This is a genomic window from Rothia nasimurium (assembly GCF_928381705.1).
Lineage (GTDB): Bacteria > Actinomycetota > Actinomycetes > Actinomycetales > Micrococcaceae > Rothia > Rothia nasimurium_G.
Genome location: NZ_CAKMSR010000005.1, coordinates 115344 through 172452 on the forward strand (window position 1 = coordinate 115344; position 57109 = coordinate 172452).

54 protein-coding genes (2 of these 54 only partly in view) are annotated in these 57109 nt (G+C 60.3%); 35 read left to right on the forward strand and 19 right to left on the reverse strand.

Translation table 11 applies throughout. The features are described 5' to 3' along the window. Both L6762_RS05885 and L6762_RS05890 read right to left on the reverse strand, forming a co-directional pair. A protein-coding gene (locus L6762_RS05885; protein WP_237186017.1) for a class I SAM-dependent methyltransferase crosses the window boundary here: on the reverse strand, positions 1–331 show its beginning. The gene continues 950 nt to the left of window position 1, outside the view; 331 of the gene's 1281 nt are visible here — the first part of the coding sequence; it begins with the start codon at positions 329–331; the stop codon falls past the left edge of the window. Positions 332–541: 210 nt separating this feature from the next. Next, positions 542–1774, reverse strand: a complete 1233-nt coding sequence (locus L6762_RS05890; RefSeq protein ID WP_237186018.1) for an MFS transporter — start codon at positions 1772–1774, stop codon at positions 542–544. A 266-nt stretch (positions 1775–2040) separates the two neighbouring features. On the opposite strand from L6762_RS05890, the gene groES reads away from it, so the two are divergent. The 8 genes from groES (at position 2041) to guaA (ending at position 12615) form a co-directional block, all read left to right on the forward strand. Then, positions 2041–2328, forward strand: coding sequence for a co-chaperone GroES (gene groES, locus L6762_RS05895; RefSeq protein WP_135013045.1), 288 nt, complete (start codon positions 2041–2043; stop codon positions 2326–2328). 55 nt (positions 2329–2383) lie between these two features. Continuing rightward, entirely contained in the window at positions 2384–3979 is a 1596-nt protein-coding gene (groL, locus tag L6762_RS05900) for a chaperonin GroEL (RefSeq protein WP_237186019.1), read from the forward strand. A gap of 213 nt (positions 3980–4192) precedes the next feature. After that, entirely contained in the window at positions 4193–6358 is a 2166-nt protein-coding gene (locus tag L6762_RS05905; protein ID WP_237186020.1) for an acyltransferase family protein, read from the forward strand. A 174-nt stretch (positions 6359–6532) separates the two neighbouring features. Then, positions 6533–8050, forward strand: a complete 1518-nt coding sequence (gene guaB, locus L6762_RS05910) for an IMP dehydrogenase (protein ID WP_237186021.1) — start codon at positions 6533–6535, stop codon at positions 8048–8050. A gap of 111 nt (positions 8051–8161) precedes the next feature. Beyond that, entirely contained in the window at positions 8162–9289 is a 1128-nt protein-coding gene (locus tag L6762_RS05915; RefSeq protein WP_185174316.1) for a GuaB3 family IMP dehydrogenase-related protein, read from the forward strand. A gap of 90 nt (positions 9290–9379) precedes the next feature. After that, positions 9380–10327, forward strand: coding sequence for an SURF1 family cytochrome oxidase biogenesis protein (locus L6762_RS05920; RefSeq protein ID WP_237186022.1), 948 nt, complete (start codon positions 9380–9382; stop codon positions 10325–10327). Between the two features lie 71 nt (positions 10328–10398). Then, a complete protein-coding gene (locus tag L6762_RS05925; RefSeq protein ID WP_237186023.1) occupies positions 10399–10950 on the forward strand; it encodes a DUF3817 domain-containing protein in 552 nt (183 codons plus the stop codon). A gap of 114 nt (positions 10951–11064) precedes the next feature. After that, the gene (guaA, locus tag L6762_RS05930; RefSeq protein ID WP_237186071.1) at positions 11065–12615 is read left to right on the forward strand and encodes a glutamine-hydrolyzing GMP synthase; all 1551 of its coding nucleotides are present in this window, start codon (positions 11065–11067) and stop codon (positions 12613–12615) included. A gap of 171 nt (positions 12616–12786) precedes the next feature. Here the strand turns inward: guaA and L6762_RS05935 are convergent, their stop codons facing one another. Genes L6762_RS05935 through L6762_RS05950 form a run of 4 tightly spaced genes read right to left on the reverse strand, consistent with a single transcriptional unit; the run spans position 12787 to position 17612 of the window. Then, positions 12787–13224 (reverse strand): hypothetical protein, encoded by a 438-nt coding sequence (locus L6762_RS05935; protein WP_237186024.1) that lies wholly within the window; start codon positions 13222–13224, stop codon positions 12787–12789. Positions 13225–13282: 58 nt separating this feature from the next. After that, the gene (locus L6762_RS05940; protein ID WP_237186025.1) at positions 13283–15022 is read right to left on the reverse strand and encodes a glycoside hydrolase family 13 protein; all 1740 of its coding nucleotides are present in this window, start codon (positions 15020–15022) and stop codon (positions 13283–13285) included. Positions 15023–15025: 3 nt separating this feature from the next. Next, a complete protein-coding gene (locus L6762_RS05945) occupies positions 15026–16759 on the reverse strand; it encodes an alpha-glucosidase (RefSeq protein ID WP_237186026.1) in 1734 nt (577 codons plus the stop codon). A 22-nt stretch (positions 16760–16781) separates the two neighbouring features. Further along, on the reverse strand, positions 16782–17612 hold the full coding sequence (locus tag L6762_RS05950) for an endonuclease/exonuclease/phosphatase family protein (protein WP_237186027.1): 831 nt from the start codon (positions 17610–17612) through the stop codon (positions 16782–16784). Between the two features lie 290 nt (positions 17613–17902). Here L6762_RS05950 and L6762_RS05955 point away from each other — a divergent pair, with 290 nt between their 5' ends. The 5 genes from L6762_RS05955 to L6762_RS05975 all read left to right on the forward strand — a co-directional run bounded on the left by L6762_RS05955 (position 17903) and on the right by L6762_RS05975 (position 25108). Then, positions 17903–19522, forward strand: coding sequence for an alpha-glucoside-specific PTS transporter subunit IIBC (locus L6762_RS05955; protein ID WP_237186028.1), 1620 nt, complete (start codon positions 17903–17905; stop codon positions 19520–19522). Positions 19523–19619: 97 nt separating this feature from the next. Continuing rightward, entirely contained in the window at positions 19620–20387 is a 768-nt protein-coding gene (locus L6762_RS05960; protein ID WP_237186029.1) for a MurR/RpiR family transcriptional regulator, read from the forward strand. Further along, positions 20384–20839 (forward strand): cell shape determination protein CcmA, encoded by a 456-nt coding sequence (locus L6762_RS05965; RefSeq protein ID WP_237186030.1) that lies wholly within the window; start codon positions 20384–20386, stop codon positions 20837–20839. Before L6762_RS05960 ends, L6762_RS05965 begins: the two co-directional genes overlap by 4 nt. Positions 20840–20967: 128 nt before the next feature. Beyond that, on the forward strand, positions 20968–24873 hold the full coding sequence (locus tag L6762_RS05970; protein WP_237186031.1) for a DEAD/DEAH box helicase: 3906 nt from the start codon (positions 20968–20970) through the stop codon (positions 24871–24873). After that, complete coding sequence (locus L6762_RS05975; protein ID WP_237186032.1) at positions 24866–25108, forward strand: hypothetical protein; 243 nt, start codon at positions 24866–24868, stop codon at positions 25106–25108. Before L6762_RS05970 ends, L6762_RS05975 begins: the two co-directional genes overlap by 8 nt. A 56-nt stretch (positions 25109–25164) precedes the next feature. Here the strand turns inward: L6762_RS05975 and L6762_RS11995 are convergent, their stop codons facing one another. Then, positions 25165–25467, reverse strand: coding sequence for an FmdB family zinc ribbon protein (locus L6762_RS11995; protein WP_336603584.1), 303 nt, complete (start codon positions 25465–25467; stop codon positions 25165–25167). After that, positions 25412–26017 carry a 5-formyltetrahydrofolate cyclo-ligase gene (locus L6762_RS05985; RefSeq protein ID WP_237186034.1) on the reverse strand — a complete coding sequence of 202 codons (606 nt, stop codon included), beginning with the start codon at positions 26015–26017 and terminating at the stop codon, positions 25412–25414. The genes L6762_RS11995 and L6762_RS05985 overlap by 56 nt, the downstream gene beginning before the upstream one ends. Positions 26018–26119: 102 nt before the next feature. On the opposite strand from L6762_RS05985, the gene galU reads away from it, so the two are divergent. The 5 genes from galU (at position 26120) to L6762_RS06010 (ending at position 31647) form a co-directional block, all read left to right on the forward strand. Beyond that, on the forward strand, positions 26120–27025 hold the full coding sequence (gene galU / locus L6762_RS05990; protein WP_237186035.1) for a UTP--glucose-1-phosphate uridylyltransferase GalU: 906 nt from the start codon (positions 26120–26122) through the stop codon (positions 27023–27025). 243 nt (positions 27026–27268) lie between these two features. Beyond that, the gene (locus tag L6762_RS05995; RefSeq protein ID WP_237186036.1) at positions 27269–28117 is read left to right on the forward strand and encodes a hypothetical protein; all 849 of its coding nucleotides are present in this window, start codon (positions 27269–27271) and stop codon (positions 28115–28117) included. A gap of 129 nt (positions 28118–28246) precedes the next feature. Further along, a complete protein-coding gene (locus L6762_RS06000; protein ID WP_237186037.1) occupies positions 28247–29887 on the forward strand; it encodes a CYTH and CHAD domain-containing protein in 1641 nt (546 codons plus the stop codon). Between the two features lie 369 nt (positions 29888–30256). Next, positions 30257–30721 carry a hypothetical protein gene (locus L6762_RS06005; RefSeq protein WP_237186038.1) on the forward strand — a complete coding sequence of 155 codons (465 nt, stop codon included), beginning with the start codon at positions 30257–30259 and terminating at the stop codon, positions 30719–30721. Then, the gene (locus tag L6762_RS06010; protein WP_237186039.1) at positions 30718–31647 is read left to right on the forward strand and encodes a LysR substrate-binding domain-containing protein; all 930 of its coding nucleotides are present in this window, start codon (positions 30718–30720) and stop codon (positions 31645–31647) included. The genes L6762_RS06005 and L6762_RS06010 overlap by 4 nt, the downstream gene beginning before the upstream one ends. A 27-nt stretch (positions 31648–31674) precedes the next feature. Here the strand turns inward: L6762_RS06010 and L6762_RS06015 are convergent, their stop codons facing one another. After that, positions 31675–32715: a mechanosensitive ion channel family protein gene (locus L6762_RS06015; RefSeq protein ID WP_237186040.1), complete on the reverse strand. Its 1041-nt coding sequence runs from the start codon at positions 32713–32715 to the stop codon at positions 31675–31677. A gap of 126 nt (positions 32716–32841) precedes the next feature. Here L6762_RS06015 and L6762_RS06020 point away from each other — a divergent pair, with 126 nt between their 5' ends. Genes L6762_RS06020 through L6762_RS06030 form a run of 3 tightly spaced genes read left to right on the forward strand, consistent with a single transcriptional unit; the run spans position 32842 to position 35723 of the window. Next, entirely contained in the window at positions 32842–33318 is a 477-nt protein-coding gene (locus tag L6762_RS06020) for an NUDIX domain-containing protein (protein ID WP_237186041.1), read from the forward strand. Continuing rightward, positions 33311–34495, forward strand: coding sequence for a glycine betaine ABC transporter substrate-binding protein (locus L6762_RS06025; protein ID WP_237186042.1), 1185 nt, complete (start codon positions 33311–33313; stop codon positions 34493–34495). Before L6762_RS06020 ends, L6762_RS06025 begins: the two co-directional genes overlap by 8 nt. A gap of 10 nt (positions 34496–34505) precedes the next feature. After that, positions 34506–35723, forward strand: coding sequence for a pyridoxal phosphate-dependent aminotransferase (locus tag L6762_RS06030; protein WP_135013198.1), 1218 nt, complete (start codon positions 34506–34508; stop codon positions 35721–35723). Here the strand turns inward: L6762_RS06030 and L6762_RS06035 are convergent. Together L6762_RS06035 and xseA are read right to left on the reverse strand one after the other, a co-directional pair. After that, positions 35720–35959, reverse strand: coding sequence for an exodeoxyribonuclease VII small subunit (locus L6762_RS06035; RefSeq protein WP_135013197.1), 240 nt, complete (start codon positions 35957–35959; stop codon positions 35720–35722). The two genes, L6762_RS06030 and L6762_RS06035, sit on opposite strands and share 4 nt — an antisense overlap. A 36-nt stretch (positions 35960–35995) precedes the next feature. Beyond that, complete coding sequence (gene xseA, locus L6762_RS06040; RefSeq protein ID WP_237186043.1) at positions 35996–37318, reverse strand: exodeoxyribonuclease VII large subunit; 1323 nt, start codon at positions 37316–37318, stop codon at positions 35996–35998. A 99-nt stretch (positions 37319–37417) separates the two neighbouring features. Here xseA and L6762_RS06045 point away from each other — a divergent pair, with 99 nt between their 5' ends. Together L6762_RS06045 and L6762_RS06050 are read left to right on the forward strand one after the other, a co-directional pair. Further along, the gene (locus L6762_RS06045) at positions 37418–38617 is read left to right on the forward strand and encodes a hypothetical protein (RefSeq protein WP_237186044.1); all 1200 of its coding nucleotides are present in this window, start codon (positions 37418–37420) and stop codon (positions 38615–38617) included. 20 nt (positions 38618–38637) lie between these two features. Beyond that, positions 38638–39729 (forward strand): 4-hydroxy-3-methylbut-2-enyl diphosphate reductase, encoded by a 1092-nt coding sequence (locus L6762_RS06050; protein ID WP_237186045.1) that lies wholly within the window; start codon positions 38638–38640, stop codon positions 39727–39729. A gap of 63 nt (positions 39730–39792) precedes the next feature. On the opposite strand, the gene L6762_RS06055 is transcribed toward L6762_RS06050, so the two are convergent. After that, positions 39793–41100 (reverse strand): amino acid permease, encoded by a 1308-nt coding sequence (locus tag L6762_RS06055; protein WP_237186046.1) that lies wholly within the window; start codon positions 41098–41100, stop codon positions 39793–39795. A gap of 85 nt (positions 41101–41185) precedes the next feature. Between L6762_RS06055 and L6762_RS06060 the strand changes: the two genes are divergently transcribed. Beyond that, positions 41186–41509 (forward strand): DMT family transporter, encoded by a 324-nt coding sequence (locus tag L6762_RS06060; RefSeq protein ID WP_237186047.1) that lies wholly within the window; start codon positions 41186–41188, stop codon positions 41507–41509. Here the strand turns inward: L6762_RS06060 and L6762_RS06065 are convergent. Beyond that, the gene (locus L6762_RS06065) at positions 41506–42537 is read right to left on the reverse strand and encodes a hypothetical protein (RefSeq protein ID WP_237186048.1); all 1032 of its coding nucleotides are present in this window, start codon (positions 42535–42537) and stop codon (positions 41506–41508) included. The genes L6762_RS06060 and L6762_RS06065 overlap by 4 nt on opposite strands. A gap of 152 nt (positions 42538–42689) precedes the next feature. Here L6762_RS06065 and ychF point away from each other — a divergent pair, with 152 nt between their 5' ends. The 7 genes from ychF (at position 42690) to L6762_RS06100 (ending at position 47913) form a co-directional block, all read left to right on the forward strand. Further along, positions 42690–43775 carry a redox-regulated ATPase YchF gene (gene ychF / locus L6762_RS06070; RefSeq protein WP_237186049.1) on the forward strand — a complete coding sequence of 362 codons (1086 nt, stop codon included), beginning with the start codon at positions 42690–42692 and terminating at the stop codon, positions 43773–43775. Between the two features lie 116 nt (positions 43776–43891). After that, positions 43892–44230: a nucleotidyltransferase family protein gene (locus tag L6762_RS06075; protein ID WP_237186050.1), complete on the forward strand. Its 339-nt coding sequence runs from the start codon at positions 43892–43894 to the stop codon at positions 44228–44230. Next, complete coding sequence (locus L6762_RS06080; protein ID WP_237186051.1) at positions 44230–44589, forward strand: HepT-like ribonuclease domain-containing protein; 360 nt, start codon at positions 44230–44232, stop codon at positions 44587–44589. Before L6762_RS06075 ends, L6762_RS06080 begins: the two co-directional genes overlap by 1 nt. Before the next feature lie 172 nt (positions 44590–44761). Next, the gene (locus tag L6762_RS06085; protein WP_237186052.1) at positions 44762–45220 is read left to right on the forward strand and encodes a hypothetical protein; all 459 of its coding nucleotides are present in this window, start codon (positions 44762–44764) and stop codon (positions 45218–45220) included. Between the two features lie 122 nt (positions 45221–45342). Next, on the forward strand, positions 45343–45699 hold the full coding sequence (locus L6762_RS06090) for a zinc ribbon domain-containing protein YjdM (RefSeq protein WP_237186053.1): 357 nt from the start codon (positions 45343–45345) through the stop codon (positions 45697–45699). 23 nt (positions 45700–45722) lie between these two features. After that, a complete protein-coding gene (locus L6762_RS06095) occupies positions 45723–47099 on the forward strand; it encodes an MFS transporter (protein ID WP_237186054.1) in 1377 nt (458 codons plus the stop codon). A gap of 163 nt (positions 47100–47262) precedes the next feature. Then, on the forward strand, positions 47263–47913 hold the full coding sequence (locus tag L6762_RS06100; protein WP_237186055.1) for a hypothetical protein: 651 nt from the start codon (positions 47263–47265) through the stop codon (positions 47911–47913). A gap of 101 nt (positions 47914–48014) precedes the next feature. On the opposite strand, the gene L6762_RS06105 is transcribed toward L6762_RS06100, so the two are convergent. The 3 genes from L6762_RS06105 to L6762_RS06115 all read right to left on the reverse strand — a co-directional run bounded on the left by L6762_RS06105 (position 48015) and on the right by L6762_RS06115 (position 51804). After that, a complete protein-coding gene (locus tag L6762_RS06105) occupies positions 48015–48707 on the reverse strand; it encodes a TetR/AcrR family transcriptional regulator (RefSeq protein WP_237186056.1) in 693 nt (230 codons plus the stop codon). Continuing rightward, positions 48700–49350 carry a TetR/AcrR family transcriptional regulator gene (locus tag L6762_RS06110; RefSeq protein ID WP_237186057.1) on the reverse strand — a complete coding sequence of 217 codons (651 nt, stop codon included), beginning with the start codon at positions 49348–49350 and terminating at the stop codon, positions 48700–48702. The genes L6762_RS06105 and L6762_RS06110 overlap by 8 nt, the downstream gene beginning before the upstream one ends. A gap of 90 nt (positions 49351–49440) precedes the next feature. Further along, positions 49441–51804, reverse strand: coding sequence for an ATP-binding cassette domain-containing protein (locus L6762_RS06115; RefSeq protein WP_237186058.1), 2364 nt, complete (start codon positions 51802–51804; stop codon positions 49441–49443). 130 nt (positions 51805–51934) lie between these two features. Between L6762_RS06115 and tpx the strand changes: the two genes are divergently transcribed. Next, complete coding sequence (gene tpx / locus L6762_RS06120) at positions 51935–52429, forward strand: thiol peroxidase (protein WP_237186059.1); 495 nt, start codon at positions 51935–51937, stop codon at positions 52427–52429. 225 nt (positions 52430–52654) lie between these two features. Here tpx and L6762_RS06125 read toward each other — a convergent pair whose 3' ends face one another. Then, entirely contained in the window at positions 52655–52981 is a 327-nt protein-coding gene (locus L6762_RS06125; protein WP_237186060.1) for a branched-chain amino acid transporter permease, read from the reverse strand. Continuing rightward, positions 52974–53807 (reverse strand): AzlC family ABC transporter permease, encoded by an 834-nt coding sequence (locus tag L6762_RS06130; RefSeq protein WP_237186061.1) that lies wholly within the window; start codon positions 53805–53807, stop codon positions 52974–52976. The genes L6762_RS06125 and L6762_RS06130 overlap by 8 nt, the downstream gene beginning before the upstream one ends. A gap of 134 nt (positions 53808–53941) precedes the next feature. Between L6762_RS06130 and L6762_RS06135 the strand changes: the two genes are divergently transcribed. The 3 genes from L6762_RS06135 to L6762_RS06145 all read left to right on the forward strand — a co-directional run bounded on the left by L6762_RS06135 (position 53942) and on the right by L6762_RS06145 (position 56854). Beyond that, the gene (locus tag L6762_RS06135; RefSeq protein ID WP_237186062.1) at positions 53942–54397 is read left to right on the forward strand and encodes an OsmC family protein; all 456 of its coding nucleotides are present in this window, start codon (positions 53942–53944) and stop codon (positions 54395–54397) included. 114 nt (positions 54398–54511) lie between these two features. Beyond that, a complete protein-coding gene (locus L6762_RS06140; protein ID WP_237186063.1) occupies positions 54512–55990 on the forward strand; it encodes an amino acid permease in 1479 nt (492 codons plus the stop codon). A 243-nt stretch (positions 55991–56233) separates the two neighbouring features. Beyond that, positions 56234–56854 (forward strand): thymidine kinase, encoded by a 621-nt coding sequence (locus L6762_RS06145; RefSeq protein WP_237186064.1) that lies wholly within the window; start codon positions 56234–56236, stop codon positions 56852–56854. 12 nt (positions 56855–56866) lie between these two features. Here L6762_RS06145 and L6762_RS06150 read toward each other — a convergent pair whose 3' ends face one another. Beyond that, positions 56867–57109 carry the 3' end of a hypothetical protein gene (locus L6762_RS06150; protein ID WP_237186065.1) on the reverse strand. The gene runs 717 nt beyond the window's last position, so only the last 243 of its 960 coding nucleotides appear in the window; its start codon lies beyond the right edge, outside the window; it ends in the stop codon at positions 56867–56869.

The following is a 57109-nucleotide window of genomic DNA, read 5'->3' on the forward strand; positions in this document are numbered from 1 at the left end:
CCAGGCCGCAGCCTAAATCAGCAACTGAGTTGAGTCCGGCCTCGACGAAGCGGGCGGCGTGGTGGTTGGCGACGGCGGCGCGGGTTGCCTGCTCATAGCCGGCCTCGGTGAAAAGCATGTGCGAGGCTTCTTCCCCGAACTTGGTAACCCCCAGCGTGCGAAGACGGGCCTGGGTCAGCAGGGCTGATGAGTCCTCGGCGCTGATGCCCCGAGCCCGGAGCCTGGAGACCGCCTGCAGGGAGTCAGCGGGGTTGTAGGGGACGAGCTGGTCAAGGGTTGCTAGCTGGTCAGCTGAGAAAGGGTGGGTGCCGGCGCGGGGGAAAGAAGTCATGCACCTAAGTTTAAGGGGTAAGCAGGGGCGGGGGAGAGCCGCTGAAAGCCGACTGGCTGGGGCTGGCGTGAATCGAGCGAGCGAGAGGGCAGGGGAAGACCCGCTGAAAGCCGACTGGCTGGGTCTGGCGTGAATCGGGCGAGCCCTCCAGGGCGAGCCCGAGAGGGTCAGTCGGCGCAAGCGGGTCTACCCCGCCCCGTCCCCAACCAATTAAGTTCCAGAACGCGCTTCGTCCTGTCCCTTATCTGCCATTCTCCCTGTAGGCAGCTTTGTGATGGGCTGGGTGGCAAGCGCCCAGACAGCTCCGCCCAGGGCGCTAGAGCCGATGACGGTAAAGGCCACTGGGAGTGAAGAGATCAGCATGATGCCAGAGACTGCCAGGGGCCCTGCGACGATGGCGACCTGGGAGAACATGGACCAGATGGAGAGGAATTTGGCGCGTCCGATGTTGGGGGAGAGGTCGGCGCCGATGGTCATGTTGATGCCGGCGCCGAAGCCGTTGCCGATGGCCATGAGGGCAAGACCCGCGATGAAGCCGGCGCTGGTGGGTAGTAGGGGTACGAGGATGAAGCCGGCGCCGAAGATGCTGAGGCAGAGGGCGAGGACGGCGGAGCGTCCTACTCGGTCTTTGAGGTAGCCTCCGGGAACCATGAGGACCATTTCGAGGGCTGATCCCAGGGCGATGGCTAGGGCGATCTGGGAATCGCTCCACCCTAGGTGCAGGCCCCAGAGGGCTGCAACGATGGGTTGAGTTACTCGGCTCATGGCGAGGGTGATGATGCCGAGGCCTGCGACCCAGACGGCGGGCCAGCGGACGGCTAGGGCGAGGTCTTCTTCGGTGCGGTTTGAGCGGGCTGTGCTGGTGGCGGTGTCGAAGCGCTGGTTGAGTTTGCGGATGCGCAGGCAGAGGGTGGCTGCGACGACGAGGGCGAGGGCGAAGAGGAAGACTGTCCAGAGGGGGAGCCAGAGAAGGAGGAGGGCTGAGGCGAGGGGCCCGGCGAGGGCGCCTGCTCGTTGGGCGCCGCCGAGGGCGGTCATGGCTTTGCCGCGGTCTTGGGCAGCGACAGTTTCTGCTAGTACGGCTTGTCGGGCGAGCCCCCAGGCGACGGTGGCTGGTACGCGGGCGACGTGGGCGAAAAAGTAGAGCCATAGAGCCCCTGCCAGGGGTAGGGCGAGGGAGAGGGCTGAAAGGGTGAGGGCTCCAGCGGCACTGAGGGTTGCCCAGGTCATGGCTCGTTTGTCGCCTACACGGTCGATGCCTGCACCTACCGGGACGGTGCAGATGAGGGCGAGGACGCCCGCGGCGGCTACCAGCAGGGAGGCGAGTTCGGGTGAGGCTCCTAGCCTGATAGCTGCAATGATTTGGATGGGGACGACGGCCCCGAAGCCGGCTGCGAAGAGGAAGGAGGGGACGAGTACCGGCCAGAAGATGAGTTTGAGCATGTTTTGCCTTTCTGCCGGGTTTGGGGCTTTCAACCTGTATTTTATTGCACATCAGTGGTGATGCTGGTGGTGCGCTGTCTGCGAAACCGGCGCCTTATCTTGCCCGTAGGGGGTGAGGGGAATAAAGTTTTAGTTAGCACTTGACCGCTAACAGTGCTAAATCGGCAACCGGTAGCACCGCGACGATACCGGGTATAGCCGCCTTAGTGCCCCACGGTCACCCCATAAGTTTTACGCTGAGACCTCACTTGAAGGAGTACCTCATCATGGCTATCAAGCCCCTCGAAGACCGCATTGTCGTTCAGATCGTTGAAGCAGAGCAGACCACCGCATCAGGTCTGGTCATCCCCGATACCGCTAAGGAAAAGCCCCAGGAGGCTAAGGTTATTGCTGTTGGCCCCGGCCGCATCGACGACAAGGGCAACCGCATCCCCGTTGACGTAGCTGAAGGCGATGTCGTTATCTTCTCCAAGTACGGTGGCACCGAGGTTAAGTACGGTGGCGCTGAGTACCTGATTCTGTCAGCCCGCGACGTACTGGCTGTCGTTTCCTAAGTTTTCGCTGTTTCTACCGAATACAACACGAAACACGAGAAAGAAGTAAGGATTCATGGCAAAACAGCTTGAATTCAATGATGATGCGCGTAAGCACCTGCAGGCAGGCGTTGATAAGCTTGCTAACGCTGTCAAGGTGACCCTGGGCCCCCGCGGCCGTAATGTGGTGCTTGATAAGCAGTGGGGCGCACCCATCATTACCAACGACGGTGTATCTATCGCCCGCGAGATTGAACTGGAAAACCCCTACGAAAACCTGGGTGCCCAGCTCGCTAAGGAAGTAGCTACCAAGACCAACGATGTTGCTGGCGACGGTACCACCACCGCAACCGTCCTGGCCCAGGCTCTGGTTTCTGAGGGCCTGCGTAATGTCACCTCGGGCGCTGCCCCCGGTGAGGTCAAGCGCGGCATCGAGACCGCTACCAAGCTGGTGTCAGAGCGCCTGCTGGCTAACGCCCGCGAGGTAACCGGCGAAGAGGTTGCTCACGTAGCAGCTATTTCTGCCCAGTCACCTCAGATTGGTGAGCTGCTCTCTGAGGCCTTCAGTAAGGTAGGCCAGGACGGCGTTATCACTATCGAGGACGGCTCCACCACCGAGATTGAGCTCGAAGTAACCGAGGGTATGCAGTTCGATAAGGGCTACCTCTCACCCTCCTTTGTCACCGACCCGGAGCGTGCTGAGGCTGTTCTCGAGAACACCGCCATTCTGCTCTACCAGGGCAAGATTTCAACCGTGGCTGAGATTATGCCCGTGCTCGAGAAGATCGTTCAGGCTAAGAAGTCCCTGACCATCATCGCTGAGGACGTGGACGGCGAAGCCCTCTCCACCCTGGTCGTTAACAAGCTGCGCGGCAACCTCGATGTTGTTGCCCTGAAGGCACCCGGTTTTGGTGACCGCCGTAAGGCAATCTTCCAGGACCTGGCTATCCTGACCGGCGGCACCGTTATTACCGGTGAACTGGGTATTTCCCTGGATGCCGTCACCCTGGATCAGCTCGGTTCAGCCCGCCGCGTGACCGTCACCAAGAACAACACCACCATCGTTGATGGTGGCGGTACTTCTGAGGCTGTTGCTGAGCGCGTTGACCAGCTCCGCGCCGAAATTGAGCGCGTGGACTCCGAGTGGGACCGCGAAAAGCTCAAGGAACGCCTGGCCAAGCTGGCCGGTGGCGTGGGCGTCATCAAGGTGGGTGCTGCTACCGAGGTTGAGGCCAAGGAACGCAAGCACCGCATCGAGGACGCCGTGTCCTCCACCCGCGCAGCACTCGAAGAGGGCATCGTCGCAGGTGGCGGTACCGCCCTGGTTCACGCTCTGGCAGCCCTGGACGGCGTTGAGCTCGAATCCCGCGATGCCCAGGTGGGTGTAGACATCGTCCGCCGCGCCCTGGTCCAGCCCCTGCGCTGGATCGCGGAGAACGCCGGCGAGGACGGCTACGTGGTCACCTCCCGTGTGGCAGATATGCCCATCGGCCACGGCTTCAACGCCGCAACCGGTGAATACGAGGACCTCATCGCCCGCGGCGTCATCGACCCTGTCAAGGTCACCCGCTCAGCCCTGGAAAACGCAGCCTCCATCGCTGCCCTGGTGCTGACTACCGAGACCCTTGTTGTCGAAAAGCCCGAGGAAAAGGACGAGGACGAAGCCAAGTAAGGCTCCGCTCCAAGGCTCCTTACCCGGAGCCCCTTTCGGGTACAGCAGATCCCGCTCTTGCAGTGACTAACACCGTAAGGGCGGGATTTGCTTTTTAAAGCAAATTTTCAGTCGCCGGGAGTAACATTTTTAACTTGGTGTCTTCCTGCCCGTTACCCCTCAGTAACCGGTGTTCTGGCACCAGATAACCGTCAGCAAAGGAGGTAGACCGCAGTGCCCCGCCCCGCAGCCGAGCCCACACCAGCCACCGGCACCATCGCAACCGTCACTCGTTCAGCAGAACGTGCCTGGCGCCCCGAGATTCAGGGGCTGCGTGCGCTCGCCCTCCTGCTGGTTGCCGCCTACCACTTCTGGTTTGGTCGTGTATCGGGCGGTGTCGATGTCTTCCTGTTGATTTCAGCGTTTTTGTTGACCGGCTCTTTTGCTCGCAAGATTGAGCAGGGCAAGCTGGTAGGGCCGGACACCTGGTTCGGTCTAAAAACCCTGCTAGCTTATTGGGTGCACGTCTTTAAGCGTCTGCTGCCCCTGGCATCTCTCACCGTGGCACTCACTTTGTTAGGTACCTATTTCTTTATCCCGGCTGAGCGCTGGCTCTCGATAGCTGACGAGGCCAAGGCCGTGATTCTGTACCAGCACAATAACTGGTCGATTGAAAACGCCGTGGACTACTACGCTACCGACACCTCGCTGGCCTCACCCTTCCGGCATTTTTGGTCCCTGTCGGTCCAGGGGCAGATTTATGTGCTGTGGCCCCTGCTGATGGTGGCACTGGCCCTTCTGCTGGGTAAGCGCATGAGGGGGTCAGCCCGCTGGGCTCTCACCGGCGCTTTTGCTGCCCTTTTTGCGGTGTCGCTGACCCACTCAATTGAGATCACCGCGACCAACCAGCAGGCCGCCTACTTTGAAACCGAGGCTCGCCTCTGGGAATTCGCGCTGGGCTCTCTAGTAGCCCTCTGGTTGCCGGTCCTGAAACTCCCCCCGCTTGTACGCGCGGTTCTGGGGTGGGCAGGTATTGCTGCTATCGTTGCCTGCGGTTTCGTGCTGGACGTTAACGGTACTTTCCCCGGCTACGTAGCCTTGTGGCCCACCCTGGCAGCTTCGCTCGTCATTATTGCGGGAGACACCGGCACCCGCTTCGGACCCGAGAAACTGCTGACGGCTAAGCCCCTGCTGGCCCTGGGCGGTTTTTCCTATGCCCTCTATTTGGTGCACTGGCCGATTCTCGTCTTTTACCTGGCGCAGACCCGTCAGGAAAAGGCGGGTTTCTGGGCTGGGCTTGGCCTGCTTCTTCTGTCGGGTGTGCTGGCCTGGGCTCTAACCCAGCTGGTCGAAAAGCCCCTGCGAGACTGGGCGCTACCCAACCGGTCTGTGTTTGCGGGTCTGGTCACTGGTGCGGTGTGCGTGGGTCTTGCTCTTGCTCCCTCCTACGCCTGGCAGTCCTCCATCTACCGGCAGGCTGAGCAGGCAGAGGCAAACCGCACCCTCAATAATGTGGGGGCCGCCGTCCTCCAGCCGGATTACGAGTACGCGGGGGAAGAGGACGCCCCTGTGATCCCCGTCCGTGCGGTGCTCGATGCGGATTGGGCTGACCTGGGCACAGCCTGCACCGATGTGACCCCCGAGCTGGCCGTTCCCGATTCTCTTGCCGGGGATTGCACCTACGTCGCCTACTCACCCCAACCCAGCCGAACCATCGTGGCCTGGGGCAACTCCCACATGCAGATGTGGATGACGGCCATGCGTCCGCTCGCCGAATCCCAGGGCTGGACGGTCATCGCCCTGACCCGCCCCGGCTGCTTCCTCGGTGAAACCGACAACACCGCCTACGCCAGCGGGTTTGAGTGCGATACCTGGGCAGCAGACAGCGCTGCCTTCATCCAGGACCTTGCCCCCGATACCGTCCTGCTGCACGGCACCAAGTCAGAACCCAACCTGCCCGACACCCCTCTACTCGATGCTGAAAGCCGTATCGCGGAACTTACCGGCGCTGGCATCCAGGTGCTGGGCCTGCGCGACACTCCGCGCATGGAAACCATGCACAAGGACTGCATGGACGCCTTCGGCACGGCGGACGACTGCGTCATGAGCCCCGGCCAGGACGTCACCGCCAGCCCCCTCAGCTCCCTCGAAGAAACCTACCCGGGTTTTGCTGCCCTCAACCTCTCTGACCTGATTTGCCCCGAGAACGCCTGCCCGGCGTCCATCGGTAATATCTACACCTACTTCGACTACGACCACATCACCGCAACCTATATCGAAACCCTGGGCCCCTACTTCGACCCGCGCGTGCTCGAAGCCCTGGGCAAAGCTGATGCTAGCTCGCAGGCACATAGCCAAGTAATACCTGCCGGAAGCGCCCCCTACGAGGCTGTGGAATAGAAACGGCGGGGGAGGGGTTTCACCCAGTACGAACAGGGACGAAACCCCTGATGTGAGCAAGCGACAGGTAGCTGCCCGGGCCCTACGCTCGCGCATCGGGGCTAACCCGACTAAGATTAAAACCAGTGTCGCTAAGCGCCCACCTGAATACCCTCGAAAGGTAGCGAACCCTTCATGACTACTCCCACTGCACTGAGCGAAGACCCCTTCGGCTTCACCGGCCTCACCTACGATGACGTGCTGCTCCTGCCCGGCAACACCGACGTCATCCCGTCAGATGCAGACACCACCACCCGCCTGACCAAGCGCATCTCCATCGCCTCACCGATTATCTCGGCAGCAATGGACACCGTCACCGAGTCCGCCCTGGCCATCGCCATGGCTCGCCTGGGCGGCATGGGCGTGATCCACCGCAACCTTTCTATCGCTGACCAGGCTGACCACGTGGACCGCGTCAAGCGCAGCGAATCCGGCATGATTACCAACCCCGTGACTGTCGGCCCCGACGCCACCATCGCCGAGCTCGATGCCCTGTGCGGCCACTACAAGGTTTCGGGCCTTCCCGTTGTGGACGAGAACAACGTACTGGTCGGTATCATCACTAACCGCGACACCCGCTACCTGCCCGAGTCCACCTTTGAGACCACCCGCGTGCGCGACATCATGACCAAGATGCCGCTCATTACCGGCCACGAGGGCATGAGCAAGGACGAAGCTTTCGCCCTGCTGGCAGAAAACAAGATTGAGAAGCTGCCCCTGATCGACAAGGACGGCAAGCTCACCGGCCTGATTACCGTCAAGGACTTCACCAAGAGCGAGCAGTACCCCCGCGCCACTAAGGACGAGGACGGCCGCCTGCGCGTTGGCGCTGCTATCGGCTTCTTTGGCGACGGCTACGAGCGTGCTATGACCCTGATTGACGCGGGCGTCGACGCCCTCTTTGTCGATACAGCTAACGGTCACTCCCAGGGCGTACTCGACATGATTGCCCGCCTCAAGAAAGACCCGGCTGCTGCCCACGTTGACGTTGTGGGCGGCCAGGCCGCAACCCGCGCCGGCGCCCAGGCCATCATCGACGCAGGTGCCGACGCCGTCAAGGTGGGCGTTGGCCCCGGCTCCATCTGCACCACCCGCATTATTGCCGGTGTTGGCGTGCCCCAGATTACCGCTATCAATGAGTCAGCTAAGGCTGCTATCCCCGCCGGTGTTCCCCTGATTGCGGACGGCGGCATGCAGCACTCCGGTGAAATCGGCAAGGCCCTGGTGGCGGGTGCGGATTCGGTGATGCTGGGCTCCCTGCTGGCAGGCACCGCTGAATCACCCGGCGACCTCATCTTCGTCAACGGTAAGCAGTTCAAGGCCTACCGCGGCATGGGCTCCCTGGGTGCTATGCAGTCCCGCGGCGGCAAGAAGTCTTTCTCTAAGGACCGCTACTTCCAGGCCGACGTATCCTCCGAAGAGAAGCTGATTCCCGAGGGCATTGAAGGCCAGGTACCCTACCGCGGCCCCCTGTCCTCCGTACTGCATCAGCTGGAAGGTGGCCTGCGCCAGACCATGTTCTACGTCGGTGCCCACACCATTGAAGAACTCAAGAACAAGGGCCAGTTCGTACGCATTACCTCAGCAGGTCTGAAGGAATCACACCCCCACGACATCACCATGACTGTCGAGGCCCCCAACTACCGTCGCTAAACTGTAGCGGCCAGCCCCGGTTCTCTCGCCCCTGCGGTGAGGGGCCGGGGCTTCCGAACGTTACCACGCTCGTTTGCATCAACCGGTCTACCACCGGTGAAAGGAAGATCCATGACCGACATCCAGATTGGTATGTCCAAGCGCGCCCGCCGCACCTACTCACTCGATGAAATCGCCCTGGTACCTACCCGCCGTACCCGCGATGCCCATGACGTGAACCTTAGCTGGCAGATTGACGCGTTCAAGTTCGACACCCCCATCATCGGTGCCCCCATGGACTCTGTGATGTCACCGGCTACCGCCATTGCCCTGGGCAAGCTCGGTGGGCTCGGCGTCCTCAACCTTGAGGGCCTGTGGACCCGCTACGAGGACCCCCAGCCCCTGCTCGACGAAATCAACGCCCTGCCCGCTGACGATGCCCCCGCCGCCACCCGCCGCATGCAGGAAATCTACGCTGAGCCCATCAAGGCAGAGCTGATTACCGCCCGCCTGGCAGAGATCCGTGACTCGGGCGTCATTGTCGCAGGCTCACTGACTCCCCAGAACACCCAGGAGTTCTACCAGACCGTGGTTAAGGCTGGCGTTGACCTCTTCGTGATTCGCGGTGCTGCGGTCTCTGCCCAGCACGTTTCATCCCGCCGCGAGCCCCTTGATCTCAAGAAGTTCATCTACGAACTCGACGTCCCCGTGATGGTCGGTGGCGTGACCGGCTACACCCCGGCTATGCACCTGATGCGTACCGGTGCTGCCGGTGTGCTGGTAGGTTTCGGCGGCGGTGCTGCCCTGACCACCCGTCGCGGCCTGGGCATCCAGGCTGCCATGGCCACCGCGATTTCCGACGTCGCTGCTGCGCGTTCTGACTACCTGGACGAGTCCGGTGGCCGCTACGTGCACGTGATTGCGGACGGCTCCCTGGGCCGCTCCGGCGACATGGTCAAGGCGCTGGCGATGGGCGCGGACGCCGTCATGATCGGCGCGCCCCTGGCCCGTGCAGCCGAGGCACCCGGTGCCGGCTGGTACTGGGGCAACGAAGCTCACTCAGCTGACTTCCCCCGCGGTATCCGCACCTACCAGGGCACCGTAGGCTCCCTGGAAGAGGTGCTCTACGGCCCCTCAGCCCACACCGACGGTAGCGCTAATCTGGTGGGCGCCCTCAAGCGAGCACTGGCAACCTGCGGTTACACCGACCTCAAGTCCTTCCAGCGCATCGACGTCAACGTCACCCCCTACGTCAAGTAGATGACGCCCCCGGCCCCGTGCCCCTAGCTTTCCTAGGCGCGCGGGGCTGACCTGCTTTCGTCCGCCCACCTCACGCTGAAAAGAGCAAACGTGCTAAAAACCGCCCTGACCCCCCGCTGGCTCCTTGGCCTGCTCCTGGTGCTGGCGCTGGCTAGCGGTTTTGTGATGCTCAGCAAGTGGCAGATTAACGCCTCTACCCTGGGGCAGGTCACCGCAGATCCGGCTAAGGACGTGGTGCGCCCCTATAGTCGGGTACTTCAGGCCCATGACGCCCTGAACATGTCTGAGGTTGACACCGTGGTTGAGGCAACCGGCAGCTATGTGCCGGGATCCACCTACCTGGTGGAAAACAAGCTGAAGGACGGTGCCGAGGGCTACTGGCTAGTCAGCCTCTTCGTTCCTGACGATAGTCAGCAGGTAAGCACCAGTCTGGGGGAGGGGCCCCGCGGTATCGTCGTGGCCCGCGCCTGGACCCCTATCGCTGAGATCCCCGCTGAGCCTACCGGCACCGTGACTATCGCGGGGCGCGTTGTGGGTAACGATGCTCCGCTGACCAGCCGTGACATCAGCGATGAAAACCGGGGCAGGGATCGTGTGCTGGCCTCCGCCAACTCCTCCTACCTGACCAACGTCTGGAACGCCGCCCTCTTCAATGGCATTCTCACTCTCGATTCTGAAAGTACAGGGGCCACCCCGCTGACCGACCAGGGCACTATCGCCGAGACCGCCACCCTGCTCGATAGCAGCGGAGCTCTACAGCCCATTCGTGCACAGCAGGTCACCGATGACACCGTCGACTGGCTCAACATCTTCTACGCCCTAGAATGGCTGGTCTTCGCAGGCTTTGCCCTCTACCTCTGGTATCGCCTGCTCAAGGACTCAGTCGAAAAAACCACAGACCCTACCCTCTACTTCGAATACGAGGGGCAGTACTGGGTCGATGAAGAAACCGGCTGCCCCTACTACTGGGACCCGGCTGACCAGACCTACTACTACTTTGATGATATTCAGGACGCCCCCGCCCCACCTGCCCGGTAGGGGCTAGCTGGCCCACCGGCGTCCGCCCACCAGAAACCGACCACCCACACCAGCTAAGGGAGAAACCAGCTGTGAGCGAGAACCCCACTCCGCGCCCCGTCCACCGTACCGATGGCAAGAAAGTAACCCTCGCTGAGGGAACCACCGAAACCAACGCCGCAGGCGGTTTTACCGTTCGCAAGAAATTCGGCGGAACCGAATCCCAGATTCGCGGGGCCCTGACCATCTACAAGTGGTGCGCCTGGATTTCAGGTACCTTCTTGCTGCTACTGGTTGCCGAAATGATCAGCCGTTACATCTTCGGCTACGACCTGGTGGCCGGTGGCGTAGACGCCCAAACCGGTGAAACCGTGGCCTTGGGCTGGCTGAACCTCGAGACCGGCAACCTGCACGGGGGAGTCAATATCTCCACCGGGATCCTGATTGTTCACGGTTGGTTCTACGTCTTCTACCTCGTCTCCTGCTTCCGCCTCTGGCTGCTCATGCGCTGGGCCCTGCCCCAGATGATTGTTATGGCCCTGGGCGGTGTGGTTCCCTTCCTCTCCTTCATCGTGGAGCGCCGCATCTACGCAGAAACCCTGGCACTGCTTGCCGCCAACCCGCAGGCCACCAAACGGTACTAGGTCTAGCGCTTCCCTGCACTAGAATAGAACCCAAGGATTACCCCTCAACCCCAACCGAAAAGGTATATACCTGTGACTACCCACAACCCCATCGAGGAGCTCGAAGAGCGCCCCGTGCTGGTCGTTGACTACGGCGCCCAGTACGCGCAGCTCATCGCGCGCCGCGTGCGTGAGGCCGGTGTCTACTCTGAGCTGGTTCCTCACACCATGCCTACCGAGAAGATGCTCGCTAAGAACCCGGCTGCCATTATCCTGTCCGGTGGCCCCTCATCTGTCTATGAGGATGGCGCCCCCAAGGGCGACATCGCCATGTTCGAAGCCGGTGTGCCCGTCTTCGGTATCTGCTACGGTTTCCAGGTCATGGCTCAGACCCTCGGCGGTACCGTCGCTAAGACCGGTCTGCGCGAATACGGCGCAACCGACGCCGTCGTGTGTGCCGAGAATTCCTCTTTCTTGACCGGTACTCCCAAGACCCAGAACGTCTGGATGAGCCACGGTGACTCTGTCTCCGAAGCCCCTGCCGGCTTCGAGGTTCTGGCCCAGACCCCCGGTGCAGCGGTTGCAGCTTTCGTCGATGAGAAGCGTAAGTTCGGTGGCGTGCAGTGGCACCCCGAGGTCAAGCACTCCGACTACGGCCAGGTTGCCCTGGAGAACTTCCTCTTCAACGTGGCTGGCCTGAAGAAGACCTGGTCTACCGGTAACATCATCGAAGAGCAGGTTGCTAAGATCCGCGAGCAGGTGGGCGATGACCAGGTCATCTGCGCCCTCTCTGGCGGTGTTGACTCATCTGTTGCCGCAGCTCTGGTTCACAAGGCTGTGGGCGACCAGCTGACCTGCTTCTTCATCGACCACGGTCTGCTGCGCGAGGGCGAGCGTGAGCAGGTGGAGCAGGACTACGCCTCAACCATGGGTATCAAGGTTGTGACCATCGATGAGTCAGAGCGTTTCTTAGGCGCTTTGGCCGGTATTACTGAGCCTGAAGCTAAGCGTAAGGCTATTGGCCGTGAGTTCATCCGCTCCTTTGAGGCTGCCCAGCGCAAGCTGATTGAAGAGGCTGGCGCTGAGGGCACCGACATCAAGTTCCTGGTGCAGGGTACCCTCTACCCCGATGTTGTTGAATCCGGCGGCGGCGAGGGCGCTGCCAACATTAAGTCCCACCACAACGTGGGCGGTCTGCCTGATGACCTGCAGTTTGAGCTGGTTGAGCCCCTGCGCACCCTCTTTAAGGACGAGGTCCGCGCTATCGGCCGTGAGCTGGGTGTTCCCGAGAAGATTGTTGCCCGTCAGCCTTTCCCCGGCCCCGGCCTGGGTATCCGTGTGATTGGTGAGGTTAATAAGCACAACCTGGATATCCTGCGCGCTGCTGACCTGATTGTGCGCGAGGAACTGACTGCCGCTGGCATGGACGAGGAGATCTGGCAGTGCCCCGTGGTGCTGTTGGCAGACGTCCGCTCCGTGGGCGTGCAGGGTGATGGCCGTACTTACGGTCACCCGATTGTGCTGCGCCCGGTGTCGTCTGAGGACGCGATGACTGCTGACTGGTCACGCCTGCCTTATGACCTGCTGGCGAAGATTTCTAACCGGATTACGAATGAGGTTGCTGAGGTGAACCGAGTGGTTCTGGACGTGACCTCAAAGCCTCCGGGAACGATTGAGTGGGAATAAACCAAATTTTCCGAGCGAGCGAGGAAATAAAAATTTGGTTTATTCCGCGAGCCTGCGAGCGGTTTAGTTGACTTAGCGCGGCTGCCGCTTGCGGGCCTCAGGCGAGGAGCTTGCGAACTTCGTGAGCTCCTCGTTTTGTTATTCCGCGAGCCTGCGAGCGGTTTAGTTGACTTAGCGTGGCTGCCGCTTGCGGGCCTCGTATACCTGAACAGCCCCCGTCCTTCCCCGTTGAGGGGATTGGGCGGGGGCTGTTCTGCGCGTGGGGCTGTGGTTTAGCCGCCGAAGTTGAAGATCCAGGTGATGCCGTACTTGTCGCTGAGGGAACCGAAGGTGGCGCCCCAGGGGGGGGGCGGCTGTGAGGGGCTGAATGTTGGTGGCACCGTCGGAGAGCTTAGCGAACCAGGGGCGGGCGGTCACAACGTCCTCTGCGGTGCCGACGAAGGAGGCTTCCATGTTGGTGGTGGCCTGCGCCGGGGCTTCTGAGAGGGCAGCGCCATCTGAGACGCGCAGGTTGAAGCCGTGCTCGGTAATAAGTTCGGCGTACATGACCAGGTTTTCGTGTTCGGGGGCGACGGGGGCCTGGAAGTCCTTGAAAACAGAAAAGACCATCTAAATCAGAAAAACCCACCTGGTTCGTGGGTTTTTCCGATTTAGATGGTACCTAGTGTTAGGCGGCGATACGGTAGATGCGGGCCTCGTAGGGGCGCAGGGTCAGCTCAGCCCCGGCCGCCTGGTCGGCGGCGTCCGAGTAGTTGGCTAGCACAATCTGGGCGTCCGCACCTTCCAGCACCTGGTAGGTGCGGTTCAGGACGCCGTCGGTAAAGTTGGCGACGACCAGCAGCTTCTCGCCCTCCCCGTGGCGCTCGTAGGCGTACACTTCAGAATCTTCAGGGTCCAGGGGCGCAAAGGAGGCGTAGACCAGCAGGTCCTTGAGCTCACCGCGGCGCAGGGCTACCAGCTGCTGGTAGTAGCGCCACAGCGAATCCTCGCGGTTCACAGCCTCAGCCGCGTTGATCTCGGTGTAGTTCTCATTCAGCCCAATCCAGGGGGTGCCGCTCGTAAAGCCGGCACCGGCGTCCGCGCTCCACTGCACCGGGGTGCGGGCGTTGTCGCGGCCCTTGGCGTAAATCAGGGCCATAGCCTCATCCGCGCTCATGCGGTCGTGCTCGGTGACCATATCGGTGTAGAAGTTAATCGAATCAAGGTCCTTGTAGTCCTCGATCGAGTCGAACTGCACGTTGGTCATACCGAACTCTTCACCCTGATAGATGTAGGGGGTGCCCTGCATACCGTGCAGCACAGTAGCCAGCATCTTGCCGGAGAGCTCCCGGTACTCGGCAGAGTCGTTACCGAAGCGGGAGACGACGCGGGGCTGGTCGTGGTTGTTCCAGTAGAGCGAACCCCAGGCCTTGCCGTCCAGCTCGGTCTGCCAGGTGTTCAGAATCTGCTTCATCTCGGTCAGCTCAACCGGCTTGCGGGACCACTTGCCCATGCCGGTCTCAGGGTCAGAGTCCAGGCCCATGTGCTCAAAGTGGAAGATCATGTGCAGCTCGTCGGTGGTGAAACCGGAGAACTGGACGGCTTCCTCGGGACCGGTGACGCTCATCTCGCCCACGGTCATGCAGTCGTACTTGTCGAAGGTTTCCATGTTGAGCTCGTGCATCCACTCGTGCACCTTGGTGCCGTTTTCAATCACGAACGGAATAGACGAGGAGTGCTTTTCGGGGTCGACGCTGGGGTCATCGGGCAGGCCCTCGGGCTTGGAGATGATGTTGATGGCGTCCAGGCGGAAGCCGTCGACGCCCTTATCGAGCCAGAAGGTGACCAGGTCAAAAATTTCCTGGCGAACCTTGGGGTTTTCCCAGTTGAGGTCGGGCTGTTTGCGGGAGAACATGTGCAGGTACCACTGGTCGGTGGTTTCGTCGTATTCCCAGGCCGGGCCGCCGAACTCACTGCCCCAGTTGTTGGGGGGCAGAGGTTTGCCGTCCTCATCGACGCCCGATGAGTCCCGCCAGATGTAGTAGTCGCGGTAGTCGTTATCGCGGGAGGCGCGGGCCTTTTCGAACCATTCGTGTTCGTCTGAGGAGTGGTTGACGACCAGGTCCATTAGGATCTTGATACCGAGGGAATGGGCGGTTTCGAGCATCTGATCGAAGTCGTCCATGGTGCCGAACTCGGGCATGATGGCCCGGTAGTCGGAGATGTCGTAGCCCATGTCGTCGTTGGGGGAGGCGAAGACGGGGGAGAGCCAGATGACGTTGATGCCGAGGTCTGCCAGGTAGGGCAGGCGGGCGGTGATACCGGGGATGTCGCCAATGCCGTCGCCGTTGGAGTCGTTGAAGCTGCGCGGCCAAATCTGGTAGACGACCGCTTCCTTCCACCAGGTCTTTCCTGAGTTATCTGCCATGGTTTAGTCCCTTTCGTAGAGGTAAATTTTTGCTTCGTAGGGGCGCAGAGTTGCGCCTGCGTCGTCGGCGTAGTTGCTGCTGAGCAGGGTACGCGCACCGCCTGGTTCGGTAAAGGTGCGGGTGAGGACGCTGTCGGTAAAGTTGGCCACGACCAGCAGGGTTTGGTGCTCGGTGGGGCCGGTGCCGTGGCGCAGGTAGGCGTAGACTTCGGCGTCCTCGGTGGCGGGTGCCTCGGCCGAGTCGATGAGCTCGTAAGTGCCGTTGACCATGATGGGGTGGGCATGGCGCAGGTTGATGAGGTCGCGGTAGTGGTAGAAAACCGAAGACTCATCGGCAAGAGCTGCCTCAGCGTTAATTTCGGTGTAGCGGGGGTTGAGCTTGAGCCAGGGGGTGCCGCTGGTGAAGCCTGCCTGCTCACCGGCCGTCCACTGCATGGGAGTGCGGGCGTTGTCGCGGCCGGAGGCTGAGATGTAGCGCAGCATGGTGTCGTGATCGACCACACCTGAACCGACCAGCTTGGCGTAGTGGTCGTGAATTTCCAGGTCGTTGTAGTCAGCCAGGTCGGTGAAGAAGACGTTGGTCATGCCCAGCTCTTCGCCCTGGTAGATGTAGGGGGTACCTGCCATGCCGTGCAGCACGGTGGCCAGCATCTTGGCGGAGAGTTCCCGGTACTCGGGCGAATCGTTGCCGAAGCGGGAGACAGCGCGGGGCTGGTCGTGGTTGTTCCAGTAGTTGGCGTTCCAGCCCTTACCAGCTAGGTCTACCTGCCACTTGGTGAGGATTCGCTTGAGGTCGCGCAGGTCAAAGCGCTTATCGTTCCACTTGCCCAGGGCGGGGTTGGGGTTGGCGTCCACGCCCATGTGCTCGAACTGGAAGAGGGTTTGCAGTTCGCCGCGGTCAAAGCCGGTGTAGAGCAGGCCGTCGGCGGTGGTGACGCCGGGAGCCTCGCCCACGGTGATGACGGGGTAGTGGGAGAGCACTTCCCGGTTCATTTCTGCGAGGTATTCGTGGACGCGGGGGCCGTTGGCAGCCATGGTGATAGAGTCGGTGCCGCCACCGGCTGCTACCTGGGGGTCGTTAGGGTAGGCCGGGTCCTTGGAGATGAGGTTGATGACGTCCATGCGGAAGCCGTCGACGCCCTTATCCAGCCAGAAGCGCATGAGGTCGTAGACTTCGTTGCGGACGACCGGGTTTTCCCAGTTGAGGTCGGGCTGCTTGGTCGAAAAGAGGTGCAGGTAGAACTGCTCGGTGGTAGGCTCCCATTCCCAGGCGGAGGGGGAGAAAGCCGCGACCCAGTTATTGGGCGGAATCGGGGTGCCGTCCTCGGTATAGCCTGCCGGGTCCTTCCAGATGTAGTAGTCGCGGTAGGGGTTCTCCCGGCTGCTCTTTGCCTGTACGAACCAGTCGTGTTCGTCGGAGGTGTGGTTGACGACCAGGTCCATCATGATTTTGATGCCGGCTGCGTGAGCGGTCTCAAGGAGCTCATCAAAGTCGGCCATGGTGCCGAACTCGTCCATGATGTCCCGGTAGTCGCTGATGTCGTAGCCGTTATCGTCGTTGGGGGACTTGTAGATGGGCGAGAGCCAAATGACGTCCACCCCAAGCTTGGCTAGGTAGGGGATTTTCTCGGTGATACCGGGGATGTCGCCGATGCCGTCGCCGTTGGAATCGTTGAAGGACCGCGGGTAGATCTGGTAGACAACGGGTTCTTGCCACCACTGGGTTTCGACTGTCATGATGTGCTCCTTTGCGGTTTGGCTAGATATCGAGGGTCAGTAGCAGACCGGAGTGGTCTGAAATTGCGGTTTCGTCGGTGTCGGGGAAGACGACATCGTGGGTGCGGACGCGCGTGGGCCGGTCGGTCAGCACAAGGTCGATACGCAGGGCTTGGGTGAGATTATCCCAGCCATGGATGGCCTTGTGAACGGTAAACTCGCCGGTCACCTGCTCAGCTACCGTGTAGGTATCGATCCAGCCCCGCTTCTGCATCAGGTCATAGCCTTCACCCTGCACCTGAGCCGCATTATTAAAATCGCCGGCAAGAATCACGGGGGCACCGTTAGCGAGCTGTTTCATCTGCCCCTCTAGCTGGGTGAACTCATCAGCAAAGAGGGCTACCTCACCGAGCTTCCACCAGCTCATATGGGCGCTCGCAATCCAGGCGCCACCGAACTCCTCACCCAGCTGAACCGCCACGGCAACCCGCCGGGCGACGTCCTGATCCGTATACGCCGGCGAAAGATCAACCAGCTCGCAGCGCTCAAAGGGCTGCCGGGTCAAAATAGCGACACCCTCGTCATAGCGGTCAAAGCCTAGGTGGGAAACTGACCAGGCCCAGTAGTAGGGGGACCCTAGCTGCTTCAAAAACTGGTTGAGCAGCAGAGCATAGTTATCCTGACGGACGGGGCGGTCAGCGCCCCCGACAAAGCCGAGAGGGGTATCCACCACGGCGGACTCCACAAACTGGTTGACCTCCTGCAGAGCAACTACATCAACCTGCTCCCGCACAATAAACTGAGCCAACTCAAAAATCTTGGGAATCTGGTGCACCTCAAGCCAGCTGTGGGTGTTCAGCGTTAATAGTTTCATCGAGTACAAGCGTCACTTTCACGGGTCAACGAGGAGAGTCCTACGGCTACCCATCCTAGGTGCGCCCGGCCTGTCTGCCCCCACCAAACCCGGCCCCTAGACCCCGGTACTTTTACCCGCTCCCGAAAAACGTGCCGGTTCACGGCATTAATGCCAAAGTACCCCAAATCACGCCTATGCTCGGCCAAAGAATGGTTAGATAAGGCTAGTAATCACACGGGTGGCGCTCCGCACACACCACGCTTCACGCGAACGCCGAGTCTCACCTATACATGAAAGGTTCTTATCCGATGATGGAGAAGATTCAGAGGTTCGGCTCGGCCATGCTGGCCCCCGTCCTCATCTTTGCATTCGCCGGTCTTGCAGTGGGTATTGCCATTATCTGCAAGAACGAGCAGCTTCTGGGCAGCATCGCCGCAGAAGGTACCGGCTGGTACAACTTCTGGTCCGTTTGGGAATCAGGCGCATGGACCGTCTTCAACCAGATGGAACTCCTCTTTGTTCTGGGTCTTCCCATCGCTCTGGCTAAGACCGCCCAGGCCCGCGCCGTACTCGAAGCCGGCATGATTTACCTGACCTTCAACTACTTCGTTGCTTCTATCCTCAGCATCTGGGGTGACAAGTTCGGTGTTGACTACAGCGTTGACCTTTCTGAAGGTGCAGCAGGTACCGGCCTGAAGCTGATCGCGGGTATCAAGACCCTCGACACCGGCATCTTCGGTGCCATTATCATCTCAGCAATCGTTGTCTGGCTGCACAACCGCTACTTCAACACCAAGCTGCCCGACTTCCTCGGTATCTTCCAGGGCACCCAGTTCGTCTACGGCCTGGGCTTCTTCCTGATGATGCCCATCGCACTGGCTTTCGTCGCTGTCTGGCCCACCATCCAGACCGGTATCGGTTCACTGCAGGGCTTCTTCATCTCTTCCGGTGTCTTTGGCGTCTGGCTCTACACCTTCCTTGAGCGCATCCTGATCCCCACCGGCCTGCACCACTTCATCTACACCCCCTTCGTCTTCGGTCCCGCCGTTGTTCCGGACGGCATCACCAAGTACTGGGTTGCCAACCTCGAAACCTTCGCAGCATCAACCACCCCCGTCAAGGAACTCTTCCCCGGTGGCGGCTTCGCCCTGCACGGTAACTCCAAGGTCTTCGCCCCCCTCGGTATCGCAGCAGCCTTCTACACCACTGCCCGCCCCGAAAAGCGCAAGGAAACCCTGGCTCTGCTGATCCCCGTCTGCCTCACCGCAATCCTGATCGGCATCACCGAGCCCCTCGAATTCACCTTCCTCTTCCTGGCACCCCCGCTCTTCGCAGTACACGCGGTCCTGGCAGCAACCATGTCAGCAACCATGTACGGCTTCGGCGTTGTCGGTAACATGGGTGGCGGTCTTATTGACTTCCTCTTCCAGAACTGGATTCCCATGTGGCCCAACCACTCCGGTATGGTCCTCACCCAGATTGCCATCGGCCTGGTCTTCACCCTGATCTACTTCGTGGTCTTCCGCTTCCTGATCCTCAAGTTCGACTTCAAGACCCCCGGTCGTGAAGTAGACGGTGGCGAAACCAAGCTCTACACCAAGGCTGACTACAAGGAAGCCAAGAAGAACGGCACCCTGGGCGCAGAAGGTGCAGCAGCAACCGCTGTAGCATCCGACCCCTACACCCAGCGCGCAACCGACTTCCTGGCCCTGCTCGGTGGCCCCGCCAACATCACCGATGTAAACAACTGCGCCACCCGCCTGCGCGTCTCAGTAGATGACCCCTCACTGGTCGCTACCGAAGCTGACTTCAAGTCTTCAGGCGCACTGGGCCTGGTCAACAAGGGCAAGGCCTTGCAGGTCATCGTCGGTATGGACGTACCCCAGGTCCGCGACAAGTTCGAAGAAATGGTCAACGCTGGCAAGTAATCGCTAGCTAGTACCCGCTGATACCCCAAGGGCTCCTGAGTAAAACCACCTATACTGTATAGAACTGCAGTGACCGTGAAATACTCAGGAGCCCTTGGTGGACTTACAGGAACTTGTCAACGCGCATCAGAACCGCCTCAGCGACACCGAACGCGAAATCCTCGCCTTTATGCTCAACAACGAGCAGTTCGTTGCCGACTCAACCATCAGCGCCCTGGCCCACAAGACCTTCACCTCGACGTCCAGCATTATCCGCCTGACAAAGAAGCTAGGGTTCTCCGGCTTCGCCGAACTGAAGTTTTTCGTGAAAAATTCACTTCTAGATGCAGCATCGCCTAACACAGATTTTCTAGAGAGCGGCCGCACCGACATCCTCAAAACCTACGAGGGTCTCACCAACGTCAACTTCGAGCCCATCCTCAAGAAAATTGAATCGGCTCGTACCATCTACTGCTACGGAACCGGTTTTGCTCAGCGCACCGCTATTCAAGAATTTTCAAAGTCCATGCTGGCCTGCGGAAAATTCACCCACGTCATTCCGGCTTCCAGCGAGTTTAGGGGGAGCATCGGCGTCATGAAGCCCGATGACCTCGTCATCATAGCCTCCCTCTCGGGCGAGACCGAAAGCGCTCTACCGACGGTACGGGCCCTGGCCGCCCGCAAAATCCCGATGATTGCCATCACCGCACTTGGCGTCAACACGATTTCTGCCGCCGCAGATTTTTCCCTCCACTACGAGTCCACACCCACCGTCACTGGAACAGCCAAAGAGCCCTACCACTCTTTTGTAGCTCTGAGCGTGCTGCTGGACTATACCGTTCGCCAATACATCCAGTACATCGATACCCAAGAAAAGAATTCATGAACGCCCTGCTCTATGCCCTGCGCGACACCCAGCGCCTCCGCACCTTCCTCTTCTGGTACTGGCTCATCAGCCCCATGGTTTTCTTCTTCTACCAGTTCGCGGTGTCGCGTGGAGAAAACGTCGACTTTCGCGAAATGCTCAACGAACCGGCTATCGCCCTTGCCTTCATCGTAAGCTGTATGTCGCTGATTATGGTGGGCCTACTCCGGGCAGCAGAAACCGAAAACGAAAACACCGAGCGCACCTTTGGCATGTTTGCGGTAGCCCAGCAGCTCCTCACCGGCAATATCCCCGGGTTCCTGCTGAGCTACTTCTACACCCGATCTCTCTGGGATGCTCCTCGTGAGCCCTTTGCCCCCCGCCTGCGCTGGGTCATCCTTGCGGGTATGGCCCTGCTCGGTCTGCTGTCTCTGCTCACCCTGCTGGCCTACATCAACCTGGCCACCGGCTAAAAGCAACCTCACCGGCCCTGTTCCTTCGGAACGGGGCCTTCCTATAGGGCCCGCGAACCTGTGCTATGGGCCTGAAACCTCTATGATGGTAGGGAAGTTAACACGTGCAGAAAGCTAGAGTAGATTCAGTGAACGAGCAGGTAGACCCTGAAACCGCTAACGAGCGCACTACCGGCGCCGCCCCCTGGTCCCAGGGCCATGCGCAGACCCCGCAGGAAGCCCCCGACTCTGCTGCTGATGAACAGGTAACAGCTCAGGTGCAGGCTGGCCTTGAAGCCTGGGCTGAGCAGATGGAAACCTATACCGGCCCCGATGCCATGCTGGACTTCAACCAGGTCGACTACGTGCACATCGACCTCACCGACGCCAATTCCTCGGGTGTTGCCCAGATGTTTATGGGCAGAAAGACCCGCCTCTCTACCATCTTGCGCGATAAGGCCAAATTTGAAGCCGGTATGGTGGCTGCCCGCGCCCTGCGCACCAAAATCTTTGAGCTGGCGACCGGGCATGGCCTGGACGCGGGCTACTTCGTAGCGGGTACAGCTTCCTGGCTTTCACGCGATGTGCGCGAGGACGGAATGGTGGGGGAGAAGCGCTTTATCGCCCCTATCCTGATGGCTCCTCTTGCTATCACCCCCCACCCCACCAGCGATGACTTCGAGATTCAGCTGACCGGCCCTGCCCAGCTCAACCCCGCCATGGTGCGGCAGATCAAGAAAGAGTACGGCATCGACCTGGGTACCATGGACGTTGCCCAGCTGGCTAACTCCATGCGCAAGCTAGACCCCGAACCGGTCATTGAGCGCATGCGGGCTACGACCGGAGCTGTACCCGGTATGACGATTCGCTCTACCTATTTCATCTCGACCTTCGCAGATCTCAAGGAAAGCACCGGGGAGCTACCGGCAACCGCCCACACCCCGCTCGTCCGCGATATTGCCCAGCTCAAGCTCAACCCGCTGGAGCAGCCCTTCGTTGCCCCCATCCACAACACCCGCGAACCCCTTGATAGCCGCGACCCTGACACCGACATGCTGGTGGTGGATGCGGACGCCAGCGGGCAGGATATCGTCGACCTGGCCCATCTGGGGCACTCCCTGGCTGTGACCACCGCTCCCGGTACCGACCAGCTCGGCACCGCAGCTAACATCGCCGCTGCCCTGATTCACCAGGGGAAATCTGTGCTTGTGGTAGGGGAGAAGCGTTCCACCCTCAACGATTTCAACCGCCTGCTAGAGCGTACCCACCTCACCGACCTCACCTTCGATCTGCTGACCGAACGGGACTCAGAGGCCTACCGGCAGGAGTTCATCTCAGCGATTGTGCGCGATGAGAAGGCTCCCGCCCCCAACGTCACCGATATCCACCGGGAACTGGTAGAAACCCGTGCCAAGCTGCGCGGCCACACCGAATCGCTGCGGTTCACCGAATCCCGCTGGGGCTGCTCTGTCTACGATGCCCTGCAAACCCTGGCAGCGCTTACCGCCCAGGACCCGGCGCCCTCTACCCAGGTACGTCTAGCCCGCACCACCATGGACGAGCTGACCCGCCGCACAGAGACCGTCCACAAGCTCCAGCGTCTAGCTGACCTTGGCGGTTTCCGCCCCTCAACCCGGGCCTCAGCCTGGCACCGGGCTAAGCTCACCAGCTCAGAAGATACCGAAGCCGCCCACGCCCTGGTCAAGAGCCTGCGTACTTCCCTGAACGAGGTGTCAGCGGGCATGACCCTCATGGCCGACGAAACCGGCCTGAAGCCCGCCACTACCATGGACGACTGGGGAACCCAGCTTGACCTGCTCGAACGTATCGCTGATACCCTCACCCGCTTCAGGCCCGACATCTTTGACCGCCCCGTCACCGACCTCATCGCTGCCACCGCCAGCGGTACCTGGAGGCGGGAACACGGTATCGACATGTCGAGCATCCAGCGCTCCCGCCTGCGCCGGGCCGCCAAAGAATACATCGTGCCCGGCGTTAACATCTCAGACCTGCACGAAAACCTCTTCATCGTTCAGGGTCAGCGCGAAGAATGGATTGGCCTGGCTAAGGACGAACGCGTCCCCACTATCCCCGAGAACCTCGCCGACCTGCGGGCCTGCTATACCGCCCTGCTCGAAGAATTCACGGGGCTAGCTATCGTGCTGGAAGATTCCCCGGCCGGCACCCGCTTCTCAGCCACCCCCCTCAACCAGCTCGAAGAGAGGCTTGCCGCCCTCATCGATGACGAATGGCTCCTACACACCCTGCCTGAGCGCGTCCGCCTCACCCGGGAACTGAGCGACCAGGGCTTGGGCGAACTCCTCGATGACTTTTACGAACGCCAGCTCGAAAGCGGCGCTGTAGCTGCCGAACTAGAACTTGCCTGGTGGCAGACCGCCCTTGAAATGATGCTGGCCTCTCAAGAACTTGAGATTCTGAGCGCAGATACCCTGCGTGACCTTGAAACCCGCTTCCGCCGGGCAGATTACTCGCACCTGGCGTCCGCCCCCGCCCGCCTGCATGCCCGCGTAGCCGATACCTGGCGCGCCCGCATCCACGAGTACGACCACGAAGCGGCCTTCCTGCGTAGCCAGCTCAAGAGCCACGAGTTCAACCTCCAGCAGGTGCTGACTCATGCCCCCACCATGGCCACCACCCTACTACCCCTGTGGATTACCAGCCCCTTCGCCCTCTCCGGCAAGGTGCCCACCGGTATGCGCTTTGACGCAGCGATCCTGCTCGATGCCGAATCTACACCGCTGGCAGCTAACCTACCTGCACTCATTCGCGCTGAACAGGTCATTGCCCTGGGCGACCCCCACAGCGGCTTCCCAGCCCCTTTCATGGTCTCAGCGGTAGCCCAGAACGCACCGGCGGTGAAGAACCAAAAACTGGTCAGCACCTTCGAGGCCCTCGCCAAGGTACTGCCTGGCCGGTCTTTGGCTACCGTCAACCGGGCAATTGACCCCGCCCTCTTTGGCTACCTCAACGAACACTTCTATGGGGGAGCTCTCACCAGCTACCCCTGGGGTGAAGAGATTACTGACGGCACCCCGGCTCTTACCGTGGAATACGTGGACGTCACCGGGCGGGTATCTGATAACGCTGCCCTCGATTCGCCCAGCCTTGAGGTGCAGCGGGTCGCCGAGATGGTCATCGAGCACGCCTACCGCAGCCCCCAGCAGACGCTAGCTGTTGTGACTACCACAGCCCGCCATGCCCAGCGTATTGCCGAGGCCGTCCGCCAGCTTCTGGTACGTTACCCCCAGTTTGCACCCTACTTTGCAGCGGGGGACGAATCCTTCCGCGTCGTTGATGTCTCCCGCGCCGTCGATATGGAACGAGACGTCATCATCTTCGCCCTTGGCGCCGGCAAAACAGCCCAGGGCGCAGCCCACCACTTCGGGCACCTTTCCGAGCGCAGCGGCCGCGAAAGCTTCGTGCTTGCAACCACCCGCGCCCGCCACCTCACCCGCCTGGTCACCTGCGTGACCCCCGAAGACCTAGACCCCCAGCGCCTAGAATACGGGGCCTTCGATATCTACCGCCTGCTGCTGGCCTACCGCCGTGAGCAAGAAGCCCGCGCCGCTCAGGAACTGACCAAGCCCATCACCGACAAGCTACCGGTCAACGAGTTCCTCACCAACGACCACCTAGAAGCCATCGACATGGGCGACTGGCTGCTCAACGACCTGGTGCGCCGCCTGGGCCAGCACAGGGTCACCCTGCATGAATCAGCTGTTCCTCTGATTTCGTTGATTGTGACGAGCGAGGAAGAATCCCTACTGGCCGGAGCAGTGGCTAGCCCCCGGGCCCGCACCATGGTGCAGGACGTGGACCGTACCACCCCGGTGAGGGTACCCCTGGCCGTCGTATCCGACGGATCAGACGCCTATGCCGCCATGAGCGTGCGCGAACGCTCCCGCCTGATTCCTGAGCTCCTGGCCCGTACCGGCTGGAACCACATGACCTGCTGGACTATCGAGGTCTTCTCAGACCCCGAAACCCTGGTCGGCCGAATTGGAAGCTACCTGGGGCTGGGGCGCAATGAGTAAGCCATCAGGCGCTGAGCCAGCAGGGGTAGGGGCCGAAACCCCTGGCCCCGGCTACAGCCCCGTACCCAAAAAACGGCGCGGCCGCCGCCGGGCCACCGGCGGCTCAGCCTTCACCGGCGCCGAACCCAAACTGGCAGGCCTCACCGAACCAAGTGCGTCCGCCCCGGCTACCGAGGGGGAGGACGCCCGGGCAACCTGGCTCAAAGAACAACGCCCACCCCACTACGGGCAATAAAAGAAGGGGCTGCCTGCCACATACCGTGGCAGGCAGCCCCTTGAACGTCTCTAGGCTTATTTGCCCTTATCGTTGGCGTAGAAACCAGAGCCCTTGAAAACCACACCGACCTGGCCGAACTTCTTGCGCAGGGTGTCCTGGCCGCACTCGGGGCAGGTCTTGAGCGCGTCGTCCAAGAACGACTGGTGCTGCTCAAACACGTGGCCGCAGTTCTTGCACTGGTAAACGTAAACAGGCACGGATAACTCCATCAAATAGGCGATAAATCTGGGGGTTATTCTACTCTGTTCTGGCGGCTCGTCCTCAATCACCCAGGCGGTGCAGGGTATTCTCCGTTGCCACAAACCGAAGTGTGGCATCCCAGCTATCTACAGGCAGACCATCAAGGATTTCCCGCTCAAACACCACCCCCACGGTAGAGGGGTCTTGTGCCAGAGGGCCAAGCTGCTCAAAAAGCCGGTCATAGTAGCCGCCGCCCTGCCCCAGCCGCCGCCCCGCCAGGTCGTAGGCAAGGGCAGGTACCAGGCGCAGGTCTGCCTGGATAAAGGCTTCAGCCCCGTGGCGCTCACCTACCGGCTCCACGATACCCAGCGCATTGATAGTGTGTTCTACCTGCGGCTGCCACTCTACCCAGGCCAGCTGACGCCGGGGGCGGACGACCGGCACCAGCACCCGGTATCCCTCAGCTACGGCCCGGGTTAGGGCCGGTAGCAGGGGAGGTTCAGTGGGAAGGGGCAGAAAGGCGGCAAGGGTGCTGCCTGCAGGGAGGCCTTGCCAGAGGGGAGCTAGGGTGCGTTCAAAGCCCTGAGCCGTTTCTTGATGCGGTGGGTTGTGGGTTCGGCGTCTGCGCAGGTAGCTGCGGGCAAAGGCCTTAGCCTGGGCGGTGCTTGCTGATCTACTAGAGCTCACGGGTGCCCTCCTGAAGAAGTGTTAGCTGAATCTAGTCACAATTTACCTCTCTTTAGGGCAGCGAATGCAGACAAACTCTAAAATTTGGGTATTCTGAAAGGTATGACTGAAAATAAATCACTCTCCGTGACCAAGGCTGTGATTCCTGCCGCCGGTCTCGGCACTCGCTTCCTTCCCGCCACCAAGGCCACTCCTAAGGAGATGCTGCCCGTGGTGGACCGCCCTGCGATTCAGTACGTTGTCGAAGAAGCCATTCGCGCTGGCTTGAACGACGTTCTGATGATTACCGGCCGCAACAAGCGCGCCCTAGAGGACCACTTTGACCGTGTACCCGGTCTGGAACAGCAGCTCGCTGACCAGGGCAAGGACGCCCTGCTCAAGAGTGTTGAAGACTCCAACGACCTGGGTGAGATCCACTACGTCCGTCAGGGCGACCCCAAGGGTCTGGGCCACGCTGTACTGCGCGGCAAGGTCCACGTTGGCAATGAGCCCTTCGCGGTTTTGCTGGGTGATGACCTGATTGACGAAAAAGAAGACCTGCTCTCTGCTATGGTTACTGTCCAGCAGAAGACCGGCGGCTCTGTCGTTGCCCTGATGGAGGTCCCCGAAGAGCAGATTTCTGCTTACGGCTGTGCTGCAGTGCAGGCTGTTGAGGGCGAGGACGGCTTCGTTAAGGTCACCGGCCTGGTCGAAAAGCCCGCTGTTGAGGATGCCCCCTCAAACCTGGCCGTCATCGGCCGCTATGTTCTTTCCCCCAAGGTCTTTGAGGTGCTGGAAAATACCGCACCGGGCCGCGGCGATGAAATCCAGCTGACCGACGCCCTGCAGACTCTGGCTCAGGGCACCGGCGAGGGCGAAGGTGTCTACGGCGTGGTCTTCAAGGGCCGCCGTTTCGACACCGGCGACAAGCTCTCCTACCTCAAGGCCAACGTCATTCTCGCTGCTGAGCGCGATGATCTGGGCCCTGAGCTGCGTACCTGGATTAAGGAATTCGCAGCCGAGCTGTAAGCCCTGATGCTACTGCTGGGCGGACGCGGGGCTAAGGGAGGCCCCGAACCGTTCGGTAGTGAGCAGCCTGGAAGCAGAAGAACTGGGTACCTTCTACATAGAAGGTACCCAGTTCTTATCTCATGGCCCTGCTCTGTTTGAGAGAGCTGGGGTAGAATGAACTAGATATTTGTGTCACAGAGATAAAGAACGGGGGCAGCGATGGACTTCCTGAGTGGTTCAGGCCTTATTTTGCTGGTATGTGTGCTGGTTGGCCTTGGGCTAGTTGTGCGCCGCCGTAAGTCAGATTCTGTGACCAGCATCGGGGCTGAGAAGTTCGTTGCCGATATCGTTGAGAGCCACGCCAGCGAGGCTGAGGCCCGCCGTGCGCCGTCCGCCCCTCCGGCTCAGGCCGCGACCGAAACCGCCCCGGCTTTTCGGCTGAAACCCACCCGTCTGGCTGTGTTTGGGCTAGCTCTAGCCTTTGCGCTGGCCAGCCTGGTCACGGGAGTTCTGTCTCTCACCGGTGGAGCAGCCCCGCTCCTTCCCCTCCTCTTCTTGCTAGCTAGCCTGGCATGCCTGGCTACCTTGCGAGTTTTGGCCCTGCGTGACCGCGACCGTAGGCGGGCCCGCACCGTACTGGCTGTTGAACAGCGCCAGGCCCAGCGGCGTCCTTCTGCCCCCTCAAGCACCTCTCATGCCCCCAGCCGCCAGCAGGGTCGCCCAGCAGCTACCGTCTCTACTGTCGAGCTGAAGCCTGCCCCCGAGCGTCCTGCCCGTGCCCGCCAGCAGATGCCGGTCAGCCACGCGGCTAAGGCTCTCCGCCGGGCAAAAACCCAACATCACCCGGTGGTAGCTGCATCTGCTCCCATTGCTGACGGCGAGGCCGCTACCCAGCAAAAGCCTGCCCGCCTACGCATGGACGAGGCCCTGCCCGATACCCGCTGGCAGGTCACCGCGGTGCCCCTGCCTACCTATCTTGAGGCAGAGACCGTGCGCAGGGAAGCTCCTGCTCCGCTTGAGACTGAAGCAGCTCCGAAGGCCCAGACCCAGACCCTGGCCGAGGCAGCAAGCCTCAACCTTGATGATGTGCTGAAGCGCCGCCGCGCCTAGGCGAAGATGAAGTTTTTTCAAAGAATAGATACCCAGCCGTAGCCTCACCCTGAGAGGCCGCGAAGCTGGGTATTCTGTTTGAGGGGCAGGACCACACCGCCCCACGATATTCTGAGGAAGGCTAACCGTATGGCTACACACCACCTGGAAATTGAGCAGAAATTTGAGCTTGCCGATGTGAACAGTGAGGTTCCCTCGGTGGAGTGGAGCTTTAAGCGGTGGAGTGTCAGCGAGCCTGTAACGGAGCAGCTCGACGCCACCTACTACGACACCCCCTCGGGCAACCTGGGGCGGCATAAGGTAGCTCTGCGCCGCCGCCTGGGTGGCTACGACCAGGGTTGGCACATCAAGTTCGACGCTGCGGGCCAGCGCCATGAGGTGACCTTTGACCTGCTATCTAACCGGTCCGCTATGCCCGCTGCGGTGAGGAAATTTGTGCAGGTGACATCCCTCGGAGAGGAGCTAGAGCCTCGGGTTTCTCTGAAAACCCAGCGGACCCGTACCGTGATTCTCGATAGGGCCGGGGAGCAGCTAGCTGAGATTTGTGATGACCGGGTGCAGGCCCTTGACTATGCCACCGGCCAGGAACGGGCCTGGCACGAGTGGGAGGTAGAGCTGCTGGGGCAGACCGCCCAAGATCGTAAGCTCACGGAAGCTCTCTTTACGGACGTTGCCCGTCAGCTGCAGGCTGTCGGGGCTGTGCCCTCGCAGTCGCCGGCTAAGATTGCCCGGGCCCTGGGGCATGACGCCGAGTTCGAGGCCCGGCGAATGGGCGGCAAAGCTAAGGGGCAGGGTAAGAAAGCAGCGAAAAAGAAAAAGAAGGCTCTGGCAGTTGAATTTCCCCCGGTGCCGAGCTCTGCTGAGCTGCTGACTCGGGTGCTTGCCTCTCACACCCAACGGCTTGCCCAAGCTGATCTGCTGGTGGCAGCGGGGGCACCCGATGCCACCCACCAGGGGCGCATTGTTGCCCGTCAGCTGCGGAGCGTGCTGAAGTATATGGCTATGCCGTATGCACGTAGCGGGTTTGCTCCAGCTCTGGAAGATATGATGCAGGGGCTGAAAACCTATGCCCGCCAGCTAGAAACGCACCGTAACGGTGAGCTTGTACACCCTATGGCCCAGCAGGTCTTGCAGGCCCACCCGGTGCTGGGGGAGAGCGCAGGCGCTGCCTTCGGTGCGGTCATGGAACACCAGCAGGCGGACGCAGCTGCCCAGGCCCGCCGCTACCTGGCCTCTGCTGGGAGGCTGGAACTTCAGCTGGCTCTCGAATCCTTACTGGCCGATGTGACCCTGGCTGTGGAGCTCCCCCTCAATAGTGAGAACTACGTGAATAAGGTAGCTAAGCGTTTGCGGAAGAGCCTGGTCAAGCAGGGGGATCGGGCCGTGGCTACCTGGCCAGAGCAGGCGGCTGATTTCTCGGCGGGCGCTGCTTTTGATGAGGGCCTTCATGATGTGCGTAAGGCTGCTAAGGCGGTGCGCTACTGTCTCTTTGCTGCTGCCGATGCTGGGCTTCCCCTGACCGGGTCCCAGGCTGAGCTGGTGGCGCGGGCTAAGGCTGTTCAGGCAGAGCTGGGTGAGCTGACAGACGAGTTGACGATGGGCGACTGGCTTCTGGGCCTGCGTGCTCAGGCTAATGAGCTGGGGCTTGACCCCTTTGCAGTCGGCTACCTACTGGGTCGCTCGGAGCTGCTGGCTATGGGCCTGCGTATGACTGCCTTTGACGCCCTGCCCCGGGCCCTCAAGAAAGTAAAAGGTATCAAGCTTACCTAAGTCTGCTCGTGAGCCCTACGGCTTCGTAGCTGACCTTCTTTAAAAAGCTAGAGGCACCTCAGTCAGGTGCCTCTAGCTGCATCACACACAGGAAGAAAAGTCTTCTTTGTACCGCCTAGCCAGCCCTCCCACAGGGCCTTGCGGCTATTTGGTAATAAAAATATAACCTAATTAAGCCCCCTGTGGCTAGTCTTTGGCGAAAATTTTTTTGGTTAACCTATTTTGTGGGATAGGTGAACCTAAAAAATGGCTTGTTGTGCCTTGCCACTGGGAGGAAGGGGCGATTCCCAGGTGGGAGAGGGGCGGACGCCGCCGTGCCAGACTCTGAGAACAGGCTAGACTGGTGGGGTGAGGGAATGGCTTGAAAGTTTGCACTGGGTTGCCGCCATCGGCTTTATGTGGGTGGTGGGTATTGTGCGTACCTCCCTCGTCTTTTCTCTGGGCTGGTTAGCCCAGGCTGGGGGTTCCCGCTTTGAGAAGATACAGCACCTGATGGGCCACCCCCTCTACCGCCGGGCCCAGTATTTTGTGAATCGCTGGGGTGTGCTGGCTGTTCCCGCCTGTTTCTTGACGGTGGGCTTTCAAACTGCGGTTATTTTGACTACCGGCTTTACCCGTATGCCCCTGTCCCGCTGGATTCCAGCTATGCTGGTGGGCACTTTCATGTGGGGTACCATCTACGCAACGGTTGGCATGTCGGTTGTCTGGCTTTGGCTTGAGAACCCACGGGTGGCCGCCCTGGTGCTGGCCCTGCTGGCGGCCGTCATTATCACCGCAAAAATCTGGGACAGAAAACGTTCCATGCCGCGACTACCGAAAGACACTAAGCTATGACCCTGAGCGAGCTGATTCTTGCCCACCCCGACCTGCTGGTTGACGATCAGACCGCCCGCTATGAGCAGGTGGGGCAGGTGCCCGGTCTCTGCGTGGGGTTTGTTCCCGGGGTTATGCCCGGTAAGTGGTTTACCCGGTGGCGGGAGCGCTATTCGGCGCTGGCTCCTCTGACCGACGTAGCCCTAGCTGAGGGGCAGGGCCTCGCTTCGCTCGATGCTTTTGCGGATATGGCGCTGGTGCGCGCTGAGGACGAGCCCGAAGCCCGCGATAAGAAGCGCTACCACGCGATTGAACTCTACCGGGAAACCCCGGTGGTGGTACTCCCTAAGGATCACCTGCTGACGGTGCTCGAGACCGTTCCGGTTGCTGAGCTAGCCGAAGAATTTTTACTCCAGAGCCCCGATGAGGTGCCCGAATGGCGCGATCTTTCCGCCGACTACCGGGCCGAGAACCCGCGTCCGCTACCTCAAATGAGGCACCGGGCCGACGCGATTGAGCTGGTGGCTGCCGGGCTGGGCCTGTTGGTGGTGCCGATGTCTGTAGCCCGTTTTTACCACCGCAAAGACCTGACCTACCGCCCGGTTGAGGGACTGGGTGAGTACCCGGTTTTGCTGGTGTGGAAGCGGGAGGTGCGTGAGGACGCCCGCGAGCAGGTAATCCAGGACTTTGTGGGGATTACCCGCGGCCGCACCGCTGCCTCTCAGCGCGGTAGTGATAGCCGCGAGGTGGCCCTTGAGAAGCAGCGGCGCGAGAAGGAAGAGGCCAAGCGGAAGCGGGCGGCTGCCAACAAGCGCCGTGAAGCGGAAGACCGCAAGAAGCGGAACGCCCAGAAGAACGGCAACCTGCGCCAGTACCAGGCCCAGAAGGGTGGCAGGGGGAGCGCTAAGGGCTCGGGCCGAGGCTCCCGGGGCAAAAGCGCTAAATAACAAGTTGCGCTGAGGGGCTACCGAGAGCTAGCCCTTTTGGTCGGTCTTTTCTTCTGCTTTCTGGGCAGAAGAGGAAACCACGGCGCGTTCCTCGTGTATCTCGCTGTGAATCACCGACTGGTTAGCCAGCGGAATACGAATGCCCCGCTGATCCATAGCCTTCTTGAGCTCTTCCCGGAGCTTACGCCCCACCGCGAACTGCTCTGAAGGGGCGGTCTTGACTGTCAGGCGCAGTACCACCGATTCGCCGGTTACAGACTGCACGCCCAGATACTGGGGCTTGCCCGAGATGTTCTCCCTGATGCCGGGTAGCTTGATGGCTTTTTGAATTGAGGTCATGAGGAAGCTCGCCATCTCGTCGATATCGGCATCGTAGGGAATGGGCAGGTCGATGATGGTGCGGGCCCAGCCCTGGGAAGAGTTGCCCACGCGTAGAATCTCGCCGTTGCGCACGTGCCAGAGGGTTCCGGCGGTATCACGCACCTGGGTGGTGCGCAGACCCACTGCCTCTACCTCACCCTCGGCCTCACCTAAGTTGACCCAGTCACCGATGCCCAGCTGGTCTTCGGCCACGATGAAGATACCCGAGAGGAAGTCTTTAACGAGAGACTGGGCACCGAACGAAAGCGCCACACCCACTACACCGGCTGAGGCAATGACGGGGGCAATATTGAAGCCCAGCTCGGCGATAATCATGACGATCATGACCGTCCAAATCACAATCGACGAGACCGACCGGAGCACCGAGCCAACGGTCTGTGCCCGCTGGGACTGGCGGGTGCTCGCCAGAGATGTATCGGCCTTCCACCGGCTAGTTTTGCCGCCCTTTTTCTCTTCTGCTGCAACCACCCGGTTGCGGGTGCCGCGGGCGATAGAGTCGGTGACCTGGCGAATGACCACGCGCACCAGGCCGTGTAAGACGAACCCGAGGATGATAATAATGAGTATGCGAAGGGGTGCTCCCAGCCAAAAATCTAGGCTAGCCAGCCTGGCCATTATGGTTCCGGCGGCCTCAGCGCTTTCTTCAAGGGGCGTTGTTTCTGCTGCTAAAATCCCGGTTACTGTCATACCTACGAGCCTATCGTCTTTGACTGAAGAAAACCGGTATGCCAGCTGCCCGCGAACGCTAGGGCGGCGCACCTGAGCCAAGGGTGCAATAGACTGGTTTTTCAGAGACGAACAAAGGAAGAAGAGATGCCCCTGGTGATGGATACCCGCCCGGCTGCTTACGCCGTGGTGATTGAGGATGGCAAGATTCTGCTCTCCCGCTGGGTACCGCATATTCCCGGTTACCGCCCCGGCTGGACCCTACCCGGTGGCGGCATGGACCCCGGCGAACAGCCCCATGAGACTGCCGTGCGCGAAGTCTTTGAAGAAACCGGTTACCGGGTGGAACTTGACCGCCTGCTGGGGGTGCACGCGGCCTACTTTGAGCCCGAAGCCGGGGCAACCCGTCCTTTCTGCGCCCTGCGTACCATCTACACTGCCCATATCACCGGCGGAGAGCTTACTGCCGAGATTGGCGGATCGACCGACCTGGCAGAGTGGGTTCCGCTGGCTGAACTAGACCAGCATTTCTACTACTCCCTGGTGGACGAGGCTGCACGCCTCTTAGGGTACGCGGACGCCCGCGAGCTGGCAGCTAGCTACCGGGAGGGTTCGCATGACTAGGGAAGCGACTAAGGAACAAGGACGCCCACGCGCACAGGGCTACCGCGCCCAGCTGGTTGCTCTCGCTGCGGCCACCGGCCTTCTGCTGAGCGGTTGCGGCAGCTCAACGACCGGCAGCGGTGCGACTACTTCGACCAGCCCCGCCACGACCGCTACCCTGCGTATCGGTACCGGGCTGACGGCGGAGACCCGCCACGCAGCCTATATCTACCAGGCTGCCCTGCAAGAAGCGGGCTACACCGTTGAGGTGGTTGAGACCGACGGTAGCCGACCCGCCTACTTTGCCAGTATGGGGATAGATACCGCAGCCACCGCTACAGCCAGCCCTACTGCGACCGGACCAGCAGATGGGCTTGTGCATATCACCCCTGATTTGTCTGGTGACCTGCTGCTCTACCTCACCGATAACGGAGCGGTTAGCCCCACCATTATCGAAGAAGAGCGGGCTAGCGCCGCGACAGACACCAGCCCCGCGCCAGACCCGACTGCGAGCGCAGAAGCTAGTGCGGGCGCGTCCTCTGATACCAGCCCTACCGCTACACCAAGTCTTAGCGCTACGCCCAGCCCCAGCGCTACCTCGCTGAACGTGCGCGGGCTCAGCAGCAACGATATCGTCAGCTACGTTGACCGTGCCCTGCCCGATAGCGCTGAGGTGCTCTCGCCCTCGAGCGCCACCAACCGGTATGGCTACGTAGTCACCCGGGCTACTGCCCAGCGCTACGGTCTGGAGACCATGAGCGACCTGGGGCAGGTCTGCTCTGAGCTCAGCCTGGTTGCCCCCGAAAGCTACGCCACCAACCCTAGCGGGGCTACCTCGCTGAGCACCCACTACAGCTGCACCCCGGAAACCAGCAAGACCGCAAATAGCCGGTCAGAGCAGGCCCAGGAGCTCATCACCGGCGCAACCAGCATGAGCTACATGTACTCAGCCAGTGCAGAGATTTCCGCTAATAACCTCGTACTGCTTGAGGACCCCGAGCGTACCCAGCTGGCGCAAAACATTGTGCCCGTCACCCGCGCTGGTGAGCTGCCCCAGCAGGTCAAGGACATCATCAACGATGTCTCCGCCAACCTCGACACCGATTCCCTGGTGCGTCTCAATACGCTGACGAGCGGCGATAACCCCGTCTCAGAAACCTACGCCGTCCATTTCTGGTTGACCCGTATGAAAGGGTAATCTAAATCTCATGGCATTCAAGCAATCAAAAAAACTTCAAAACGTTCTCTACGATATTCGCGGGCCCATTCTGGAAGAAGCCCAGCGTATGGAAGCGCGCGGTCACCGTATTCTCAAGCTCAATATCGGTAACCCGGCGCCCTTCGGTTTTGAAGCGCCTGAAACCATCATGATGGATATCATCGAGCACCTGCCCTACACCCAGGGCTACTCTGATTCCCGAGGCCTCTACTCTGCCCGTACCGCCATTGTGCAGTACTACCAGAACGAGGGCATCATGAACATCACGACCGACGACGTCTACCTGGGTAACGGTGTCTCGGAGCTGATTCCTATGACCCTGCAAGCCCTGCTCGATAACGGGGACGAGATTCTGGTGCCCAGCCCCGACTACCCCCTGTGGACGGCTGCCACCCAACTCGCAGGCGGCAAGCCGGTGCACTACCTCTGTAATGAAGAGGACGGCTGGCTGCCCGATATCGAGGACATCAGGTCAAAAATCACCCCCAACACCCGCGGCATTGTGGTCATTAACCCCAATAACCCCACCGGTGCTGTTTATACGCCCCAGGTACTCCAGCAGATTGTTGACCTGGCACGGGAACACGAGCTGGTAATTTTTGCTGATGAGATCTACGAGAAGATTCTCTACGACGGCGCCCAGATGACCCACGTGGCAGCTCTGGCAGGCGACGACGTACTCACCCTAACCTTCTCGGGTCTTTCCAAGGCCTACCGGGTCTGCGGCTACCGCGCTGGCTGGGTAGCTATTTCGGGGCCCAAGCTCGCTGCTGCCCCCTTCATCGAGGGTATTAACCTGCTAGCTAATATGCGCCTGTGCGCTAACGTGCCCGCCCAGCACGCCGTACAGACCGCCCTGGGCGGCTATCAGTCCATCAACGACCTGATTCTGCCCGGCGGACGCCTGAAAGAGCAGCGGGACCTGTCCTACAAGATGCTCAGCGAAATGGACGGCGTGACCGTGCAGCAGGCTGAAGGCGCCCTCTATCTCTTCCCCAAGCTCGATATCGATAAGTTCAATATCACCAGCGATGAGCAGTTCATGCTCGATCTGCTACGGGAACAGAAGATTCTGCTGAGCCACGGCACAGCTTTCAACTGGTCAGAGCCCGACCACTTCCGCCTGGTCTTCCTGCCAGATACCCGCACCCTGGCCGATGCCCTGGAGCGTCTGGGCAACTTCCTGGCTGACTACAAGCAGAACTAGGACGTCTGGTTCTGGCGGGCGGCGTCCAGGGTTGCCTGGGCGCCGTCGAGCCAGGCTTCGCAGCGCTGGGCAAGGGCCTCGCCCCGCTCCCACAGGGCAATAGACTCTTCAAGCGTGCTCGCACCGGACTCCATGCGGGCTACAACCTGCAGGAGCTCTTCGCGGGCCTGCTCGTAGGTCAGTTGCTCTACCGGAGTCGCATTCAACTCGGTCTTAAATTCGATGGTGTTGCTCATAGGTTTCCTTTCCTCGACCTGGCATCTGACCAGGTTCTAGTGGTTTTTCTCGTGCACGGCGGTAACGGTTGCCTCCACAGCGCCGGCTGCCGCGCGCACACTAATGTTTTGCCCCTCGTGCAGGGTGCGGGCATCGCGTACCAGCTGGCCGGAGGCGTCCTGCATCACCGCATAGCCGCGCTCCAGGGTCTGCTGGGGTGACAGGGCCGTAACCCGCGCCCGTAGCTGGCTAATAAGATCACGGTCCCTGGCAAGACGGTGGACGGCCGCGTTCGAAGCCCTCGCCAGCAGCCGCTCAATATCCTCTGACCTAGCCAGCAGGGCTGAGCCCGGATTGGCAAGAACCGGACGGGACCGCACCTGGGCTAGACCGTAACGCTCAGCAGACACCAGCTGCTCTACAGCCCGCACCAGCTGATATCGGGCCGATGCGAAGAGCTCCCGCTCCTCACGGACGTCCGGAACAATACGCTTACCGGCATCGGTAGGGGTCGAAGCCCTCAAATCTGCTGCGTGGTCCATCAGAGGAGAATCAGCCTCGTGGCCAATAGCCGATACGACCGGGGTGTGCGCCGCTGCAACGGCCCGAACCATTGCCTCCTCAGAGAAAGGCAGCAGGTCTTCAAAGGAGCCGCCACCGCGGGCAATCACAATCACGTCGATGTCATCCCGGCTATCAAGCTCAGCCAGCGCAGGCGTCACCTGGGCAACCGCGTTCACGCCCTGCACCGCAACCTCCCGTACCTCAAAATCAACGGCAGGCCAGCGTAGGGAGGCGTTACGGATGACGTCCTTCATGGCGTCCGAATCACGGCCGGTAATCAAACCCACCCGGCGGGGGAGTAGCGGCAGGGGCTTCTTACGCTCGGGACTAAAAAGACCCTCAGCCTGCAGCCTGGCACGCAACTGCTCAATGAGCTCCAGCATAGAACCCACACCCACCGGCTTGATGTTAGAGCCCTGCATCGATAGGCGGCCGGTCTTCACCCAGAAATCAGGCTTGAGCTGCAAAACCACCCGAGAGCCCCGCTCCAACTGGCCCTGCACCTTAGCCATCTCTGAGCCCCAGACCGTAACCGATACCGAGACCTCCTGCTCAATATCGCGCAGCGTCACATAGGAAACCCTGCCGCGGTGGTTGAGCTCAATAATCTGCCCCTCTACCCAGGTCGGTACGCAACGGGCAATATACTCGTGCATCTTATTCGACAGCACATGTAGGGGCCAGGGGTTATCGACGCTGGTCTGGCCAGCGCGTTCCGCTAGTTGCCGGGGTGCGCGCTGGGCCTGCTGTTCTTGCTGGGCCTGTAGCTGTGCCAGCGTCAGATGACCGGGTGCAGAATCACCAAAACTGTTCATACACCTACTTCTACCACCGCTGGCTGACACTTTAAGCATTGAGCCGAGAAAAAATAGGAACTCAAGCAAATACTCAGTAAGACCGGCTACCATGCAAGCATGACGGGTACCCGCAAGAGCACAGAAGACTACGGCGACGGCAACTGGACAAACCCTTACGTTCAGGCCGAAAATCAGCGCGCCCAGGAAGAAGCCCAGGCAGCCTACGCCCAGCAGCCCCAGGGCTACGCCCACCCCTATGCAGAGCCGGCCTCGGCTCACTATGCCCAGGGGGCCTACCCTCCTGAAGCGCAGGCGCAGGGGGTAGCGTCCGCCCCGGTGGCGTCCTACGCGCCCCCACGGACGCCTCGACGTCAGCGCCGCCGGCCGGCTTTTAGCCTAGCCAGGCGCTTTCTCTGCATCCTGTTGGCCCTCCTTACGCTGGCTACCGGGCTGGCCGCAGCTACAGCCTACTGGGCACAAACCACCCTGGTAGATACCGAAAACTTTGCGGCGATGACCGAATCCATCGCCTACGACCAGGACTTCCAAACCAGTCTGGCAAGCGCCGTTACCGACGACATCATGGCTTCACCCGCTATCGAAACCTACCTGGGCGACGGGAACTCCACCGCCTGGTACGGGGGAGTGCAGAACTGGCTCTATGACCAGACCTACACCCTGGTTGACGGGGCTACCAACTCGCTGGTGACTTCCGATGCCTACCCCCAGCTGTGGGCCCAGGTGATTTCAGATACCCACGCCTATAACTTCTCGGGTGAAAGTCGCCCGGCGGTGCTTGACCTTTCTGCCCTCTACGACCAAGCGGGGTCGTCTGTGCAGTCGGCGACCGGCTTTGGTGTTGATACCTCAAGCCTGCCCGGCCGTACCATCACCCTGGATACGGGGCAGAATATCTGGCCTATCAATTCCACTGTCAATACCCTGATTTGGCTGGCCTCTCTCTGGCAACCCCTGCTGGTGGTCAGCGGTCTATCTGCCCTGCTCGGGTTCCTCCTGTGGCCCCGCAACCGCTTTGCCTACCTGGCCTTCATCGCCTTAACTGCAGCTGGCCTGCTCTGGGTCGCCGGCCTGTTGGGTGGCGGTGCCTCACTGACCGCCGGAATTGAGCTACCGGCCAGCAACGCCGCCGTCCTTTTCTTACAAAAACTATCTGAAACTATCACCGCCTCTTTCGCTAGCTACCACAACGGCCTAGCCCTCAATCTGCTGATTGCGGGGGCAGTACTGACACTTCTTGCTCTTCTCTCAGCGATCATGGGGCTGACTGCGAGAGAAGCCACTGCACGCACCCGCTAGAACCACGTAGGATAGAGACTATGTCTACCCAAGAGAAGACCATTGAACTGGGTCTGCCCACCGTACCCCGCGTGCGCAGGACCCGCGAAGAAGTTGAGGCAGCCGCCCCCACCGGCGACAAGAAGGTGCTCCTAGCAGCACCTCGCGGCTACTGCGCAGGTGTTGACCGCGCCGTCATTGCCGTTGAGAAGGCCCTGGACCACTACGGGGCGCCTGTCTACGTGCGTAAGCAGATTGTGCACAACCGCCACGTGGTTGAAACCCTCGAAGCTCAGGGAGCAATTTTCGTGGACGAGGTGGAGGAAGTCCCCGAGGGCGCCGTCACCGTCTTCTCCGCCCACGGTGTTTCCCCGGCAGTAGTTGCCTCAGCAGAAGAGCGCCAGCTTAACACCATTGACGCTACCTGCCCCCTGGTTTCAAAGGTGCACCGCGAGGCTGTGCGCTTTGCCAAGCAGGACTACGACATTCTGCTGATTGGCCACACCGGCCACGAAGAGGTAGAGGGTACCGCCGGCGAAGCCCCCGACCATATTCAGATCGTGAACTCACCCGATGAGGTTGACCAGGTGACCGTTCGCGACCCCGAGAAGGTCGTGTGGATTTCGCAGACCACCCTGTCTGTGGACGAAACCCTTGAAACCGTTGCCCGTCTGCGTGAGCGCTTCCCCACCCTGCAGGACCCGCCCTCCGACGATATCTGCTACGCAACCTCTAACCGCCAGGGCGCTATCAAGGAGATCGCTCCGAAGGCTGACCTGGTGATTGTGGTGGGCTCGACCAACTCGTCGAACTCTGTGCGCTTGAAGGAAGTCGCCCTGGAATACGGCGCTAAGCAGGCCTACCTGGTGGACTACGCCAATGAGGTTGATGAGGCCTGGTTCGAGGGTGTGACCACCGTGGGTCTGACTTCTGGCGCTTCTGTGCCCGAGGTACTGGTGCAGGACGTTCTGCGTCTGCTGGCTGACTACGGTTATGTTGACGTTGAGAAGTTTGAGACCGCTAAGGAAGATATTCTCTTCTCCCTGCCCAAGGAGCTGCGTGCGGCCCTGAAGAATGATTCGGGTGAGCCCGCGATGCGATTGGGAGGACGAGGCGCGAAGCCGAGCCGGTAAAATCGCGAAGAGTTTCCCTATAAGAAAAGGCCCCCGCACGGGGGCCTTTTCTTGTGGGACTGGTTAGCTGGGGATTAGGCCGTAGACGACGGCGGAGAAGGCTGCGATGCCTGAGATCACCACGAAGATGTTGGAGAGTTTGCCGCGGTAGGGGGCTAGGGCCGGTACCTTGTGGATGGCCCACATGGGCACGATGAAGAGTACTAGGGCCATGACGGGGCCGACTAGGGATTCGATGAGGGAGAGGACGCTGGGGTTCAGCACGGCTGCAATCCAGACGGCGACTACGATAAAGGCGTTGATAGCCATGTTGAGGGCCTTATCGCTGATGCGCTTTTTCTCGGGGTCGAAGTTCTTTCGGATAATACCGGCTGCTCCTTCGTGCCCGCCGAGCCAGTGACCAAAGTAGGAGGAAATGATGGCCGCAATAGCTACGATGGGGCCGAGCCAGTTGATGAAGGGGGCATCAAATTCGTTGGCCAGGTAGGAGAGGATGGGCAGGTTTGAGGCGCGGGCTTCAGCGAGGCCGTCCGGACCGATAGCTAGTACGCAGGACCAGACAAAGCCCATGGTGAAGACGGTCAGAATGATTGAGGTAACGCGCAGTACACGGGAGGCCTTGACCGAAGCGAAGCCGTGGTACTGCTTGCGCATAGCCACTGAGAACTGGGAGATAGCCGCTGCGTGGTAGAAGGAGAAGACGAGCACCGGCAGCATGAGCCAGAGGGTCATCGAGAAGTTGCCGGGAGCCGGCACCTGGCTAAAACCGTCGAGTGACCAGTGGGGGATGAGGTAGAGGGTGAGCGCGGCGAGTACCAGAATAAGGGGGTAGACCAGGAACTGGGTCACCATGAGCATAAATTTTTGGCCGATAATCATGACGGCGCTCATGGCGCCAACAAGCAGGGCGGCAAGAAGCCAGCGGGGCAGGGGTTCTAGCCCGAACTGGTTGGTCAGGAAGGAGTCAACGGTGTTGGTGATACTGACGCCGTAAATGAGCAGGATGGGGTAGATGGAGAGGAAGTAGAGCAGGGTAAAGATCTTGCCGAAGCCTCGGCCGAAGAATTCTTCGGCTACCTCTGTGATATCTGCTGTTTGTTTGGAGCTGGCGGAGACCATGCGGGAGAGCCCTCGGTGGGCGAGGAAAGTCATGGGCCAAATCAGAATGGTTGCGGCCAGCAGCGGCCAGACACCACCGGCGCCCGCGTTAATGGGGAGAAAGAGGACGCCCGCGCCGACGGCGGTGCCAAAGAGGCTGACGGTCCAGGCTGTGTCTGTGCGGTTCCACCCCGGCGCCCGGGTTGCGGCGTCGCCCATTTCTATGGCTGCGGTGGAGACATCGGTGTATTCGTGGCTGCCCTTGTGAGACATACAAAAACTCCTAGATTCACATCGTTGTGAGATACGTGTACTTATCATTCTAGCCTTTTTTGTACGAGCCATGCAGAATAAGCCTATGCCCTACCTTTTCCTCGCGCTCGCTATTGGCTCGGTGCTCATTGCCACCACCCTGCTGAAATACACTGAGGGGTTCACCAAACTGTGGTTTACCCTGGGGTGCCTGGTGGGCTACGGTTTCGCTTTTTTCATGCTGTCGCTGGCGGTGCGGGACATTCCGGTGGGAGTTGCCTACGCCCTGTGGGCAGGTTTGGGTACGGCGGCGATTGTCGCTATTGGCGCCCTCTTCCTAGGGGAGCCCATCACCCTGGTCAAGGTTGTGGGTATTTCCCTGATTGTGGCCGGTGTGCTGGTGCTCAACCTGGGCGGGGCTAGCCACTAGTTCTGGTAGCAGATTTCTTCCCAGACGGGCCGGTAGCCCAGCTCCTCATTAACCTTGATCATGGCCGGGTTGACGGCCGAGTTTATGGTAATAATTTGCCGGATGTGGGGCGCGGACGCCGGTAGGCGGGTATGGCTGAGCACCTTGAGGGTGCGGGAGAGGCCAAGGCCGCGGTGCTCTGGCATGACAACTGTAGATTCCTGCCAGGCTGAGGCATTGCCCGGGTGGGTGGGGTAGCTCAGTGCTGTGAGGGCCGCAACCGTACCCTGGTGCAGGGCGGCGGCATAGATGAGACCGTCACCTGCAGCGTGAGCTCGGACCTCCATCTCGCGCAGACGCTCAGGGGTGAAGTCTGAAGCTTCCCGGTGGGCTTCTCCTATGGGCTCATCTACCTCCAGCTGGTGGTAAGCAGCTGCTGCTGATTCTAAATACTGGTCGGGAATGTGGTTTTCCCAGACCTCAAAGGTGTAGGCGGGGTCGGCTATTGTCTTGCGCTCAGCCGCCTGCGCGAGGTTAGCGGGGATCGGCAGGGGAGCAATTCTTGTGATATCAGAATTCTTAGGTTCTAGGCCTAGAAGAGCCGCAACCCTGTTGATGGGCAGGGCGGGGTCGTCCTTGTTGTCGTCCTGCATGAGGTAGCCGTAGTAGGAGATGTGGGTGCGTCCGCTGGGCCTGATAGCCTCGGCCAGGGCATGGCGGGTAAGCGCTTCTTCCAGGCCCCGCCCTTCAGCATCGGGGTGGACGGCGAGAAGGAAGTTCAGGCCATCCAGGTTCTCTTTAAGGGGGAGTGACACCAGCACAATACCGAGAATCTGCCCCCGGACCTCAGCAACCCAGCGGTAGTTTTCATAGTAACTGGAGGGGGCAAGAATAGCCCTCCGTTCTTCAATGGTTGTGGTGGACGGGAAGCCGTAGAGCTTTTCATCGCAGGCAGACTCTAGAGCATTGAGCTGCTCCATATCGGCATCGGAGTCAAGGTTGATGGGGCGGATGCTGATGTCCCGGGGCAAAAACTGCGCTACTGTCATGCTGACCAGCATAAAATACCGTGCTCCAGGTAACAAGAGGTGGGTGAGGGGAAGCTGCCTGACCTACCCACTGGGGCCGGGCGTCCGCACCGCGTGCAGGGCTTCTCCAGCGCTCCCGTGCTCGCTTGACTCGCCCCTGTAAACTAGAAACCGTGGCTTTAACTATTGGAATTGTGGGTCTGCCCAACGTCGGCAAGTCGACCCTCTTTAACGCACTGACCAAAAACAACATCCTGGCAGCGAACTACCCCTTCGCGACCATCGAACCCAACGTGGGCGTCGTCAACCTGCCCGATGAGCGCCTGGCTCGCCTGGCTGAAATCTACGGTTCCGAGCGCATTCTGCCCGCGACCGTCTCCTTCGTTGATATCGCCGGTATCGTTCGCGGCGCCTCCGAAGGTGAAGGCCTGGGTAACCAGTTCCTCGCCAACATCCGCGAGGCCCACGCTATCGCCCAGGTCGTCCGCGCTTTCGATGACCCCGACGTCATCCACGTCGACGGTAAGGTAGACCCCGCCAGCGACATGGAAACCATCAACACCGAGCTGGTGCTGGCTGACCTGCAGACCCTGGAAAACGCTATTCCCCGCCTGGAAAAGGCTGTCAAAATCAAGAAGGGCGACCCTGCCCAGCTTGAGGAATACAAGAAGGCCCAGGCTGTGCTGGAACAGGGCGACACCCTGATTTCCAAGTACGAAGAAGCCAAGATTGACATGGCTATGCTCAAGGAGCTGAACCTGCTCACCTCCAAGCCTTTCATCTACGTCTTTAACTCGGACGAGGGCGTCCTCGCCTCTGAGGAAAAGCAGGCTGAACTGCGCGCCATGGTCGCCCCCGCTGAGGCCGTCTTCCTGGACGCCAAGCTTGAGGCTGACATGGTGGAGCTCTCTGAAGAAGAGGCTCGCGAAATGCTGGAAATGAGTGGTCAGGACGAGTCCGGCCTCGACAAGCTGGCCCGCGTCGGCTTTTCCACCTTGGGTCTGCAGACCTACCTGACCGCAGGCCCCAAGGAAACCCGCGCCTGGACCATCACCAAGGGCGACACCGCCCCCCAGGCTGCCGGCGTCATCCACACCGACTTTGAGCGCGGCTTCATCAAGGCCGAAGTTGTTTCCTTCTCTGACCTGGACGATGCCGGCTCCATGGCCGAGGCTAAGGCCCGCGGCAAGGTCCGCATGGAAGGCAAGGACTACATCATGCAGGACGGCGACGTGGTGGAGTTCCGCTTCAACGTCTAGCTTTGTAGCCTCTGATATTCTGATGGCCGGTTGCTCCCTGGAAGGAGCTACCGGCCACTTTTTATAGAAAATAAAAGCCCTATCTTTTCTCAGAAGTGGATAGGTAAACTGTGGGTATGAGCACTAGAAGTCTAAGCAGAGAAAGCCTAGAGCATAGGTCTTTACTTCAGACCCACTGGCAGCCATTCACAGAGCTGCTGGAACGATACGGTGCCTATAACCCGCAACTTTTCGGGTCGGTCGCCCGGGGTACTGCTGGCCCGGAGAGCGACTTAGATATTCTGGTAGAGATGGATCCCGCTGATGGTAACGTCTTGATGCGGGCAGCTGGTCTTATGGAGGAAACCCGTAACCTTTTGGGTACTCAGCGGGTCGATATTTTTCCTCTTCAGCTCCTTAAAAATCAAGTATCCCAGCAGGCCCTGGCCGAGGCAGTTCCCCTATGGCAAGACTAGTGAGTCAGCGCATCGAAGATATCTTGCGCGCTATCAGCAACTGTGAAGACTATGTTCAGCTTATTTCTTCTGAACCTCGTCTAACGAGGATGGGTGAGGATGCAATCGAACGGAATCTACAGATTATTGGTGACGCCGTGAAAACGCTCCCGGGGACCCTAACCGAAGCTTATCAAGAGATTCCATGGCCACAGATTCGTGGCCTGCGAAACATACTGGTTCATGAGTATTTTGGAGTGGACATTGAACTGGTTTTTGAAGTAGTTGGGATTTATCTCCCACCGCTGAAGCACTGCCTAGAAAGCCTGGAGGTTCTTGAGCAGGACGGGGACGTGGTGGAGTTCCGCTTCAACGTCTAGCCTCCAAACCGGATTTCCCCTTGGAAAAGTGCAAGTGCCCCGTGAAAAGTGCGGGGCACTTGCACTTTTTCGATGGCGTCTTAGGTGCGTGTGCGGTGTGTCGTCTACCGCTCATAAGTATGCTTTTGGCACAATAGGGGATACCAAGCTACCTGATGAAAGAAGGTTTATCATGAAAGCACGTCTAGCGTTCATCGCCGGTGCAGGTATCGGTTATGTTCTGGGTGCTCGTGCAGGCCGCAGCCAGTATGAAAAGATCAAGACCCAGGCCGCCAACGTCTGGAACGACCCCAAGGTGCAGAACGGCATCAAGACCGCCGAAGAAACCATCAAGGAACAGGCCCCCGTCGTCGCCGAAAAGGCCAAGGAAGCAGCTGCGGCAGGTGCCGAAAAGGCTAAAGAAGCTGCCGCCGCAGGCACCGAGAAAGCCAAGGAAAAGGCTGAAGAGGTCAAGGACGCCCGCGCCGAGGCTAAGGCCGAGAAGCAGGTAGAAAAGGCAGAAGCTAAGGCCGAAAAGGAAGCCGAGAAGGCCGATAAGAAGGCCCAGAAGCTGGCCGACGAGGCCCCTGCCGACGTTGTCTCAGACCCCGCCACCGACATGAACGACGAAGGCCCTGCACCCACCAAGTAAGGCCCCCTACGTTTAGCCCCAGAACCTTCCGCTCTTCGATGCCCCGAAGAGCGGGAGGTTTTGTGCTTCTATCTGGGATAATGGGGAGCGACCTAGACACCACCTAACTTTTGGAGACCCCCATGTCTGATGCTCCCGCACCCGCCTGCCCCGCCTGTTCTGAAGAGTACTCCTACCAGCAGGGGGACCTCTGGGTCTGCCCCATGTGCGGCCACGAATGGGCTGAAACCGATGCCGCTGAGGCAGAAGAGACCGGCTCCAAGGTACTCGATGCAGTCGGCAACGAGCTGGTAGACGGCGATTCCGTCACCATCACCAAGGGCCTCAAGGTCAAGGGCGGTGCCGATATCAAGGCTGGCACCAAGGTGCGCGGTATCCGTCTGCTCGAAAGCCCCGTCAACGGCCACGACATCGAGGCCAAGGTACCCGGCGCAGGCCAGATGTACCTCAAGTCCTCCGTCGTCAAGAAGAGTAACTAACCCCCGAAAGCAGTGGCCCACCCGTGAAATGGCTGGTGTGGGCGGTTGCCATAGCCGCCTACGTTTTCTCGATTATCAACCGCAGCTCCTTCTCAGCGCTGGGGGCCACTGCCCAAACCCACTTTGGGGTTGAAGCTACAGCTATTTCCCTCTTCATCATGCTGCAGCTGGTGGTCTACGCTAGCTGGCAAGTGCCGGTAGGTGCCCTGCTTGATCGTAAGGGAGCGCCGGTGCTGATTGCGGGTGGCCTGACCCTTATGACGGCTGGCCAGTTTCTTCTGGCCCAGAGCGAGACTGTTCCCTTAGCCCTGCTGGCGCGTGTGCTGGTGGGTAGCGGGGACGCTTGTATCTTCGTCAGCCTGATCCGTCTGATTTCAGACTGGTTTACCCCTAAACAGATCCCGGTGGTCAACCAAATTAGCGCCAATATGGGCCAGCTGGGTCAGCTGGTTGCTGTCACGCCCCTGGTCACCCTGGTGGGTGCCCTGGGCTGGCAAGGCGGCTTTAGTGTTCTTGCTGCTATTGGTTCCTGCCTTCTGCTTCTGGCCCTATTCACGCTCAGGCCGGCTCCCGGCGGGGCTACCGTTGCCCAGGGGCTGGGGCGGTGGACCCGGCGCGGACGGGGGAGCGCGTCCTCCCGGCGTCCGCACCCTCAGCAGGACGAAGCCAACCAGGCCCGCACCGACCACCCCTACCCCGTCACAGACTCTCTACCTGTACTACCCCCAGCAGGAAACCCAGGTTTTGCGGCCTCTATCAGGCAGGTTCTGGCCTACCCGGGTGTGCGCCTGGCCTTTTGGGTGCATTACGTGACGGCCTCCATGATTTTCTCCATCATGCTGCTGTGGGGCATGCCCTTCCTGACCGGTGGCCTGGGCTATAGCCGGGCCCTGGCTTCGGGCATCGTCAGCACAGTGGTGGCCTCCATCGTCATTGCCGGGTTCTTCACCGGCTCGATTCTCTCCCGCTTTTCTCCCTACCGGGTGCATATTGCGGTGGGCAGCAGCCTGCTCAACCTCAGCCTGTGGTCCCTGATTTTCTTCTGGCCCGGAATTGCCCCCACCGCCCTGGTGTACGCTGCGGCTATTACTCTGGGCATCAACGGCCCGGTGTCCATGGCTGCTTTCGAGGTGGTGCGTTCGCACGTACCCCAGCACCAGCGCGGCCTAGCTACGGGCATCGCCAACATGGGAGGCTTCGTAGGAGCCCTCACCACCGTGTTCCTGATCGGCCTGATTCTTGACAGCCTCGGCGCCGGCACCCCCGACACCTACACCCTTGAGGCCTTCCGCTGGGCCATGGCCAGCCACATTCCGGTGATTCTGCTAGGTATTCTCATGATTGCCCTGCTTTACCCCAAAGCCAAGCGGGAGCTGGCAGGCCGGGCACAGGCGTCCTAGTTTGTCAGGGGCGGACGCCCGCCGCCCCTCCCAGCCGACAGGCAGCAAATGCACGGGGAGGGTTGCGGTATCTTGCCCACATTTTCTGGTTTTCACTGGGCAGGTGCTACTGCGGTCTTTAGAATTAAAAGCCGCACACCACGCCTTACCCTGTGAAGGAAGCATGACCAGAAAATCAGTCGTCCTGTTTACTAGCCTTGCCCTGCTGGCCCTCACCGCCTGCCAGCAGGAAGAAGCCATCACCCGCGTTGACCCGCAGACCGCTTCAGCAAGCGCAAGTTCAGCATCGCCCAGCCCTACCCCCACCCCGGAGCCGACTCCCGAATCGACCACCGCAGAGCCGACCCCTGAGCCCACTCCCGAGGACCCCTTCCCGGGCACCGTCTTTGCCGAGAACGGCGTGACCTTCTTCGTCCCCCAGGACTACGTGCAGGACGCCGCTCCCTCCCAGGCAGAAATCTTCACCTACCAGTTCACCCACTACCGTAGCGCAGAGGACGCCGCGGGCCGCTTTATGGTGGGCACCCCCTATAACGATGAGCAGGGGCGCAGCGCTGAAGAGATGGAGAAAGAAACCGTCGCCCGCCTTACCCCGGCCTGGTCTATCAACGAGACCGTTGAGACCATTAACTACACCCGCGAAGACGGCGTGCGTGTGATTCGCTCCGAGGTACGTTTTGCTTCGAGTAACGCCCCCGGCTACATCTTCACCCTGGATAACGGGCACGAGCTGATGCACGCCGCTATCTTGGTGGACGAGGCCAACCCCGACTTTGTGAAGAAGATTGAGGATTCTATCGGCTTCGCCTGGTAGCAGGTACCTTAGCCAGAAGCCTATACACACAGCGGGCGGAACCGGCACCGGTTCCGCTCGCTGTGGCGTTTAAAGAGTTTCGCTATAGGTTTGCCCCGTTTTTAGTTTTCTTCTGCGGTCTCTTCGGGGGTGTGCAACTCGCCCACACCTTCAGACAGGGCAATGAATTCGTCGATGTCTTCCTGGGTTGCGTAGGGTACGGGGTGTACGAGCAATTCATTAATACTGGAACGGAAGATGTAGCTAAGGTGGACGGGGTCTGATCCCTTACCGCCGATAATAGCTTTGGTGGTCAGACCGTAGCTGAGCATGGTCAGCTGGTTAGCCTGCACCTTGATATCGGTTCCGGCCTTAAGCTGTCCTGCCTCGTCGAGGTGCACCAGCATGTCGTAGAAGAGGGTGCGGATGCGCTCCAGGCTGGCAGTCGAAATATCTTTAATTTCGGGGGTAGAACGCAGCTCGGCCACCATGCCCAGGGTGATGCGGGAAACCGCGCGGGAGCGCGGGGTGAGTGGGATGAAGTGCTCAAGAATCTTGATGGTGTTGAGCACGTCCTGCCCCTGTACCGCTACCGCCCGCATACTGGCCTCGGTCTCTACACCGATAAGTTCCAGGGCGTAGGTGACCAGTTCGACGCGGCTGTCGAAGGAGTGGCGCAGCGAACCGGTGGAAATGCCGGCTTCGGCTGCCACGTTGCGAATGGTGATAGCGCTGACGCCGCGTTCGTTGAGGAGCTTCCAGACTGCCTGGGAAATGACTTTCTTGCGTTCGTCGTGGTCAATGAGCTTAGGCACTGAAGAACTCCTGACTGAAGTAGTCGAGGTCCTGCTCTTCGGGGTAGGTGAAGATTTCCAGCAGGGTCTCGAAGTGGGTGAGCATGGGGGCCATGAGCTCTTCGTCGCTGGCTTCACCGTCGGTGAGCAGGTAGAGGCAGTTGATACCCCACAGCAGGGCTACGAGCTTTTCTACCTCTAGGTCGATATCGATATCGTCGCGCACAAACCCCTGGGCCCGCAGCTGGCTGAGCAGGAAGCCGTAGGCGTAGAGGAAGTCCTTTTCATGGGACTGCTGAATCTTGGCGATACCGGGAATCGTTGAGGCATCGGCCAGCATGCCCGCAACCACGGTGATAAAGAGCTTGCCGTCTTCAGAGACGGGGGAGAGCTCGGTGAAAATCTCTTCGAGACTGTAAATCAGCTCGTAGTTGAAGGTGCGGCTGGTGAGGGACCTAATGAAGCGCTTGCCTACATAGTCGAGAGAGAACTGCATCATCTCTTCGTGGGAGGGGAAGACATGGCGCAGAGAGCCTGTAGAGATGCCAGCTTCGGCGGCTACGGTTCGCACAGATACGCCGCGGACGCCTTCACGGGCTAGCACCGCCCAGACCGCCTGGGAGATTTCTTGTTTTCGTTCTTCGTGGTTGATGAGTTTTGGCACAGTTTTACTTTAGATGATGGTGTGGTTACAGGCGTCGCCCCCTGTCTTTTTTCGTGGGAGAACGCCTTTATGACGTGGTGCGGCGGGGTTTTATGACGCTAGGTAGGACGCTAGGTGCTCGCCGGTGAGGGTACCTGCGGCGGCGAGGGCGGTGGGGGTGCCCTCAAATACGATTGTACCGCCACCGTGGCCAGCCTCTGGGCCAACGTCAATAATGTGGTCAGAATGGGCGATGACTGCCTGGTGGTGTTCAATGCAGAGTACGGTGGTTCCGGCATCGACCAGCTGGTCGAGCAGGGCCAGGAACTGCTGAATGTCGGCCAGGTGTAGGCCGGTGGTGGGTTCGTCGAAGACGTAGATTCCGCCGGGTTCTGCCATGTGGGTGGCGAGTTTGATGCGCTGGCGCTCGCCGCCGGAGAGGGTGGAGAGGGGCTGACCGAGGGTGATGTAGCCCAGGCCCACATCGACGAGGCGCTGCAGGATTTTGGTGGCGGCGGCCAGCTTGGTGTCTTTGGCGCTGAAGAAGGTGAGGGCATCGGCAGCAGAGAGGGCCAGAACGTCACTGATGTTTTTGTCGCCCAGGCGGTATTCGAGTACGCCGGGGGAGAAGCGTTTGCCCTCGCATGCCTCACAGACGGCGGTGGATTTTTCCATGAAGCCCAGCTGGGTTTCAATCACGCCGGTGCCCTTACATTCGGGGCAGGCGCCCTCAGAGTTAGCTGAGAAGAGGGCGGGCTTGACCCCGTTAGCCTTGGCGAAGGCCTTGCGGATAGGTTCGAGCAAGCCCGTATAGGTAGCCGGGTTGGAACGGCGGGAGCCCTTGATGGGAGCCTGGTCGATGTAGATGATGCGCTCTTCGCTATCTGCCTGCTGTTCCAGGAGTTCGGTAATCAGCGAGGACTTGCCAGACCCGGCTACACCGGTGAAGGTGGTCAGGACGCCGGTGGGCACGGCCACCGAGACATTTTTGAGGTTGTTGCGGGTTGCGTGAGCAACCTGCAGGGCCCCGGTAGCCGGGCGGACGGCGTCCTTAAGCCCCTGTCGGTCGTAGAAGTGGCGGGAGGTGACGGTGTCTGCCTGCTTGAGCCCCTCGAAGGCTCCAGCGTAGACCACGGTGCCACCGGCGGAACCGGCGGCCGGGCCCATGTCGATAATGTGGTCGGCAATAGCGATGGTCTCGGGCTTATGCTCTACCACCAGCACAGTGTTGCCGCGGTCGCGTAGGCGCAGCAGAAGCTCGTTCATCTTGGTGACGTCGTGGGGGTGCAGGCCCGCGGTGGGCTCGTCAAAGACATAGGTGACGTCGGTGAGAGGGGAACCCAGGTGGCGCACCATCTTGGCGCGCTGGGCCTCACCACCTGAGAGCGAGGAGGCAGAGCGGGAGAGAGCAATGTAGCCCAGGCCGATGGTGACCATAGAGTCGAGCAGGTGCTCCAGCGCAGCGAGTAGGGGAGCGACCTCGGGGATGTCCTGCTCGCGCACCCAGGCGAGCAGGTCGGTAACCTGCATGTCGCAGAGCTCAGCAATGTTCACCCCGTTGACCTTGGAGGCCAAGGCAGCCTGCGACAGGCGGGTGCCGCCGCAGTCAGGGCAGGGGACAAAAGTGACCGCCCGGTCAACAAAAGCGCGAATATGGGCCTGCATGCCCTCCTTATCCTTGGAGAGCATAGACTTCTCAATGCGGGGCACCAGACCCTCATAGGTCATATTGATGCCCGCAATTTTCATCTTGGTGGGCTCTTTATACAGGAAATCGGCACGTTGCTGCTCGGTGAAATCCTTGACCGGAATATCGGTGGGGTAGAGGCCCGACTCCTTGTAGAGGCGGGCTGACCAGCCACTGGTAGAGAAACCGGGAACCTTGAAGAAGCCCTCGTCCTCCATAGTCAGGTTCTCATCAAAGAGCTCAGTCAGGTCAATCTGGCTGGTACGGCCCAGACCCTCACAGCGGTTGCACATACCACCGGTACGGGAGAAAGTAACGTGCTCGGCCTTGCCATCGCCCACCTTACGGGCACCGGTACCCTGCACGGTTGCCTGGTTGAAAGAAAAAGCGGTGGGGGAGCCTAGATTCGGGGTGCCCACGCGGGCAAAGAGCATACGGAGCATGGGCAGGGCATCGGTTGCGGTACCCACCGTCGAGCGAGGGTTAGCCCCCAGGCGCTCCTGATCGACGATAATCGCGCTGGTCAGACCCTCAATCGCATCGACATCGGGCCGATCCTGATGCGGCATAAAACCCTGCACAAAAGCAGAATAGGTTTCATTAATAAGACGCTGAGACTCAGCCGCCACCACACCAAACGCCAAGGACGACTTACCCGACCCCGACACACCGGTAAAGACCGTCAGACGGCGCTTAGGAATCTCAACCGAAACATTCTTGAGATTATTATTGCGGGCACCCGTAATACGAATAGTCTGATGGGAATCAGCGGCGTGAGCAGTAGACACGAAATCTCCCTAAAATGCGAAAATAAGCTGCACACCAGTCTATCGAACCGCCCACCCCGGCTAAGACCTACGGTTCCCCGCACAGCGCAACACCTTGCACCACCCCGGTTGCCTGCGCCACAATACAACTATGGCTACTACACATCTTGAAGGCAATGACGTACAGACCGTAGGCGACCTGCCCGCCGTAGGTTCCACAGCACCCGCATTCACCCTGGTGGGCACCGACCTCGGCGCAGTCACCTCAGACTCATTCGAGGGTAAGAACCTGGTCCTCAACATCTTCCCCTCCATCGACACCGGCGTCTGCGCCGCGTCCGTCCGTAAATTCAACGAAGAAGCATCCAAGCTAGAGAACACCACCGTCGTGTGCGTCTCCAAGGACCTGCCCTTCGCCCTAAGCCGCTTCTGCGGTGCCGAAGGCATCGAGAACGTTGTATCAGCGTCCGCCTTCCGCGACTCCTTCGGTGAAGACTACGGCATCACCATGACCGACGGCCCCCTGGCCGGCCTGCTGGCCCGCTCCGTTGTGGTCATCAACGCCGCCGGTGACGTCATCTACACCCAGCTGGTCGACGAAATCACCACCGAACCTGATTACGAGGCAGCGCTCGCCGCTCTCTAAAACCAACATCACTTACGCGGTGGGTATATCCCTTCCGCCTGCTGACCCTATCCCAGCTCTCTAGAGCAGAGACACTTCGCAATATTTAGCGCAGCAAACATACTCTCGCCGACTGACCCTCTCGCTCCTCGCCTAGAGGCTCGTCGCGATTCACGCCAGACCCATCCAGTCGGCTCCGAGTATGTTTGCTGCGCTTTTTGGTAGGTCTCTCGTTGAGGTATTTCCTTAGAAAATCCAGTTAGCGAGCACGACGCAGGTTGCTGTACCTACGATGAGGGAGAGTGCCAGGTTCTTTCGCCACAGGTGGGTAGCAACCGTTACTACCGCTCCGACGAGGTAGGGCAGAGCCGTCTCGCGGGAAGAGTAGTCGATTTCTGCCAGCACGTAGAAGCCCAGGCAGATAATGGCTCCCATGGGCAGCCAGGCGGCAAGGTTGGCCACCAGGGCTGATCCCTTGAGCACGGACTTTACCCCAAAGGGAATCAGTCGCAGGGCGAAGGTGATGCCGGCTGCTAGGAAGATAGCTGAGAGAATGTAGCCGGTGCTAGGCATGCGGGGCCTCCTGGCGTGAAACACCCTGACGCTGGGTGGTCAGGTGGCGGATGATGAGTAGGGCTACCAGGGTCAGCAGGGAAACCAGCAGCATGGAATGCGGGGCAAGGACGATGGCCGTCAGCGAAGCGATAACCGCAAGCGAGGCAGTTACCCGGTCTTTGACCGCCCGGTAGGCGTCGATAGAGAGCACCAGGAACATACCGGTCATCACGAAGTCAACGCCCTCTAAATGGGAGAGAAAAGTGGCTCCCAGAATCACGCCCAGGGTGGAGCCGCCCCACCAGGAGAGCCAGAGCACCACTGAGACCGTCATGATGCGGGAGCTACGAAAATTCTGTGAGCCGGGAGCGGTGTTGAGGGCGTAGGCTTCGTCGCAGAGCATATACACAGCCAGGGCCTTAGCTAGGTTTCCCTTGACGTTCTGCAGGGGGTAGGAGATACCGTAAACCAGGTGCCGGGCGTTCATCAGCAGGGTTGTGGAAGCAATCAGGCTCAGTGGCGCAGCGGCGGCAATCATGCCCACCAGCAGGAACTCCACCGACCCGGCAAAGACAATAGCTGAGAGAGCCGGGGCAACCCACCAGGGCAGGCCCACCGAAGCGACCAGCACGCCCAAGCCCATGCCCATGACCACAAAGCCAATGCAGAGGACACCGGCTACGCGCAGGCCTTCCTTGAAGCCGCTTTCGCCGGGCAGCTGGCTGATGTGTTCCCCCGTAATGGGGGCGGACGCCGTCGCCCCGCTGGCGGGGGCCGGCAGGTTGGCAGGGGTAGAAGGCGCTGAGAGCTGACCTGTATCTGGGCTGGTGTGGTGCATAGCCATAAGTTTAGATAAAACTAGAGGAACTCCAATTTTCTGATCAGCATGTAACTGCTTGCCTCCTCAGAAATAAAACCCGTGCTGGCGCCGTTACCCGGGTACCGGCGTCCGCCCCCACCCCACAGTAAGGAAGAACCATGACCGACAAGACCACCCGCACCGAAGACCCCAACTACCGCGCCGTCACCGTCGAGCGGGTCGCCTCCCGCCACTACCGCGCCACCAACGCCAAGGGCGACACCCTCGACTTCGGCCAGGGCGAAGGCCTGCTCACCCCGGTTGAACTGCTCCTTGCCGCAATCGCAGGCTGCTCCGCCATCGACGTCGATGTGGTCACCGGCCGCAAATCAGAACCCGAAACCTTCACCGTGCACTCCTCCGGCCTGCGCAAGGTCGACGAGAACAAGGCCGTTAGCCTCGACGACATCGAAGTCAGCTTCAACGTGCGCTTCCCCGCCACCGACGAGGGCGAAAAAGCCCGCTCCATGGTCGACCGCCTAATCAAACTCTCCGCCGAAAAAGACTGCACCGTCTCCCGCACCGTCGAACACGGCGCGTCCGTCACCTTCATCAACGAAGATAAGCAGAGCTAAATCACGCTGCCCGCCCAGGGGCGCAGGGCGCTTGCGGTGGTAATCTAAAGTTTGTCTTATGCCCCCTAAGCAAAACTGTTGGGGGCTCATTACCACCGAAAGTAGCAGCACACTATGTCTACTGAAGCGCAGTCTGCACCCACCGGGCAGACCAAAGAAGAGCTCAAGCGCGGCCTCGCCAGCCGCCACCTCTCCATGATCGCCATCGGCGGCGCCATCGGCACCGGCCTCTTTGTTGCCTCCGGCTCCACCATCGCAGAAGCCGGCCCCGGCGGCGCACTGCTGGCCTACGCCCTGATCGGCATCATGGTGCTGCTCCTCATGCAGTCCCTGGGTGAAATGGCAGCTAACCTGCCCGTTGCAGGCTCCTTCCAGACCTTCGCCTCCCGCTACGTCTCAGACTCCTTCGGCTTTGCCATGGGCTGGAACTACTGGTTCAACTGGGCCATTACCGTGGCTGCTGAGCTGGTGGCTGCTGGTGTCATTATGTCCTACTGGCTTCCGGACGTTCCCGGCTGGGTCTGGGCAGGCGTCTTCCTGGCCATCATTCTGGGTATCAATGTGCTTTCGGCCCGCTCCTACGGCGAATCAGAGTTCTGGCTGGCTACCATCAAGGTGGTCACCGTTATCGTCTTCCTGATCGCTGGCGTTGCCATGATTTTCGGCATCCTGGGCAACCACGACAACGGTTTCGCTAACTGGACCGACGGCGAAGCACCCTTCAAGGGCGGCTTCCTCTCTATCCTGGCTATCTTCATGGTCGCCGGTTTCTCCTTCCAGGGCACCGAGATGATCGGTGTTGCTGCCGGTGAGTCTGAGAACCCCCGCCGCGATGTACCCCGAGCCCTCAAGAGCGTCTTCTGGCGCATCATGCTCTTCTACATCGGTGCTATCGCTATTATCGGTACCCTGATTCCCTACACCAGCCCCAACCTGCTGCGGGCGGACACCACCGATATCGCCTACTCACCTTTCACCATGGTCTTTGAGAACCTGGGAGTTGCTTTTGCTGCTTCGGTGATGAACGCCGTCATTCTGACCGCGATTCTCTCTGCCGGTAACTCGGGCCTCTACGTTTCGTCCCGTATGCTCTACGCCCTGGCGCTGGAGGGGCGTGCTCCCAAGATTTTTGCCCGCGTGAACTCCCGCGGTATTCCCATGCCCGCCCTACTCATGACCGCCGCTATCGGCCTCTTCGGCTTCGTCTCTGCCGTGGTGGGCGAGGGTTCTGCCTACACCTGGCTGATTAACATCTCTGGCCTATCGGGCTTCATCACCTGGGTGGGTGTGGCTATCTGCCACTACCGCTTCCGCCGCGCCTACGTGGCTCAGGGTAACGATGTTAATGATTTGCCTTACAAGGCCCCTCTCTTCCCGATTGGCCCCATCGTTGCGCTGCTGATGTGCCTGCTGGTGATTGCCGGCCAGAACTACAACGCTATCTTCGCTGGGCACTGGTTCGAGGTTGTCTCGGCCTACATTGGTCTGCCCATCATTATTGGCGTGTGGCTAGTGCACAAGCTGGTAACCGGCTCAAAGACTATCCCGCTCAAGGACGTGGACGTCTCAGGCCTTGAGGTCTCAGGCAAGTAAGTTTCTGTGCGAGAAAGGGGAGGGTGCCGGGTTTTCCGGGGCCCTCCCTTTTGTATACCTAGGTGCATTGACTCCGGTTTGTACCAGCCCCTGCCCACTTTGAGACTGATTTCTGAACACTGCGTGGTACAAAGTCGTCTGGTCAGGATGCGGACGCCTGTGAGCGGGGGAGTGCGCCGGGCTAGAATGGTGTGGTTTGGTTTTGTTCTCTTGTACGTGTTCTGGGTTGAAAGGTGTGGCCGCGTGGCTAAGCTCTATTTCCGTTTTGGTGCCATGAATTCGGGTAAGTCGACTGCGCTGCTGCAGGCTGCCCATAACTATGAGGAGCGGGGCCAGCGGGTGCTGCTGGCCAAGCCGCAGGTGGACACCAAGGGCGATACTGAGATTGTGTCTCGTCTGGGCGTGACTCGCCAGGCTGATTTTTTGGTGGGTGCAGACGACTCTGTGCGCGAGCTCTTCCACGCTGCTGCTGAGCCTAATGCTGATGACGACCGTATGCACTGGCACCTGCCCGTCTCATGTCTGCTGGTGGATGAGGCCCAGTTTTTGACTGCTGAGCAGGTGGACGACCTGATGCGGATTGCGGTGGTAGAGAACGTGCCGGTGATGTGTTACGGCATTCGTACGGATTTTAGGACGCGGGCCTTCCCCGGTTCTGCCCGCCTGCTGGAGATCGCCCACACCCTTGAGGAGCTGAAGACTATTTGCCGGTGCGGACGGAAGGCGCTCTTTAACGGCCGTACCGTTGATGGAAAGTTTGTTTTTGCCGGTGATCAGGTGGCTATTGACGGCGTGCATGTGGGCTATGAGTCGCTCTGCCCCACCTGCTATCTGGAGGAATCGGGCGGCAAGCTCTACCAGTAGCCTGTACCGGTTTTAGCTTTCGCAGCCCCAGGCGTTGGGGTTTGTCGTGCAGTCATCGGCGACTAGCCCAACCTGGGTACGCCATACTCTCACGAGCTGAGGTTCGCTGGTGCGGCTAACCGTGCCGTCGATGACCTGCCAGGGACCGCCCTCTACTGAGTATTCACCCCGGTAGGTGGTGGTGAGGGTGAACTGGTAGTCGCCGGGCTCTGCGTATTGGTGGGAGGTGCTGGTGGGCTGGTCCCAGATGTCTTC

Coding starts and splice junctions, on each gene's coding strand:
- tpx (WP_237186059.1), top strand. CDS start 51,935: ATGGCTACTACACATCTTGAAGGCAATGACGTACAGACCGTAGGCGAC.
- galU (WP_237186035.1), top strand. CDS start 26,120: ATGACTGAAAATAAATCACTCTCCGTGACCAAGGCTGTGATTCCTGCC.
- L6762_RS05935 (WP_237186024.1), bottom strand. CDS start 13,224: ATGGTCTTTTCTGTTTTCAAGGACTTCCAGGCCCCCGTCGCCCCCGAA.
- L6762_RS06025 (WP_237186042.1), top strand. CDS start 33,311: ATGACTAGGGAAGCGACTAAGGAACAAGGACGCCCACGCGCACAGGGC.
- L6762_RS06140 (WP_237186063.1), top strand. CDS start 54,512: ATGTCTACTGAAGCGCAGTCTGCACCCACCGGGCAGACCAAAGAAGAG.
- L6762_RS06035 (WP_135013197.1), bottom strand. CDS start 35,959: ATGAGCAACACCATCGAATTTAAGACCGAGTTGAATGCGACTCCGGTA.
- L6762_RS11995 (WP_336603584.1), bottom strand. CDS start 25,467: ATGCCACACTTCGGTTTGTGGCAACGGAGAATACCCTGCACCGCCTGG.
- L6762_RS05975 (WP_237186032.1), top strand. CDS start 24,866: ATGAGTAAGCCATCAGGCGCTGAGCCAGCAGGGGTAGGGGCCGAAACC.
- L6762_RS06045 (WP_237186044.1), top strand. CDS start 37,418: ATGACGGGTACCCGCAAGAGCACAGAAGACTACGGCGACGGCAACTGG.
- L6762_RS06050 (WP_237186045.1), top strand. CDS start 38,638: ATGTCTACCCAAGAGAAGACCATTGAACTGGGTCTGCCCACCGTACCC.
- L6762_RS06130 (WP_237186061.1), bottom strand. CDS start 53,807: ATGGCTATGCACCACACCAGCCCAGATACAGGTCAGCTCTCAGCGCCT.
- L6762_RS06010 (WP_237186039.1), top strand. CDS start 30,718: ATGACCCTGAGCGAGCTGATTCTTGCCCACCCCGACCTGCTGGTTGAC.
- groL (WP_237186019.1), top strand. CDS start 2,384: ATGGCAAAACAGCTTGAATTCAATGATGATGCGCGTAAGCACCTGCAG.
- xseA (WP_237186043.1), bottom strand. CDS start 37,318: ATGAACAGTTTTGGTGATTCTGCACCCGGTCATCTGACGCTGGCACAG.
- L6762_RS06000 (WP_237186037.1), top strand. CDS start 28,247: ATGGCTACACACCACCTGGAAATTGAGCAGAAATTTGAGCTTGCCGAT.
- L6762_RS06020 (WP_237186041.1), top strand. CDS start 32,842: ATGCCCCTGGTGATGGATACCCGCCCGGCTGCTTACGCCGTGGTGATT.
- L6762_RS05890 (WP_237186018.1), bottom strand. CDS start 1,774: ATGCTCAAACTCATCTTCTGGCCGGTACTCGTCCCCTCCTTCCTCTTC.
- L6762_RS05955 (WP_237186028.1), top strand. CDS start 17,903: ATGATGGAGAAGATTCAGAGGTTCGGCTCGGCCATGCTGGCCCCCGTC.
- L6762_RS06015 (WP_237186040.1), bottom strand. CDS start 32,715: ATGACAGTAACCGGGATTTTAGCAGCAGAAACAACGCCCCTTGAAGAA.
- L6762_RS06075 (WP_237186050.1), top strand. CDS start 43,892: ATGAGCACTAGAAGTCTAAGCAGAGAAAGCCTAGAGCATAGGTCTTTA.
- L6762_RS06090 (WP_237186053.1), top strand. CDS start 45,343: ATGTCTGATGCTCCCGCACCCGCCTGCCCCGCCTGTTCTGAAGAGTAC.
- guaB (WP_237186021.1), top strand. CDS start 6,533: ATGACTACTCCCACTGCACTGAGCGAAGACCCCTTCGGCTTCACCGGC.
- L6762_RS05915 (WP_185174316.1), top strand. CDS start 8,162: ATGACCGACATCCAGATTGGTATGTCCAAGCGCGCCCGCCGCACCTAC.
- L6762_RS05950 (WP_237186027.1), bottom strand. CDS start 17,612: ATGAAACTATTAACGCTGAACACCCACAGCTGGCTTGAGGTGCACCAG.
- L6762_RS06085 (WP_237186052.1), top strand. CDS start 44,762: ATGAAAGCACGTCTAGCGTTCATCGCCGGTGCAGGTATCGGTTATGTT.
- L6762_RS06135 (WP_237186062.1), top strand. CDS start 53,942: ATGACCGACAAGACCACCCGCACCGAAGACCCCAACTACCGCGCCGTC.
- L6762_RS06125 (WP_237186060.1), bottom strand. CDS start 52,981: ATGCCTAGCACCGGCTACATTCTCTCAGCTATCTTCCTAGCAGCCGGC.
- L6762_RS06055 (WP_237186046.1), bottom strand. CDS start 41,100: ATGTCTCACAAGGGCAGCCACGAATACACCGATGTCTCCACCGCAGCC.
- L6762_RS05945 (WP_237186026.1), bottom strand. CDS start 16,759: ATGACAGTCGAAACCCAGTGGTGGCAAGAACCCGTTGTCTACCAGATC.
- L6762_RS06030 (WP_135013198.1), top strand. CDS start 34,506: ATGGCATTCAAGCAATCAAAAAAACTTCAAAACGTTCTCTACGATATT.
- L6762_RS06100 (WP_237186055.1), top strand. CDS start 47,263: ATGACCAGAAAATCAGTCGTCCTGTTTACTAGCCTTGCCCTGCTGGCC.
- L6762_RS06065 (WP_237186048.1), bottom strand. CDS start 42,537: ATGACAGTAGCGCAGTTTTTGCCCCGGGACATCAGCATCCGCCCCATC.
- L6762_RS06060 (WP_237186047.1), top strand. CDS start 41,186: ATGCCCTACCTTTTCCTCGCGCTCGCTATTGGCTCGGTGCTCATTGCC.
- L6762_RS05965 (WP_237186030.1), top strand. CDS start 20,384: ATGAACGCCCTGCTCTATGCCCTGCGCGACACCCAGCGCCTCCGCACC.
- groES (WP_135013045.1), top strand. CDS start 2,041: ATGGCTATCAAGCCCCTCGAAGACCGCATTGTCGTTCAGATCGTTGAA.
- L6762_RS05940 (WP_237186025.1), bottom strand. CDS start 15,022: ATGGCAGATAACTCAGGAAAGACCTGGTGGAAGGAAGCGGTCGTCTAC.